Below are 52,678 nucleotides of genomic sequence, written 5' to 3'. Positions count from 1 at the left end.
GCTGAATGGGCATAAAAAATCCGATACCAGAGGACTGGTATCGGATTTTCTAGAAGCCACGGCCTGGACTCAAATGCTTAAGTGAACAGCATTACGCACATGGCGGGCCTCCTGGTCTTGCTTGCGGCTGCTTACTTCGGCAGTTTGAAGGTGATGAAGCTGGCGCGGCCGTCGCGCAGTACCCGCATCGATACTGAACGGTTCTTCGGCAGGTCCTTGACCACCTGGCTGAACGTCTTAACGGAATCTATCGCTTCGTTGTTCAGGTGCGTGATGACATCCCCCGGACGCAGGCCGATCATCGCTGCCGGGCCCTGGCTGATGTCGTTGATCACTACGCCACCGGAGATTTCCAGCGCCTGACGTTGCGCGTCGGAGAGTTCGGTAACCGAAACACCCAGGCGGTTATTGCTCTGGCTCTTGATGCTCGAACCATCTGCAGAGGCCAGCACGTCGCCATCCTCAGGCAGCGCACCGATGTCGATGTTCAGCGTCTTGCGCTGGCCATCTCGCACCACTTCCAGCTTAGCCTTGCTGCCTGGCTTCATCGCGCCAACCAGATGCGGCAAATCACCGGACATATCGATCGCCTTGCCATTAACGCTCAAGATCACGTCGCCAACTTTCAGGCCGCCCTTGGCAGCCGGACCGCCATCCATCACCTGGGCGACGAGCGCACCAGCAGGACGCTCCAGGCCGAAGGATTCGGCGAGGTCCTTGTTCACTTCCTGAATGACGACACCAAGCCAACCGCGGCTGACCTTGCCGTCTTCACGCAGCTGATTGGCCACGTCCATTGCGACGTCGATCGGGATCGCGAACGACAGGCCCATGAACCCACCGGAACGGGTGAAGATCTGCGAGTTGATGCCAACGACCTCGCCGTCGAGATTGAACAGTGGGCCGCCCGAGTTACCCGGATTGATCGCCACGTCGGTTTGAATGAACGGAACATAGCTTTCGTTTGGCAAGCTGCGACCTTTGGCGCTGACCACGCCTGCTGTCACCGTGTGATCGAAACCAAACGGCGAACCGATCGCGACCACCCACTCGCCTGCTTTCAACGCTTCGGAGCTGCCAATCTTCACGGTCGGCAGGCCGTCCCCTTCGATTTTCAGCAAGGCCACGTCGCTGCGCGGGTCGGCTCCTACGAGCTTAGCCTGCATCTCGCTGCGATCCGGCAAACGCACCATGATCTCATCAGCGTCGGCCACGACGTGGTTATTGGTCAGGACATAGCCGTCCTCAGAAATGATGAAACCCGAACCTAGCGACTGAGCTTCGCGGCGACGCTCGGGCTGCTGAGGCATCCCGCGCTCGAAAAATTCGCGGAACATGGGCGGAATGCCCTCAAGATCAGGCATTTGTGCCTGCGCGTGGCCGCGCATCGGCTGCTTCTGCTTGGTGCTGATGTTCACCACTGCGGGCGAAGCATCCTCCACCAGAGGCGTGAAGTCCGGCAGGTCAGCGTGGGCAATGAGCGTCTGTCCAAACAGCGCTACACCGGCCACGGCAGCCAGGAAATTTCTACGAAGAATCATAGGGACTGGTCTCTCCACGATGAAAAAATGGGGTTAACAACGACCGGTCTCGCGCCACAGCCGATTCCTGGTCAAAAAAAGCAGCGGGTTGCCGCGTGCACAATGGCTGACTCTAAGCTGACAGCCGGTTTGCGGCAAACCCACCCAAGGGAGCTGGCTGTTCCGTCAGCCTGAACCAGACTTTACGCCGAAGACAGTCAGCTTCGTGTGTAGCGGGCGTAAAGGAAAAGTAAGGTTTTCAACAGCAGCGCCCTCGCATTCGGCGTCACAAAGCTCTATTTCCCCTGCTGGTTTGAGGTATCCAAAAGCCCGGCGGCGTCTGCAGCCTGACACACCCGCTGATAGTCGTCCGGCATTGTCAGTGCCGCCTCTGCACGTCTGAGTGCCATCGAGGCATGTCGGTTCGCTGCAAGAGCAACCGCCGCATCGCCGAGCCGACCTAACGACGCCAGCGCTTGCTGCAAGCGTATGCACACCTCGATGATCGCAGCACCGTCCCGCGCGATGGGTGTAAAGAAATCGTCGAGCATGTCCGCTACGCTCAGCCCCGGCGCGAATACGCGGTCGAACTTTGGGTCTTCCGGCGGCGTCGGCCTGGACAGGTGCGACAGCACGCGAACGCCCCGGCCAATCACATCAACTGCGGTGCCTTGGTCGTTGATCCCGGGCGACAGCGCACGCGAAGCGACCTCGGCCATGACGATGATGCCGTACCGGGGGTCTCGGTCGAAGGTCCGCTGCGCGCCGATGACAAAAGCATCGCGCAGGGCGTCGTCGCAGTCTTCACCGATCCCCACCGACCAGGCGATCGGCTGCGACGGCTCCACAAATATCCCGGGAAGTACGCATATATAAACCGCGCGATCCTCCGCCTGGGTCAGTTCGCCCAGCGCAGGCATATCGATATGCTGCACGAAGCCGATCTTCCTGGGGTACAGCGGGCGTGCGCCCGGCAGGGCTTTCGGATCAACCTCCAGCGGCCGACCGCCCAGAAAGGGTTGCTCCATTCGCTGGCACAGCGCTTGGGTGGCGGCCTTCTCGACTCTGGCCGTCGTTTCGGCAACGCGGCCAAGCCCGGACAATTGATCGATCCAGCGCAACAACGCGTAGAGCACCAGAATGACCACAATGATGGTCGCCGCAAACAGCACCACGCGGCCATTGTCGCCGTAAAGCCCTGTGCTCAACGCGATGATGCCGACCAGGCTGAAGATGAACGAGCCAACAAAGGTCGAGAGCGTGTTCTGTGTAGTCGGGTCTTCGACCAACAGGGAAATGGCGCGCGGTGTGACATTGTTCGTTGCCGAGCCATAGGCGGCCACCATGATGCTCAGGGAGAAGGTGGTGACCGCGAGCATGCTGGACGCCAGCACGCCAAGAATATTGTCGACCGCATCGGAACCGATCTTGGTCGGCACGTCGTCCGGGATGTAAGGCGCCGCCACCAGCGCGACCAGCGCGGTAGCAATCCCCAACACCGAATACAGGCTGGCCCGGAACCAGGGCCGCTTACTGATGCGGATGACAAACCACTTCCAACGCTCAATCATCTGTTGCTCGCAATACGTCCGTTTCACTACAGACAAGCGCGCTGAAGGACTGTTGCGTAGGCTTGGCGGTTTCTTCCCGCCTCGGCCGCCAGAGCTTAGCGGGCCAGCGCCTCGACCGTTGCGGGCAAGTCACGCATGTCATTGATCACGGCGGCCACCCCCAGCTCACGCAACGCTTGGTCATGCCCAGCTGGAATGTGGCTGGCGCCGGTAAAGCCGATCACCTGCATGCCCGCGGTGCGCGCCGCCAGCACGCCGGTCGGGCTGTCTTCAACGACCAGACAATGACCAGGCGCGACGCCCATGCGCTCGGCAGCCAGCAAGTACACGTCGGGCGCCGGTTTCGGTGAGCGGACCATTTCGGCGCAGAAGATATTGCCGGCCACCCGTTCGGTCAGGCCGGCACGCTGCAGCGATGCTTGAACGTTGTGCAAACGGCTATTGGATGCCACCGCCAGCGGCAGCTTGATGGCCAACAGCGCTTCGCGCACGCCCGGGATCGCCTGGACTTCTTCCGCCACGACCTTCTCGCTCTGCCGACGTAGATCGACATCGAAAGTCTCCGGCATGGTCAGGTCGAAGCGTTTTTCGATCAGATCGATGATGCTCGGAACGGTCAGGCCGAAGGTGCCTTCCAGCGCGGCATGCAGCTGCTCGGCGGGTACATGCAGGCTCAGGGCCTCGAACAGGACGCGGTGGCTGATAATTTCACTGTCGACGATCACACCGTCGCAGTCGCTGATCAGCAAGTCGATAGAGGCCATCGAATCTCCCGTTGTGAATGCGCAGAACGGCGCGACGACTCCGGTTTGGAGACAGCGCCTTGGACTGCAAACGGTGCGTTGAGTTTAGCCTGCGACGGTACAGCAGCGGCCCAATCATGCCGCCTCAGCGAATGCCCAACATCCGGTCAGCCGACCAACGCCCAGCGCCACGGCCGATAACGACCAGCATCAGGCCGCTCCAGGTCAGGTGCGTAGGCCAGGCATCGGGGTAAACGAAGAGCTGGATCACCAGCGTCATGCCCAGCAGGGCCAAGGCCGATAGCCGCGCCAACAGGCCGAGCACCAGCAGCAGTGGGAACAGATGCTCGGCATAGGTGGCCAGATGCGCTGCAAGATAAGGCGACAACAGCGGCAGCGCGTATTCGGTTTCGAACAGGCTGAAGGTGCTGGGTTTGATTGTAAGAAAGCCGCTGACCTTGGTTCGCCCGGAATAAAAGAACACTGCGGCGATGGCCAAGCGCGCCACCAGACCCAACATCGAGTCGCTGAGGTGGTGTTGCAGCCATACGGCGAGTCGATTCCAGTACTGCAACGGACTCGATGTCGTGCTGGTTGGGTTCCTGTGCAGGGTGTGCATGTCGGTCACTCCAGTTGCTGATCAATCGATGGCGAAGACCCGAGCGGCAAACAGGCCCGCCAGCAGCGCATTGAAATCCAGCGCGGGCTGGGCCTCGAGCGCGAGATCCGATGCGCTGGCAAGCGTATGGCCATCGGCGCAGGCGTCGAGAAAGGCACAGCCGCCAACGCTCAAGGGCTGCCAGACAACACGGTTCTCTCGCCGACAGAGCAACGTGCCCTCGCCCTGCCAGAGCAGCGGATCGGGCACATCGATGCCTTCGCGGTTGCAACGCCATAGGCTGAACGCCGGCAAAACGGACCAATGCCAGCGCGCCGCTGCATGGGGTCGCAAATGCAGTTCGGCCAGCTGGATCGGCGTCATCGAGCTCAGCGTATGCAGTTCCAGTCGAGGTTCCTCCGCCGCGGCAAACGCCTCAAGCCACAGCCGATCGAGGCGCGCGATCTCGGCGAGGTACGGTAAGTCGCGGGCAGGTTCGAAACGCTGCAGAAATTCTGCAAAGCCATCGCCATAGCTGATCAACTGTGGCTGGGTCGGAGGGCACTGCTGCGCGAAAACGCAGGCCGCTTCGCTCATCCAATCGGCGCCTACCAGCCGCTCGACCGTCGGAAAGTTCGCGCGCAGGGCATCTACACACCCTTTCATCACGGTGTTGCGGTACACCGCGAACCCCGGCTGCGCGATAAGCCTCGCCAGCCAATCAGCTGGGGGGGCAGCAGCGGTCGAGTCAGTCGCCATGGGTTCGCTGGCCCATAGCGCTTCGATCAAGCCATCCTGAAACTCAGCAAGCGAGCGCGTCATGCCGCGTCCTCCTTTCCAGCAGCCGCTGCGCGTGGTCGCGCTCGACCAACAGTTCGGCGAAGGTTGGCAACAGGTCGTCACGTTCGATCAGTGTTGGGCGCGGGCCGATGCGCTCGATCAACTGTTCATAAAGCGACCAGACGGCGTCAGCTATCGGCGCGTCGTGGGAGTCGATCAATAGCCCTGAGTGCTCCGAGCTGTCCTGCCTATGTCCGGCCAGATGCACTTCCAGTAAGGCTTCAGCGGGAAAACCATCGATATAGGCGGCGGCATCGAAGCCGAGATTGTGGGCGCTGACGTGTACGTTGTTGACGTCCAGCAACAGGCCGCAGCCACTGCGGCGCGACAGCTCGGCGAGAAACTCGATTTCATCCCACTCATGCCCGTCGAGGCGCAGGTAGTGGCTTGGGTTTTCCACCGCAATCTGTCGCCCGAGCCGTTCCTGGGTGCGCTGAACGTTGTCGACGATACGGTTCAAGGCCGCACCGGTACGTGGAAACGGCAGGAGATCGGGATTGTACTGACCTCGCCAGGCGGACCAGGCCAGGTGTTCGGAAACCAGAGCCGGCTGAACGCGCTCGGCCAGCATCCTGAGGCGTTGCAGATGGGCCTCGTCCGGCGGGCAATCGGCCGCCAGCGACAGCGATACGCCATGCAGTGAAAGCGGATGGCGCTCGCCGATAGCGTCTAGCCAGGCCAGACGAGGCCCGCCGCCGAGCATGTAGTTCTCCGGGTGCACTTCGAACCAGAGCCCTGGCGCTGCACAGTCGTGCGCCGCCTCATAATGCTCGGGCTTGAGTCCCAGGCCTGCTCCCAGAGCCGACATGCTCATGCGGAACCTCCTATCAGGATTCGATTGGCGTCAGAGAACCCATGCCTTCGGGCGTCTTGATCGAGGTGCAGGTCCCTGCGGGTACGTTCTTCCAGGCATTGCCCTGGTAATCCATTTTGGACGTGCCGGCGCAGCTGGTGCCGGCACCAGCCTTGCAATCGTTCTGACCGGCGAGCGCGACGCCATAGCATTTCTCCATGGCGCCTTCGGTGTTTTCCGCAGCTGTGGCACCGGCGGCGATGGTTGCAAGGGCAACGGCTGCAGCAGCAAGGGCGAGATTATTCATTGATGTTTCTCCATGCGGTGTTGCCGCCAGCGGTTTTACTGGCAGCTCGACCAGTAGTTCGCCCTGCTCGGTCAATCGGTTACAGCAGGAGCAATAAATATATTTTTTGAGAATTCTTCCGTCTCGACCTACCGTAGCGGCGCGCCCCGCCGTTGGCTGGAGGCAAAGGACGGCAGCATCGATTTTTTCCTTGCGTGTAACCAGAGCGACCGATGCAACGAACTACCAGTCACGAGGCGTTGAAGGCACGCGAAACCCATCTGCAACAGCTGTTATTGCAGGGGCTGGACGGCGACGAGGCGGCGTACCGGCAATTCCTGACGCTGCTCAGCGCACATCTGCGCAGTTTTCTCAGGCGCAGGCTGCAATCACCCGAGGTCGAAGACCTGCTCCAGGAAGCGTTGCTTGCGGTGCACAACGCGCGGCATACCTATCGGTCCGAGCAACCGGTGACAGCCTGGGTGCAGGCCATCGCCCGCTACAAATTGATGGATCATTTTCGAGCCCATGCAAGGCACGACGCCTTGAATGATCCCCTTAGCGACCAAGCAGAGCTGCTGGCCGACGAAGATCACCAGGCCAAACAGGCGCAGCGGGACCTGGCGCGGCTGCTCGAACAACTGCCGGACAAGCAACGCTTGCCCATTTTTCACGTCAAATTACAGGGGCTTTCGGTGGAAGAAACCGCTCGACGAACCGGACTTTCGGCTTCAGCAGTCAAGGTCGGCGTTCACCGCGGACTGAAGGCGCTGGCCGCCCTGATTGGAGGTCATCGATGAAGACCGACGAGCTGATCAACATGCTCGCCAACCACGCACCGCCCGTGGATCGGCAGATCGTCACGCGCCGCTTTGGTACAGCCCTGGTCATCGGTCTGGCGCTGGCATTGCTGGTGTTACTGACGGTCTTCGGCATTCGCCCGGACATTGGGCAAGTCGCGGCGACCCCGCTGTTCTGGGCCAAGCTGGCGCTGCCGGCTAGCCTGCTTGCGGGCGCGCTGCTGGTAACCACGCGGCTGGCCAGACCGGGAGCGCCTGTGGGTAACGGCTGGGTCACTGTCGCAGCGCCGGTGGTAGCGGTTTGGCTGGCGGCGTTGGGCCTGTTGCTCAGCGTTTCGGCCAATAACCGTTGGGCACTGATTTTCGGGGAAACCTGGCGAGTCTGCCCAGTGAACATTGCGCTACTGTCGATTCCAGCGTTCGTCTGCGTGTTCTGGGCAATCCGCGGCTTTGCGCCGACCCGGCCGCGTCTCGCCGGCGCAGCCGGTGGATTGTTGGCCGGGTCGATGGCGACCCTAGCCTACAGCCTGCATTGTCCTGAGATGAGCGTCGCTTTCTGGGCCGTCTGGTATGTGCTCGGCATGCTCATACCCACCGCCGTCGGCGCCCTCCTCGGCCCACGACTGTTGCGTTGGTAAGCCGCACAACGCGCATTTTCTTCAATACCGCGGCAGTTCCCGCTCCTATCGTCGCGCTAATGTTCATGCGAACTTTCAGGAGCTTTCGATGAGTCTTTCGCTGTCCATGGCCGCCTTCGCGCTGGCTTCTTCCATATCGCCCGGCCCGGTCAACATCGTCGCGCTCAGCGCTGGCGCGCAGTTCGGTTTGCGGCCAGCCATGCGTCACGTTAGCGGCGCAACCATCGGCTTCACGCTGCTACTGTTGCTGATCGGGCTAGGCCTGAACGAACTTCTCGGTCAGTGGCCCTGGCTGGCCGAGTCGATCAAGCTGGCTGGCGTGGCATTTCTGCTGTACATGGCGTTTCGGCTGGCCGCAGACGATGGTCGTTTGAATGCTGAAAAACCTGCGATGCGGCCAACGATGCTGTATGGCGCCACGATGCAGTGGCTCAATCCCAAGGCCTGGCTGGCCTCGGTCGCGGGCATGGGCTTATTCGCTGCTGCGGGCGACGCCCCCTCAGTCTGGCGCTTCGCAGCGATCTACTTCGTAATCTGCTATGCCTCACTGGCGTGCTGGGCGTATGCGGGCACCTTCCTGCGGCAACATCTCAACAAGCCCGCACGGGTACGGCTGTTCAATCGATCGATGGCAGCGCTGCTGGTCGCCAGCGCGGCTTACCTGCTGCTGACCTGACGGGTGTCGTGGCGCACGTTTCGGCCTCCCGTTCGATAGTGCCCGGGCGTAGCAGCCAGCAGTTGCTTGAAAGCGCGTTGCAGGTGCGCCTGGTCAGCAAAACCCGCATCCAGCGCCACATCTGCAATAGGCCGGCCACGCCGCAGCTCGGTACGCGCAAACTGCACGCGCCGATTGGTCAGGTAAGCATGCGGGGTGATCCCGAACTGTTTTTTGAAGGCGCGGATGAGGCTCGACGGTGAGACGCCTGCCACGAGGCTGATGTCGCCCAGCTTGAGGGAGCGCTGATAATTGTCGGCGATGAACTCGGCGGCGCGCTGCAGTTTCAGGTCACTCACCGGGACGCCGACTTCGAGCCACAATCGCTCGTGCAGCAAAGAGAAGAAAGATACGGCGGCGGTTTCCTTTTGCAGCAAGTCGGCTTTGTCGTCGACGAGCACTGCATGAAAGCGGCGAAAGCCCGACTGCAGCAGCGGATCGCGGGTCATTATTGGGGCGAAGCAGCGGAAACCGCCGCCCTCCATCCCCAGGTCGTCCTGCAACTGGCTCAACCAGCCAGCATCGACATACAGCATGCGATACGCCCATGGCTGGTTCTGGATCGGATTGCAGGCATGTACATCGCCGGGGTTCATCAGCACCAGGGTGCCGGCTTCAACGCGGCACTGATGATCGCCGTTGATGTAGGTACTGGCACCGCTGTCGATCAACCCGATGGAGAAGGTTTCGTGGCTGTGCCGCGCATAACAGACGCGGCGGCCATCTCCACACTGCGCGACTCAATGAACGGCAGCGCCTCGTCGCGCCAGAAGCTGGAGCCCGAAGCTGAACGAGACTGGGCGAGGACTTGCTGATGCATAGTCGAATCTGTAACGGCAGTTGGAATCTCAGCGTAGCCGAAAACGGGGCGATTGATTGGCAACCTGCTGTGTTTCGGCAAGGCGAGCAATGGCCTTCGGGGCAACGGGAACGGCCATCAGAGAATTTCCAGCCCCTCGCACTTGTAATCACCGATGAAGATATCGTCCTGCAGCACCTCGCCGTCGAGGTTGAAGCAGAACAGGTAGCTCTCGGTTCGAGAGCCGATCTCGACGCTTTTCAGGCCAACGCACTCGTTGGGATGGCCCGGCAGGATCTTGAACGACGAAATGCCCCGTTCAGGAACACGCTGACCAACCTCAAGGGTTCGGATCTGGCTGAAGTCTTCGTTGGCAATAATCAAGGTGTTGGCGCCACGCTCCCGCTCATCGATCGCCTCGTCGAATGGCTCGGTCGAGATCTTGCGCGGAAAGAAAAGCCATTCCCGGCGATACGGGTGCCACTCGGCCGCCTCGTGGATCACATAGCCGTCCGGCCCAACGCCTAGCGCGTCGCGGATGCGTTGATAGCGCTCCGACCAGTCCACGCTCTGCACGGCGTAGTGGCGGTCGAGCAGCTTCACCCACTCCTCAGAGGCCCTCTTACCGTGGCTGCCGACTACCAATTGGTCGTTATAGAGTGTTGCCCACTCCGCTTTGAAACCCTTGAAGGCTTCGTCGCCGCTGCCGGTCATGAGAATGTTTCGAGGCACCAGCTGGTTCTGGTCGCGGATTTCACAGACCAAGCCGGTGCGGTCGTCGAAGGTCACCAAGCGCTTGCCGAACATGGCCAGCTCGGAGAATTCAGCGCCGCGCCCGCCCTCGGCGATCAGGCTGACTAGCTGAAACTCGCCACCCTCATGCTCAGGGATGTCCTCGAAACGGAAGTTTGGCTTGCCCGTTTGCGGGTCGACGTCACGGTGCAGTCGATCATGGCGCAGGGTTGATTGCCAGGCGATTTGGCCGCTGTCCAATTCAACCTGGGACGCGTGGTCTTCATCTGTGATGATGGCCAGCAGGTATTCGCGGGTGGTGCTGTCGTAGCGTTCGAGTCGCCGAACGTCGAAGTGCGATTCGCTCATGAGGTCAGGTGCTCGTCGGTGTTTGGCGCCACCGGCACGCCCGGTGGCTTGTCAGGTTTCGGACAGCGAGAACCTCGCAAGTTCACCGGCAGTCATCAGCACCTCAGCGCCTGCAGAACGGCTGCGTCTGTTTTACTGTCGGAACCTGAACCACGTATCCAGATGGGACCGCATGATTTTTCAGTTCTCAAATCGACAGCGTTCGACTGTCGACTCACACGCACCAACGCCGACTCTCTCCAGCCGGGCTGCGCGCCGACTCGCCGTTACGCTCACCAGCGCCTTGATGCTCGGCCTGGCCGGCTGCGGCACGCAAAAACCGGAGGTGCCTGCGCCCCGGCCGGACGAAGTCCGCGCCAAGATCGTCCGGCTGATCCCCAGCAACATCCCGAATCGACAGGGCTGGGCCACCGACATCTACGCCGCCTTCGATGCGCTGGCGATCCCGCCGACCAACGAGAACCTCTGCGCCGTCCTGGCCGTCACGGTGCAGGAATCCACTTTCCAGGCGACCCCTCCGGTCCCAGGCCTGGCGAAAATTGCCCGCGATGAGATCTACCGGCGCGCGTCCCGACTGCATGTCCCACGCTTCATCGTAGATGCGGCCTTGGACGTTCAATCACCCAACGGCAAGACGTACAGCCAGCGCCTCGCGGCGGTGCGCACTGAAGAACAGCTGAGCGCAATCTTCGACGACTTCCTCGGCATCATGCCGCTCGGCAAACAGCTGTTCGGCACGCTCAACCCGGTCAAGACCGGTGGCCCCATGCAAGTCAGTATCGCCTTCGCCGAAGACCGCGCACGCGACTATCCCTATCGCCGGGAAGGCTCTATCCGGGATGAGGTGTTCACTCGCCGCGGCGGTATGTACTTCGGCATTGCACATCTGCTGGACTACCCCGCTAGTTACACCCAGCCGCTGTACCGCTTCGCAGATTTCAATGCCGGCTGGTATGCCAGCCGCAACGCTGCGTTTCAGGCCGCGGTCAGCCGCGCGAGCGGAATCAAGCTGACCCTCGATGGCGATCTGATCATTCATGGCAGCAGCAAAGCCGGCCAGACCGAGCGTGCGGTTCGCTCGCTGGCGGGCAAGCTCGACATGAGCGAGACAGCGATTCGCAACGCCCTGGAGCGCGGCGATACGCACGGATTCGAGAAAACCACGCTGTATGAGCGCGTGTTCGCCTTGGCTGAGAAGCGTGCAGGAAAGCCTCTGCCCCGCTCGGTGCTGCCTGGCATTCGGCTGGAGAGTCCGAAAATCACGCGCAACCTGACGACCGCCTGGTTTGCCAATCGGGTCAATGACCGACATTTAGCGTGTATGAAACGCGCCGGCAACTAGCGGGAACATTTTGTGACCGGCCCCCCTCGCAGTAGAAGTACTGCGAACTCGGAGCCTTCATGTCCCAGCTGAACATTGCACTTGCCATCATGGGCGGCGTTGCCGTCTGTATTGCCTTGCTGTCGGCGCTGATCAAGCGTAGCCCTGTATCCGAGCCGGCGCTCGCCGTGCTGGTCGGCCTTGCTGTCGGTCCATATGGCTTGAGTTGGCTCGATCTTGCACGCTGGGGCGAGACGTTCAGCATTCTCGAGCAAGCGGCGCGGCTGACGCTGGCAATCGGGCTGATGGGCGTTGCACTGCGCCTGCAGCGTGCGGCGCTCAAGGCCATCCTCAAGCCCGTCATGCTCTTGCTGATCTTCGTCATGCTCGGTATGTGGCTGGTGTCATCCTTGTTGGCCGGTTGGCTGCTGGGGTTGTCGCTATGGGCAGCCCTGCTGCTGGGTGCAGTGGTCACACCCACCGACCCGGTAGTCGCCAGCTCGATCGTGACCGGCAAGTTCGCAAAACAGCACCTCCCCTTGCGGCTGCGCGACACCCTGTCGGCCGAATCCGGAGCCAATGACGGCCTGGCCTACGCCTTCGTCATGCTGCCAATTCTCATGCTCAGCCATTCGCCTGATCAGGCCTGGTCGCGCTGGCTCATCGAGTCGGTACTGATCGGCATCGGTGGTGCCGCGCTGATGGGCGCAATCGTGGGTTTTGCAGCAGCCAAACTGCTGGCCTTTGCAGAGCGCAAGAAGCTGGTTGCCAGTTCCTCTCTGCTGGGCTACACCGTGGCGTTCTCGCTATTGACGCTGGGACTCGCCAAGCTACTGCAGACAGATGGCGTGCTGGCGGTATTCGCAGCGGGGCTGGCGTTCAACCTCTTCAGCGAGAAGCACGAAGAGCAGGAAGAAGAAAACATCCAGGAAGCAGTGGCAAAGCTATTCACGCTGCCGATGTTTGTGATCTTCGGCATCGCCCTTCCCTTGCACGAGTGGGTAGCGCTGGGATGGCCGCTGGTGGCGCTTGCGTTGCTGATCCTGCTGTTGCGCAGGCCTCCGGTGGTGATGGTGATGGCCAGCACCTGGCGTCATTCGCTCAACTCCCGCGACTCGCTCTACCTCGGCTGGTTCGGCCCGCTGGGTATCGCCGCGATCTACTACGCCGCGCTCGCCCATAGCCATCTGCACGATCCGCTCTATTGGCATGCGGCGAGCGCGTTGATCTTCGCATCGATAATGATTCACGGCGTGTCCGCGGCACCGCTGTCGCGTCTGTATTCACGCCATCCCGGCGCAGCGCCGCGAGGTAGCGCTCACCTGGACGAGTAGTCTGGCTGAGCCAATAGTTCGGAAACGGGCGGACCGCATTGGGACGCGGCAATCAGCCAATCAGCCCCATTCCCGCAAGCACGAACGCGCCGACCGTCACTATCAGCCCGAGAACGATGGCTGCTCCGTCTCGGGTGGTGATACCCAGACCGAACAGGCAGATGGCCGAGAACGGCGCGGTGCTGGCGAAGGGCAACAGTTCAAGCGGAGGCACCGAGGTCGCAAGCACGACGCAGAGCACCGCAATCACTCGTAGAAAGCTGTTGCTGGTGGCCCAGTCCAAACGCTTGTTGCTCACTTTGTCCAGCCAGCGCACAACCGGACGGATTTTGTTCAGGCCCTTCTCAAGCTTCTGACCGCTGACCGAGCGATGCGCGAGAAATCCGGGCATCCAGAAATGATGCCGACCAAACAACATCTGGATGGCGAACAACGCGACGATCAGTGCGAGCATGCTCGGCACGCCGGGGATACCGCCGACCGGGCTGATCTCGATGATTGCAGGAACGAACAGGAACGGCCCGAAACTGCGCTGACCGATTTTGTTCTGAATGTCACCAACCGATACCTTAGATTGGTTATCGCCTAACTCGACGACACCGTCGATCACTTGTTCAAGACAGTCATGTTCGTGTTCGCGCTTGTTAGTCTCAGTCATGCGGTCCTCCTCGTCGCAGTAGGGCTGTGGATACGGCAGAATGCCGCTGCGACACCTAAAGCACTGTTCCGCTGACATAATCCTCTGATGAGCTACAGCAAGTTATTTGTGATCACGAAACAGCAAATAACAGTCACAGCTTAGTTGCACCAAAATTGTACAACTTACAACCATGCGACTTATATCATCATTACCGTGCCGCTCAATCAAACGGCAAAAAAAAGCGGAACTTGCTAAGCAAGTTCCGCTTATGTTCGCTTACGTTAGCAATAATGCGTTAGCGTATTACGATTTGCGGCCGCCACCGTGGCTGTTTTCGCCGCCTTTCTTACCGGCTTCAGAGGCCTTCTCGCGGTCGTTGGCAAAGTTGCCACCGCTGTTCTGGCCGCCTTTCTGGCCGGCTTCAGAAGCTTTCTCGCGGTCGTTAGCGAAGTTACCGCCGCTGTTCTGGCCGCCCTTCTGGCCGGCTTCGGAGGCGCGCTGCGGATCGTTGGCAAAGTTGCCGCCGCTGTTGTGACCGCCTTTTTGCCCAGCTTCGGAGGCCTTTTCGCGGTCGTTTGCAAAGTTACCCGGATTTCCGCTCTTATCGTTCGACATGAGATTACTCCAGTTACTTGGTGGTACTTAAAATGGCGACCGCTCTGCAGCCGCCTCACTATCTCGGAGGACAAGAGCGGCCCAAGAGTTCTAAAAAAAAAACATATCTCGATGAACGGCGCACAGTTCAAACTGCCATTACAAGCGCAACAGATGGACAATAAATAATTGCATTTAGATAGCAACGAAACGCTAAATGCCCCACCCGCGCCAGTTACACCGCTATATATACTTTTCCACACTTTACGATCACCAGCGATCAAGGCATGCGATCCGAAAACGCCGTTCATCGGCGCGGCGAAACGGGCGGGATTTGTCAACAACCTGTAACCGAATCCGGGCAGTCTCGGAGCCATGGAAAGCCGCGACGGCTGGCGCAAGGATGCGACCTTTTTCAGGACCACCAACCACTCGACCGAGACATTGGAGGCCACATGAGCAGCAAAACTCTGGAAACCCTGGTCAAGCGATCCGACCTCAACCCCAAGCAGCCGCTTGAGTTCTGGAGGCAGCTGCGGCGCTGTAAGACAGACTATCGCCCGAGCGCGGCGGCACTGGCGAGGCGTGCGTCAATGGACCTCGAGTTCTGCGCGGCCGGCCGATAAGCAGCGTCTAGCCGGCATGCCCCGTACGTCGCCCTTACGTCGCAACAGAACAAACAGAACCGGGCTCAGCCTTGAGCCCGCAGGCGCGCAGGTTTAACAGTACGCCTGCCCTCTCAGATGACGGGTGAGGTCGAAAGCTATTCGCTCCCTCGTTCAGATACGACGCGACCAGAACCCTCAATCGAGGATGCACCGCCGAAGCGAGCAGAAAGCTTCTGCAGCGGTTTGGTCATCACTCACGACTGAGTGGCGCGCTCCTGACGGAGCAAAAGCCAGACGATCCCGAGCGCCCCGACTGCCACCACCGCAGCGCCAAGAAAGATGCTCTGCATGCCGATGTAAGCCGCTAGCACGCCCATGATCGCGCCGGACAGCCCCAGCGACAGGTCGAAGAACATGGCGAACACGCTGAGGCCCGAGCTGCGATTGGCCGTTCCCACGCGTGACACTACGCCAACCCCCAGCGCGGGATAGAGCAAGGACAGCCCGCAGCCCGTTAGCGCGGAGCCTGCCAGGGCAAAGCTGGGCGCCTCCGCAAGCCAGAGCAACAAGAGCCCGAAAATCTCCACCACCAGGCACACCATCGCCACCGAATAACCGCCGACGCGGTTGATGAGGTTCGGACACAACAACCGCGTCCCGATAAAGGCAAACGCAAAGGCCGTGAGGCACCAGGCCGCGCCATCCCAACCGCGGGCGTTGTAATACAGCGCGATGAAAGCGGTCAGCGTGCCGTAGCCAATGGTGGCCAACGCCAGGCTGATACCAGGCGGTGCGACCTTCCACAGGACTTTGCCGAACGGCAAGCGCTTGCCCGGGTTCAGCGGTGCATCACCACGCCGCCAAGCCAATGCGAGGCCCGTCGAGGCAAGCGCCATCGTCACGACACCCAGGCTCCACAGACCCAAGGATTGAGTGAGAAAGACACCAAGCGGTGCGCCGATCCCGACGCCGCCGTAAGCCGCCACGCCATTCCAGGAGATCATTCGCGCTGTGCTTTCCGCGCCCAGTCGGCTGATGCCCCAGCTGATCGCCGATATGCCGATCAGACTCTGCGCAAACCCGAGAATCAACCGGCTGCCGACCATCACGGCGATGCTTGCCATCGGCCAGGATTCCAGCAACGCCGAGGCGAGCAGCAACAGACCACTCAGCAACCCGGACGCCATGCCGATCAACACGGTTTTCTTCGCCCCGCGCTCGTCCGCCAACCGTCCGGCAAGCGGGCGGCAAAGCAAGGTGGTCAGGTACTGCGCACCGATCACGATGCCGGCGATAGCAGTGCTGAAGCCGAGATTTTCATGGATGTAGCCCGGCAGCGACGCCAACGGGATGCCGATGGAAATGAACGAGATGAAGTTGAACACCACCAGAGACAGGATGAAGAAGGTGTCGTTGGCAGAAGGTTTCGCAGCGGGCATCGGATCGCCTGTTGGGATGAGCTGAAGGAAGATGACACGGCGGGCCAAACCGACCCCGGCGCCTATGGAGCGCCGAGGTAGCGCGCGGGTCGTCCGAGGTTAGGACCACTAAGTGATTGGTCCGATCTTGCCCAAGCGGAAGTCATCATACAACCACCGTCAGGCCGATGGCGCGCTCGATTCAGGTCTCGCTCGCCACAGCTGCGACCTTCGGCCGGCGCCATTGGGGCAAACCGATCAGGATTACCGCGCTGACGATAACCGTCATCGCCAACCACTCCTCAGGCCCGATGCGCTCTCCGGCAAACGTGATACCCAGCAGTACCGCCACCACCGGATTTACATAGGCGTAACTGGTCGCCGCTGCCGGTCGCACATGCTTGAGCAGATACAGGTAGGCGCTGAACGCGACGATGGACCCGAGAAACGTCAAGTAGATCAACGCAAGCCAGCCGCCCATGTCTGGCATCTGCTGCAGGCGCTCGCCACTCACCAGGCTGCCGAACAACAACACCGCGCCACCGACGAGCATTTGTGCTGCACTCGCCATTGCACCGTTCGGCAGGCTGAGGTGGCGGCTCCACATCGAACCGAACGCCCAGCTCGCCGCTGCGAGCAACACGATCACCGCGCCTAGAGGGCTGGCCTGAAGGTTGTGTCCTAGATTGAGCAAGCCGATGCCGATCAGCCCCAGCAGGATCCCGCCCCACTCTAATCCGGTGGTTCGCTGGCCCCAGATCAAGCCGAACAGCAGTGCGAACAGGGGTACCGTTGCGATTGCGAGCGCCGCCACCGCCGATGCAACACCGAGATGCTCGGCGACTGTCACACCGCCATTCCCGCAACTGAGCAGAAGAACGCCGACGATTGCGCACGAGCGCCACTCCTTCGCCGTCGGAAGAGGTACCCCGCGCCAGCGCAACCAGACGAACATCAGACTGCCGGCAATCACGAAACGCAGCCCGGCCAACAACATTGGCGGCCAGGACTGAACGCCGATGCGAATCACGAAATAGGTTGAGCCCCAGATCAGATACAGGGCGGCAAAAGCGCCCACGAGCAGCAGCGGAAAGCGGCGCGAAGACATGACGTGAGGCCCGAGCGGGTGGTGGGATCGACCATTCTAGATAGCCCGCTTAGCCAAGAATAAGCACAGTCAGCCATTTGTTTAGCGGTGCAGTTAGGCGCACCGCCTCACCGCTTAGCCATTATTGAGGCCGAAGGGATCATCAATGCTGTGGCTCGGCTCGGTGAACCAGCGCGGTCCGCTCTCGCTCATGTAGAAGTGGTCCTCCAGGCGAATGCCGAACTCACCGGGCACGCAGATCATCGGTTCATTGCTGAAACACATGCCGACGTCGATGGGTGTCTGGTCGCCGCGGACCAGATAGGGGCTTTCATGGATTTCCAGCCCGATCCCGTGACCGGTGCGATGAGGAAGGCCCGGCAATTGGTAATCGGGACCGAGGCCGCAGGCTTCGAGCGCGCCTCGCGCCGCCTCGTCCACTTCTTCACAGCGCGCACCCAGGCGGGCCGCCGCAAAGGCGGCCAACTGTGCGTCCTTTTCGAAAGTCCACAATGCTCGCTGGTGTTCGCTCGGCTCGCCGAAGACGTAACTGCGCGTGATGTCCGACAGGTAACTGTGCACACGACAGCCCGTGTCGATCAGGACCATGTCACGGCGCTTGAGCGTCTGCGGATACTTCACACCATGGGGAAATGCACTCGCTTCGCCGAACAGCACGATGCAGAAGGTTGACCCTGGCGCACCGACTGCCCGGTGCGCCAGCTCGATAAACCGAACCACTTCGGTGGTGCTGATGCCCTCGCGCAGGATGCTCGCCGCCGCTTTGTGCACTTCCAGCGTCATGTCCTTGGCCCGTTGCATCAAGGCGATCTCAGCACTCGATTTACGCTGCCGGCAATAGCTTGTCACGACGCTCGCATCGGTGAAGGCGTAGCCTGGATCCAGCAAGCGCAGGCCGTCGAACATGAAAAACGGCAACGACGGACACAGACCAATGCATGGGCGAAGACTGGTGTTCGGCTGGATGCCCATGCGCTGCAAACAGTCGAGCAACAAACGATAGGGGCTTTCATGCTCCTGCCACCCGTTGACTGCACCATCAACCACCATGAAGTCGCGAATCGTGCCCTCTTCGAAGGCCGGCGCCAGGTACTCCAGCGCACCATCGGCGGGCAGAATTGCACCAACCATGCGCTCGCTCGGGCTCCAGCGCACGCCGGTGAAGTACTCGAGGTTCGCGCCCGCGCTAAGAAAAACGGCGTCGAGGCCAAGCTGCCTCATGCGCCGCTGTGCCTTGTCGATACGGTCCAGGTACTCGTCTTGCACTATCGGCTCGACGCCATCCAGCATGTTGCGCAAGCGCCCAAGCGCCTCTTCCTGCGTGCTGCCGCCGACACCGATGGTCATGCCTGTTCTCCGAAACCAACCGAAAATGTTGGCCGAATTTAAGTACAGCTTAATTTTTCTGGCAAAGCTTTTTTCTGCTGTGCCGTGAAAAAGCCAAAATCAAGGCTGGCGCGAGCCTGTCCCGCTGGCCGTATACTGGCCACTTTCACAAGGCGAATTTCATGACAGTCGACCGTATCGGCGAGCGATTGCGTCGTCACAGGCGTGCCGCGAACAAGACCCTGAACCAGGTAGCCAAGGAGTCGGGGCTGACGGCGAGCTTCCTGTCCCAGGCCGAACGTAACCTTACGGGTGTCTCGATTTCGTCGCTGGCGAACATCGCAAAATCGCTCGGCGTGCCGCTCAATTCGCTGTTTGATCAGCCCAGCCAACCGCAGCCCGATTCCCACCAGGGCGAACGAGTTCGTTACACCATCGAAGGCCAGCCGCTGGCGTACGAGCGTCTGTCTACAAGCTTTCCAGGCAATCTGCTGAACGCCGTCAAAGTCAGCATGCCAGTGGGTTACCAGTCCGAACTCATTGCCCATGAAGGCGCCGAATTCGCCTATGTCCTCTCCGGACGGATCATCTACACGGTCGATGGCCGCGACTATCCGTTGGCTAGCGGCGACTCCATACATTTCGATGCGGGCAAGCCTCACCACCTAGCCAACGTAGGCGATCAACCGGCCGAAGTGCTCACCGTAACGACCATGGGCCTGTTCGACGATTTGACCACCCGCTAGCTGGCACCGCTATTGCTTGATCTCGATACCTGAAGCTCGCCAACGAAATTTAGCAGCGCTTAATTTCTGTTGACCGGGTTTTCAGCATGACTTAATTTCGAGGCAGGCTAGGCTGTGATCTTCAAGACGCAGCCGCCAACAGTGTTCTGCGCCGAGCGGGCGAACCCCCACGGCGACACCGGCGTGCAGTGAGCCACTGTTCGGTCCACGAGACCAACCCTCGATGAACATAAAAAAGAATGAGGTTTGCATGCGAAACACTCTCTCCATCCGAGCATTGCTCGCCGCGGGACTGATCCTCGGCTCGCCCCTCAGCTTCGCCGCCGGCAGCCTGGTGTACTGCTCCGAGGGCAGCCCCGCCGGTTTCGATCCTGGTCAGTACACCACCGGTACTGACTTCGACGCCGCCTCGGAAACCGTATTCAACCGTCTCGCCCAATTCGAACGAGGCGGCACTCGCGCCCTCCCCGCGCTGGCGACCAAATGGGAGGTCAGCGATGACGGCCTCACCTATACCTTCCATCTGCGTCCCGGGGTCAAGTTTCATACCACTGACTACTTCAAGCCCAGCCGCGAGTTCAATGCCGACGACGTCCTCTTCACTTTCCAGCGCATGCTCGACAAGGAGCATCCGTTCCGCAAGGCGTACGCCAGCGAGTTCCCCTATTTCGTCGACATGGGCATGGACAAGAACATCACCAAGGTCGAGAAGCTCGACGACATGACGGTCCGCTTTACCCTCGACAAAGTAGATGCCGCCTTCATACAGAACCTCGCGATGAACTTTGCCGCGATCCATTCAGCTGAATATGCCGATCAGTTGCTCCAAGCCGGCAACAGTGAACAGATCAACCAGAAGCCGATTGGCACTGGGCCGTTCGTATTCAGCCGCTACCAGAAAGACGCTCAGATCCGCTTCAAGGGCAACAAGGAATACTGGAAACCCGAAGACGTGAAGATCGATAACTTGATTTTCGCGATCACTACCGACGCCTCGGTCCGTGCGCAGAAGCTCCGTGCCGGGGAATGCCAGGTCACGCTCAACCCTCGCCCGGCGGACATCGAAGCGTTGCAGAAAGATCCCAACATCAAGGTACCGAGCCAACCGGGCTTTAACCTCGGTTACATCGCCTACAACGTTGAGCACGAGCCACTCGGCAAGCTTGAGGTGCGCAAGGCGTTGGACATGGCCGTCGACAAGAAATCCATCATCGAGGCCGTCTATCAGGGGGCCGGCCAATTGGCTGTGAACGCCCTTCCGCCCACTCAGTGGTCTTACGACGAGAGCATCAAGGGCACCGAATACAACCCGGAAAAAGCGCGCGAATTGCTTAAACAGGCAGGCGTCAAGGAAGGCACCGAAATCACCCTGTGGGCAATGCCGGTGCAGCGCCCCTACAACCCCAACGCCAAGCTGATGGCGCAAATGATCCAGGCTGACTGGGCCAAGATCGGGATCAAGGCACGCATCGTGAGCTACGAGTGGGGCGAATATATCAAGCGCGGCCATGCGGGGGAGCATGATGCCATGCTGATCGGCTGGACTGGGGACAATGGCGACCCGGACAACTGGATGAACACGCTGTATGGCTGTGATGCGGTAAATGGCAACAATTGGTCGAGATGGTGCGACGCGACATACGACAAAGTGGTCAAGGATGCCAAGCGCATTACGGATCAGGCTGAACGTACCAAGCTGTATGAGCAGGCGCAGCAGATCATTCAGGAGCAGGTACCCATCACGCCTATTGCCCACTCTACCGTCTACCAGCCGATGCGCAACAGCGTGGAGGGCTTCGAAATCAGCCCCTTCGGGCGCAACTCCTTCTATGGCGTAGAAAACAAGCGTTGATAGTAGCGAAGCCAGGCCTGCCCTCGGGCATGTCTGGCTGACCTCCTTTGCACGTTTTTTGACTGCCGGTCCGCACAGCCAAGCGTCATCAGCCCAACGATAGTCGCGAACTTGAGTACGGCGATCGAGGCTGTGCTGTCGCGCAGCCATAGTTTTACCAGGAGTTCTGCAATGTTCAGCTTCATAGCCCGCCGCGTGGGTCTGCTGATACCCACCTTTTTCGGCATCACGCTACTCACCTTTGCCCTGATTCGCATGATCCCCGGGGATCCGGTGGAAGTGATGATGGGAGAGCGGAAAGTCGATCCGGAGATGCATGCCCAGGCGATGGAGCGGCTGGGTCTGAACAAGCCGCTTTACCTGCAGTATTTCGATTACATCGGCAATCTGGCGCAAGGTGATCTTGGCGAGTCGCTGCGTACACGCACGAGCGTCTGGAAAGAGTTCTCTACCCTGTTTCCCGCCACCCTCGAGCTTGCCTTCGCGGCACTGATCATCGCCGGCACCCTGGGCCTGCTGGCTGGTGTGGTCGCAGCACTTAAACGTGGCTCGCTGTTCGACCATGGCGTTATGGGCGTTTCGCTGGTGGGTTACTCGATGCCGATCTTCTGGTGGGGGCTGATTCTCATCATGTTTTTCTCCGTAGGCCTTGGCTGGACGCCCGTTTCCGGACGAATCGACCTGCTCTACGACGTACCGCCCGTCACCGGCTTCATGCTGATCGACACCCTGCTCAGCGAAGAAGAAGGCGCATTTCTGGATGCTCTTCACCACATGATTCTCCCGGCTGTGGTGCTGGCGACGATTCCCCTGGCGGTCATCGCCCGCATGACGCGCTCAGCGATGCTAGAAGTGCTGCGCGAAGATTATGTCCGCACGGCTCGGGCGAAAGGTTTATCGCCGAGCCGAGTGGTTTTCGTCCATGGGCTGCGCAACGCGCTGATCCCCGTCCTGACCGTGTTCGGCTTGCAGATCGGCACCCTGCTGGCCGGAGCCGTACTGACCGAGACGATTTTCTCCTGGCCGGGCATCGGCAAGTGGCTGATCGAATCCATCGGCGCTCGCGACTACCCAGTAGTGCAGAACGGCATCTTGCTGGTCGCCTGCCTCGTCATCCTGGTCAATTTCACCGTGGACATCCTCTACGGCCTGGCCAACCCCCGTATTCGCCACCAGCGCTGAGGAGGCCGAAGCATGAACAGCATTGAGACCCTACCGGCCGCCGAACCGACTGCTTATTACCCGTCACCCCTTCGGGAGTTCTGGAGTGCCTTTCGCCGCAACAAGGGCGCACTGGGTGGCCTGATCTTTATGGTGTTGCTGGTTGCCTGCGCCCTGTTCGCACCGGCTTTGGCGCCCTACAACCCCAGCGAACAGTTTCGCGACTTTTTGCTCACCCCGCCGGCATGGCAGGAAGGCGGGACGGTGCAATTCATACTTGGCACCGACGAGCTCGGGCGGGACATGCTTTCGCGGTTAATCCACGGGGCGCGGCTGTCGCTGCTGATCGGTCTTGCTTCGGTCGTCTTTTCGCTGCTGCCCGGCATCCTGCTCGGCCTGCTGGCAGGCTTTTCGCCTACTCGGCTGGGGCCGTTCATCATGCGCTTGATGGACATCATGCTGGCACTGCCCTCGCTACTGCTGGCGGTAGCGATCGTGGCGATCCTCGGCCCAGGTCTGATCAATACCATCTTCGCCATCGCCATCGTGTCCCTGCCCTCTTACGTGCGCCTGACCCGGGCGGCGGTGATGACCGAGCTCAACCGCGACTACGTGACAGCCTCGAAACTCGCTGGCGCCGGCACCTTGCGGCTGATGTTCATCAGCGTACTGCCGAACTGTATGGCGCCGCTGATCGTCCAGGCCACGCTGAGCTTTTCCTCGGCGATTCTCGACGCCGCCGCGCTGGGCTTTCTAGGCCTTGGCGTTCAGCCGCCTACACCCGAGTGGGGCACGATGCTGGCCTCGGCACGCGATTACATCGAGCGCGCCTGGTGGGTCGTATCCCTTCCTGGCTTGGCGATTCTGCTCAGCGTGCTGGCCATCAACCTGTTCGGCGACGGCCTGCGCGATGCGCTTGATCCCAAGCTCAAGAATGCCGCATGAGGGGTTCACAGATGCTTCGTTCAGAACTTACGGAAACAAGGGACAATCGCCGATGAGCCTCCTCGAGATTCAAAACCTGTCGGTGCGCTTTGGAGACGACGGCGCGCCACCTGTGGTGGACGGGCTAGACCTCAGCGTCGACAAAGGTGAAGTGCTGGCCATCGTCGGTGAGTCCGGCTCTGGCAAGTCAGTCACGATGATGGCGTTGATGGGGCTGGTCGATGCGCCGGGCAAAGTGGCGGCTGATCGCCTCCAATTCGCCGGCCAGGATTTGTTGACTCTCAAGGGGCGCCAGCGCCGTCGAGTGATCGGTAAGGATTTGGCCATGGTCTTTCAGGACCCGATGACCGCGCTCAATCCAAGCTATACCGTGGGTTTCCAGATCGAAGAGGTGCTGCGACAGCATCTGGGCCTCAAGGGCAAAGCCGCTCGGCAGCGCGCGCTCGAGCTGCTCGAGCGGGTTGAAATCCCAGGCGCCGCCAGCCGTCTGGACGCCTTCCCCCATCAGCTGTCCGGCGGCATGAGCCAGCGGGTGGCTATCGCCATGGCTATCGCAGGCGAGCCACAGCTGCTGATCGCCGACGAGCCGACCACAGCGCTGGACGTGACCATCCAGGCACAAATCATGGATCTGCTGCTGAGCTTGCAGCGCGACCAGAACATGGCACTCATCCTGATCACTCACGACCTGGCCGTGGTAGCCGAAACCGCTCAGCGCGTCTGTGTGATGTATGCGGGCCAAGCGGTCGAGACCGGGCGCGTACCAGAGCTGTTCGACGCACCCGCTCATCCGTACACCGAAGCGTTGCTCGCCTCCATACCAGAACATTCGAACAGCCGGCGTCTTGCGACCTTGCCGGGCATCGTTCCGGGTCGATACGACCGCCCGGCGGGCTGCCTGCTCTCGCCACGTTGCCCTTACGCTCAACCACGCTGCGGAGAACGACCGGCACTGGAACCCTACGACCGCGGCGAGGTGCGCTGCTTTTACCCGCGCAACATGACACCTGGCGAAGCACCTGAAGTGCTGCCGGAGTCGCAACGTCCTAGCCAGCCACCCGGAGAACACCATGTCTACTGAGCCGTCGACAGGCAGCGTGCTGTCCGCACGCGAGCTGACCCGCCACTACCAAATCTCACGTGGGCTGTTCAAACCACACGCCACCGTACGCGCGCTCAACGGCGTGTCCTTCGAACTGGCGTCCGGCGAAACACTGGCCGTGGTGGGCGAATCCGGTTGCGGCAAGTCCACGCTTGCACGAGCACTGACACTCATCGAGGAGCCGACGTCCGGCTCGTTGCAGATTGCAGGACAGGAAGTGGCAGGCGCAGACAAGGCTCAACGCAAACAGCTACGCCGCGATGTGCAGATGGTGTTTCAGAATCCCTACGCCTCGTTGAACCCAAGGCAGAAGATCGGCGACCAGTTGGCTGAACCGCTCGTTATCAATACCGGGCTGTCACGCACTGAACGCCGGGAGCGCGTGCAGGCGATGATGCAGCAGGTCGGGCTGCGTCCCGAGCACTACCAGCGCTATCCGCATATGTTCTCCGGCGGTCAGCGCCAGCGCATTGCCCTTGCGCGGGCGATGATGCTCAATCCGAAGGTGCTGATTGCCGACGAGCCGACTTCGGCGCTGGATGTGTCGATTCAAGCGCAGGTGCTGAACCTCTTCATGGATCTGCAGGAGCAGTTCAACGCCGGCTATGTCTTCATCTCCCATGACCTGGCTGTTGTCCGTCATGTAGCTGATAAGGTACTGGTGATGTATTTCGGCAGCCCGATGGAAATGGGGCCAGCCGAGCTGATCTACACCCGCCCGCTACACCCTTACACTCAGGTGCTGCTGGCCGCGACGCCTAGCATCCGGCCTGACTCGACGAAGCCGAAAATCAAGGTCAGCGGCGAACTGCCCAACCCGCTCGACCCACCTACCGGCTGCGTTTTCCACACCCGCTGCCCTCACGCCACCGAACGCTGCAGTTCAGAAGTCCCGGCATTCCGCCCTTTGGACGACAGGCTGGTGGCCTGCCACTACGCCGAGGAAGTGGGCTCGGCGCCCCAAACCGCTTCGGTTGCCTGAGCCGAATCAGGCCTGCGTATTGCTTCATGAACTCAAACGACAAAGGCCCCAGAACATGGGGCCTTCTACTAGAGACTGGCAGAGCCGGTGAGATTCGACGCCGTCGCCTATCTTGGATGACGCATAGACAAACGTTCAGCTAAACGGCGATCTGTCGTTCTCGCAAGCCCTCGAGCAGAGCCGGCCGTAGTGCAATGACGTCGAGTTCGATCACGCTAATCAACCCTGCCAATTGCGCTCGCGTAACCGATACGCCACACGGGAGCCCGGTCAAGACCAACGACTCCCCGGTCAACTCATCCAGCAGCATCGCCTGGATGGTCTGAGGAGAATCCATTGTGGCCGTGAACAACAGCGGCCTGAAGTGTTCCCGCACGAGTGCCAAAGCCTCGGGCAGCCTAATCCGGATCATCTGACAATTCCTTTTGTCCGAGCGGAGATTTTAGTTACCAAGCGCACCCACCGCACGCTAAAGAAACGCCAACTACCTCACCTTTAAGCACGGAGTTACGTCCATCGCTGGGTAGAAGCCACGAGCTCGCTCCAATCAGCCCACGTGCTGGAGTCACCCAGCGCACCATCGCTCGCCGTCTCCAAACAAACTAGCTAAGACCGGCGAAAATCGCGGAACTGGCGTCTGAGGACGACTTCGCGCTGCCGCACTCGCTCCCTTGGGAACAATATGGGAACGCTCATGCCCGCACGTCCCTAGTCCAGAAACGCTGAAGGCCCCGGAGTACGGGGCCTTCAGTTCGCGATATGGCGGAGGAGGTGAGATTCGAACTCACGGAAGAGTTTCCCCTTCGACGGTTTTCAAGACCGTTGCATTCAACCGCTCTGCCACTCCTCCGCAGAGAGCGGGCGCAATAGTACCCGAACGAAACAGTCTGTCAAACACTGTCGTTAGGCGGAAACAAAAGCTCTGCTATGATCCGGGGCAATTCACCTTAGGCTGAATACATCTACAGGAGTGTCGCCATGCTCAAGCAACAGTACGCACCTACGCATACGCAGGTTGAACAGAAGGAAGTCAGCCGCGTTCTGCGCAACACCTACGGCCTTCTGGCCATCACCCTGGGCTTCAGCGCCTTCGTCGCCTACATGGCGATGCAAGCCAACGCAGCCTACCCGAACATCTTCGTGGTGCTGATTGGCTTCTACGGCCTGTTCTTCCTGACCGTGAAGCTACGCAATTCCGCGTGGGGTCTGCTTTCGACTTTCGCCTTGACCGGCTTCATGGGTTACACGCTGGGGCCGATCCTCAACATGTACCTAGGCACTGCCAACGGTGGTGAGCTCATTGCCTCGGCGCTGTCGATGACCGCTCTGGTGTTCTTTGGTCTGTCGGCATTCGTGCTGATCACCCGTAAGGACATGAGCTTCCTTAGCGGCTTTATCACCGCTGGTTTCTTTGTCCTGCTGGGCGCAATGGTTGCTGGTTTCTTCTTCGAGATTAGCGGCCTGCAACTGGCGATCAGCGCCGGCTTCGTGCTGTTCTCTTCGGTGTGCATCCTCTACCAGACCAGCGCGATCATCCATGGCGGCGAGCGTAACTACATCATGGCCACCATCGGCCTGTACGTTTCGCTGTACAACCTGTTCATCAGCCTGCTGCAGCTGATGGGCATCATGGGTGGCGACGACTGATCAGTACCCATCGAATCAGCCCGCTTCGGCGGGCTTTTTCGTTTCTAAAGCTGGCGTATCATGTCAGGCAGTCATGCAACGGTGGCCCATGAAATTCGCAATTGCTCTGTTTTCCCCCGCCCACTCCCCCGCCTCACGCCGCGCCTTGCGTTTCACCGAGGCGGTGCTGACGGGCGGTCACGAGGTTGTCCGGCTGTTCCTTTATCAGGATGGTGTACACAGCGCGTCGGCCAACACGGTGACCGCGCAAGACGAACTGGATATCGCAGAGCAATGGCGTCAACTCATCAGCCTCCACGGGCTTGACGGTGTGGTCTGCATCGCTGCGAGTCTGCGCCGTGGCGTACTGGATGAACAGGAAGCCAAACGCCACCAGCGCCCTGCAGCGAACCTTGCAGCGGGTTGGGAGCTGTCCGGTCTGGGGCAGCTGCACGAAGCCAGCCAGCATGCCGACCGTCTGGTCTGCTTTGGAGGTCACTGATGGCGCGCTCGATGCTCATCATCACGCGGCAGTCGCCGTGGTCCGGTCCTTCCGCACGCGAGGCACTGGATATCGTTCTGGCCGGCGGCGCGTTCGAATTGCCGCTCGGGCTGTTGTTTCTCGATGACGGGGTGTTTCAGCTGGTGCCTGCTCAGCAGGCCACTCGGCTGCAGCAAAAGGACCTGACGGCCAATCTGCAGGCACTTCCCATGTTTGGCATCGACGCGCTGTACACGGCCAAACGCAGCCTCAGCGAGCGCGGGCTGGATGAGGCCACGCTGTCGCTGCCGGTAGAGTTATTGGACGATGCCGGGCTGCGCGCCCTTATTAACCGCTACGACCATGTGATCACGCTCTGATGGCAACTCTGCACCTGCTTTCACACTCCCCGTTTGCAGATAGCCGCCTGGCCAGCTGCTTACATCTAGTCAATGCCGACGATGCGCTGTTGCTTTGTGGGGATGCGGTATATGCGCTGAAGGACGGCACGGCCCAGCGGAAAGCGTTGGATCTGATGCCCGAGAGCATCGCACTGTTTGCGCTGGATGAAGACGTGGCCGCCCGTGGCATCAACTCCCTGCCGTTGCGCCTGCAGCAGATCGACTATGACGGCTTCGTCGAGCTCTGCTGTCATTATGACCGGACCAATTCTTGGCTATGAACGGGCTGATTATCAACGGCATAAGCGTTGCTGTGGATCAGGAAGGCTTCCTGGTTGATCTCGACGATTGGAGCGAGCCGGTCGCAGAAGCACTGGCGAACGCTGAAGGAATCACCCTCCAAGCCGAACACTGGGAAATCCTCCGGGTGCTGCGCGAGTTTTATCAGGAGTTTCAGCTGTCGCCCGCAACGCGTCCGCTGATCAAGTACACCGCATTGAAACTTGGCCCGGAAAAGGGCAACAGCATGCATCTGAACCGCCTATTCAAAGGCACCCCTGCCAAGCTGGCTGCAAAGCTGGCAGGCCTGCCGAAACCGAGCAATTGCATATGAGCCTGGTCACCCCTGCCGAACATCCTTTCGCCGTCTTCGTCCGCATTCTCGGCAAAGGCAAGCGCGGCGCCCGTGACTTGACCCGCGAAGAAGCGCGCGAAGCCATGGGCATGCTGCTTGACGGGAAAGCGGAAGACACGCAGCTCGGCGCCTTTCTCATGCTATTACGGCACAAGGAAGAAAGCGCCGAAGAACTGGCAGGATTCACCGAAGCCGTGCGCGAGCGCCTGCAAGCGCCAGCAATCGCGGTGGATATTGACTGGCCAAGCTATGCCGGCAAGAAGCGTCATCTGCCCTGGTATTTGCTTGCTGCGAAATGCCTGGCACAAAACGGTATTCGGATTCTGGTGCATGGCGGTGGCGCGCACACCGCAGGGCGGATGTATACCGAGCAGCAGCTCGAACTAATAGGTATCGCTAGTTGCCGCGACTGGACTGAAACTGCCAATGCTTTGGATAAAGACAACCTCGCTTTCATGACACTCGGTGCGTGGATGCCGGGGCTTCAGCGCATGATCGATCAACGTAACGTGCTTGGCTTGCGCTCGCCAATCCATTCGCTGGCTCGCATCCTCAATCCACTGAGGGCCCGCTGCGGACTGCAGAGCATTTTCCACCCGGGCTATCAGGCAAATCACAGGGAAGCCAGTCGGCTACTGGGCGACACCTCAATCGTGATCAAGGGCGAAGGGGGCGAGATCGAGGTCAACCCCGATGGCGTTGCGCACCTGTACGGTACCCAGGCGGGCGAGTCTTGGGACGAAGACTGGCCGGCGCTTTCGCCGCAACGTCACGTCAAGCCTGCGCAGCTCGATCCGCAGCATCTGGTTGCTGTCTGGCAAGGTGCCGAAGATGCCTACGGTGAGCTTGCAGTCGTTGCGACGATGGCCTTGGCACTCAGAGGCCTTGGCCAGCCGCGTGAAGCAGCGTTCGATCAGGCTCGTGAGTTCTGGGCGCATCGGAATCTATCGACCTGAACGATTGGTTTGACCGGGCTTTACGACTCATCAATCGAGCCATGACACCTACACTGTTTTTAATTCGAAACCGTGGAGGTGAGCATGGGACTTCTGGTCGACGGCCAGTGGCAAGACCGCTGGTACGAAAACAGTAACGATGGAGAATTCCAGCGAGAGCAGGCCCAACGGCGAGACTGGATCACCACGGACGGTTCGCCAGGGCCAGATAACCGCCCCGCCGTTCAGGCACAAGCTGGTCGCTATCATCTCTATGTCTCGCTGGCCTGCCCCTGGGCTCATCGCACCCTGATTTATCGCAAACTGAAACAGCTCGAGCCGCTGATCGACGTTTCGGTGGTCAGTTGGCTAATGGCGGAGCACGGCTGGACGTTCGACAAGCAACGGGGGTCGACTGGCGATGCGCTGGATGGCCTGAGCTATCTGCATCAACGCTATACCGCTGATGACGCTCAGTACACCGGCCGTGTGACGGTTCCGGTGCTTTGGGATAAGCAGGAGCAACGCATCGTCAACAACGAATCGGCCGAGCTCATTCGCATCTTCAACAGCGCTTTCGATGATCTGACTGGCTCGAGGCTGGATCTCTACCCAGAGCCGCTACGTGCCGAGATCGACTCCCTCAACGAACGCATCTATCCACGCGTCAACAATGGCGTCTACCGGGCTGGGTTTGCGTCAACGCAGAAAGCCTACGAAGCAGCATTCGATGAATTGTTCGCCGAGCTCGATTGGCTCGAACAGCGTCTCAACGAGCATCGTTACCTGACCGGCGAATACCTGACGGAGGCGGATTGGCGTCTGTTCACCACCATCGTTCGCTTCGATGCCGTCTACCACGGTCACTTCAAATGCAACTTGCGACGGATCGAGGACTATCCAAACCTTTCGAACTGGCTACGAGAACTGTACCAGTGGCCGGGGATTGCCGAGACCGTCGACTTCACCCACATCAAGCACCACTACTACGCCAGTCACCGGCATATCAACGGCAACGGCATCGTACCCAAAGGCCCAGAGCTGTCACTGGACCGCGCGCATGATCGGGATCGCCTGGCCGGGAAAGGGATCTGGTCGCGTTAAGGCCGCGACCGTCTCGGACGGCCGCGATAGTTACCTGTCGCGGTTCTGAGCGCCTTCGAACCAAGCAAGTTTTTCGCGTAACTGCACTACCTCGCCAATGATGACGAGCGTTGGCGCCTGCACCTGTTCGTTGGCCACTCGCTCGGCCAGGTTGGCGAGCGTTCCGGTAAACACTCGTTGATTGATCGTCGTTCCCTGCTGAACCAAGGCAGCGGGGGTATCGGCAGAGCGACCGTGTGCGATCAGCTGTTGGCAGATAACCGGCAGACCGACCAGCCCCATGTAGAACACCAGCGTCTGGCTGGGCGCGACCAGTTCTGACCACGGCAAATCGCAACTTCCATCCTTCAAATGCCCCGTCACGAAGCGTACCGACTGTGCATGATCACGATGGGTCAGCGGAATACCGGCATAGGCCGCGCAGCCACTGGCCGCGGTGATCCCGGGGACGACCTGGAACGGCACGTCGTGCGCCGCCAGTTCTTCGATCTCTTCGCCGCCTCGCCCGAATATGAACGGATCGCCGCCTTTGAGCCGCAACACGCGCTTGCCTTCTTTGGCCAGGGTTACCAGCAACTGGTTGATCTGATCCTGCGGCACCGCATGCGCTGCGCGCTGTTTACCGACATAAATGCGATCGGCATCGCGCCGGCACAAGTCGAGGATAGCGGGCGCTACCAAGCGGTCGTAGAGGACCACGTCGGCCTGCTGCATCAGGCGCAGGGCACGGAAGGTCAGCAGATCAGGATCGCCCGGTCCGGCACCGACCAAATAGACCTCGCCCAGGGTTTTCGGCTCCGCACCGGACAGTTTTTCCTCCAAGAGCCGCTCGGCCTCTTGCGCCTGACCAGCGAGCGCCCGCTCCGCAACGCTGCCCTGGAAGACTTCTTCCCAGAACACACGTCGCTGCTGTACGTCTGCAAATTTGGCCTTGACCTGGCTACGGAATTTCTTCGCCAAGCCTGCCAGTTCGCCATAGACCGCTGGCACCCAGGTCTCGATGCGCGCGCGCATGAGGCGCGCCAGCACGGGAGCATCACCACCGCTGGAAACAGCGATCATCAGCGGCGAGCGATCAACAATGGCCGGAAAAATCACCGTACACAGCTGCGGCGAATCCACCACGTTGACCGGCATGCCAAGCGCCTGGGCGTCTTTGGATACCTGCTCATTCAGTGGCTCGTCATCGGTCGCAGCGATCGCTAACACGCAGCCTGACAGGTCGCCAGGGAGATAACCCCGGATGATTGTCTGTCCGCCGCCTTGCGCTACCAGCTCGTTCAACTGCGCCTCTACTTCCGGAGCGACAACGCGCAGCACGGCGCCCGCTTCTGACAACAAGCGAGCCTTGCGCAGTGCAATCTCCCCACCGCCGACGACCAGTACCGGACGGCCCTTCAGATTGTGGAAAAGCGGCAAAAAATCCATGGACCCGTCCTGGTGACAATATGAGATAGAGCCATCTCAAACCTTATGTCTGTGATGGCCCTTGTCGAGAATCAAGAGAGTCCGGATGCTCGTTCGGCCTTTTCCCTGCGAAGCACATCACCCGTCTCTCTGCACCTGCGTCGGCACGCTATCGCCGGATCAACCGATCACTTCGATACCGCCCATGTAGGGCTTGAGTGCTGCCGGCACACGGATGCTGCCATCGGCCTGCTGGTAATTCTCCAGCACTGCAACCAGCGTACGACCTACGGCCAGCCCGGAGCCATTCAGTGTATGGACCAGTTCGGGCTTGCCCGTTTCCGGGTTGCGGTAGCGTGCCTGCATGCGACGCGCCTGAAAGTCGCCGCAGTTAGAGCAGGAAGAGATTTCACGATACTTGTCCTGACTCGGCACCCAGACTTCGAGATCGTAGGTCTTAGTCGCACCGAAGCCCATGTCACCCGTGCACAGCGCCAAAACGCGATACGGCAATTCCAGCAGCTGCAGTACCTTCTCCGCGTTCGCCGTCAAGCCTTCCAACGCTTCGAACGACTGACTCGGCTCGACGATCTGAACCATCTCGACCTTGTCGAACTGGTGCTGACGGATCATTCCGCGGGTGTCACGGCCAGAAGCGCCCGCTTCGCTGCGGAAACACGGCGTATGCGCGACGAATTTCATCGGCAGCTGCTTGGCATCCAGAATCTCGCCAGCCACGATGTTGGTCAGCGAGACCTCGGCGGTTGGAATCAGATAAAGGTCAGCTTCGTTCTCACGGCTGATCTTGAACAGGTCCTCTTCGAACTTCGGAAGCTGGCCGGTACCCTGCAGCGCCGGGGCCTGGACCAGATACGGCGTGTACGCCTCTTCGTATCCGTGCTCGCGGGTGTGCAGATCCAGCATGAACTGCGCCAGGGCGCGATGCAGACGGGCGATCGGCCCGCGCATCAGCGCAAAGCGCGCACCGGATAGCTTGGCCGCGGTCTCGAAGTCGAGCCAGCCGTGCTGCTCGCCCAATGCGACGTGGTCTTTCACTTCGAAGTCGAAGGTCTTGGGCGCACCCCAGCGACGAACTTCGACGTTCTCATCTTCATCTTTGCCCACTGGAACCGATTCGTGCGGCAGGTTCGGCAGGCTCAGCATCAACTGATCCAGCTCGCTCTGGATGCCTTCCAGCTCGACCTTTCCGGCTTCGAGTTCTGAGCCCATACGGTCGACATCAGCGAGCAACGGCGCAATGTCTTCACCGCGCTGTTTGGCCTGACCGATGGATTTGGAGCGGGCGTTGCGCTCGGCCTGAAGTTGCTCGGTACGGGTCTGCACGGTCTTGCGCTGGGCTTCAAGCGCCTCGATACGCGCCACATCCAGCTGGTAGCCGCGGGTCGCGAGGCGGTCGGCCACGTCTTGCAGCTGTGTGCGTACCAGTTTCGAATCAAGCATGGTGGGTCTCGTCTATGGAAGCTTTGAGGAAAGGCAAAGAAGCGAAGTTTACTGTGATCCAGGCCAGGTTCATAACCTGCCAAGCGTAAGTCCAAGCCAGGCGGCCAACAGACCACCGAGCACACTCGCGCCTATGTAACCGAAGGCTGTCGCGGGTTGGCCACTTTCCAGCAGTCGCAAACCGTCCAGCGAGAAGCTGGAAAACGTCGTTAACGCACCGAGAAAGCCAACGATCAACCCGCTGCGCATCTCCGGGGATAGTTCGGGGCGGTGCAGGAAAGAGGCGTACAGATAGCCAATAAGCAGGCAGCCAAGCAGGTTCACTGCGAGGGTTGCGAAGAAAAAGTGTCTCGGCCACTGAGCGGAGACCCATGTCGAGACGCCGAATCTGATCAGCGTACCTACGACACCGCCGGCGGCCACGGCCAGAACCATGCGAATCATGTTTTTCTCCGCTGCCGCGGGCTTTGCTGATCGAGACGTGCCAGATGCTCAAGTTTGTCGCGGATCTTGCTCTCCAGACCACGCGGTACGGGGTCGTAATAGTGGCGCGGCTCTATTGCTTCTGGAAAATAGTCCTCACCCGCAGCGTAGGCGTCAGGCTCATCATGGGCGTAGCGATATTCGTTGCCGTAACCCAGCTCTTTCATCAGCCGGGTCGGCGCATTACGCAGGTGCAACGGAACCTCCGCCGAGCCGTTCTCTCGAACGTCCCGCATCGCTGCATTGAAGGCGCTGTAAACCGCGTTGCTCTTCGGCGCGCAAGCGAGATAGACGATGGCCTGGGCGACGGCTAATTCGCCTTCAGGACTTCCCAGCCGTTCCTGCACATCCCACGCCGACAGACACAGACTCAGCGCCCGGGGATCTGCATTGCCCACCTCTTCGCTAGCCATGCGAACCACACGTCTGGCGATGTACAGCGGATCGCAACCACCGTCGATCATTCGGGCAAACCAGTACAACGAGGCATCCGGATTCGAACCGCGGACCGACTTATGCAAAGCCGATATCTGGTCGTAAAAGGCCTCCCCCCCCTTGTCGAAGCGCCGCCGGCTGTCGCCCAGCAGATCCTGCAGCAGCTCGACGCTGATCTCGCCGCCCTCTTCGGCCAGGTCCGAGGCGTTTTCCAGCAGGTTCAATAGCCGTCGTCCATCACCATCAGCGGCTGCCATCAGGATCTGAAAACTCTCATCCGGCAGACTCAGATGGAGGTCGCCCAATCCCTTAGACTCGGTCAATGCGCGCGTGACCAGCCTGCGTAGCGCAGCCTCGTCGAGGCTCTTTAGCACATAGACCCGGGCACGCGACAACAAGGCATTGTTAAGCTCGAACGACGGGTTTTCGGTGGTGGCACCGATGAAAATCAGCGTGCCATCTTCAACGTAGGGTAAAAAAGCGTCCTGCTGAGACTTGTTGAAGCGATGCACCTCGTCAACGAACAAGATCGTACGCCGTCCGTATTGGGCCGCTTGCTGCTTTGCAATCTCCACGGCCTGGCGAATCTCCTTGACGCCAGCCAGCACCGCCGAGACGGTCTCGAAGTGCGCATCAGATACTTTGGCCAACAGGCGCGCTAGGGTGGTCTTGCCGACTCCCGGCGGCCCCCAGAAGACCATCGAGTGCAACGCACCCTGCTCCAGCGCCTCACGCAACGGTTTGCCACGCGCCAACAGGTGCTCCTGCCCAACATATTCGTCAAGGCTGGCGGCGCGCAGGCGTGCAGCTAGAGGTTGAGCGACAGGTTCACGGCTGAACAGGTCCATCGGCGACGGAAGCCTCTGATGCACACGGCCTGCGGGAAAGCAGGCCGTGTGGGTAAACGGAAAGCGAATGCCTGTTACTCGGAGATGACGTCGGCCCCATCGGGCACTTCGAAGGTGAACAGCTCGGCCTTGAGTGGCTGGTTCAACTTGACGCCTTGGAACAGGATGTTGGTGCGTTGGCCAACGCCGTCAACCATTTGCATGTCGTTGATCACGCCACCACGAAACGACAGACGAAGACTGTCGAACAGTGTGTCCTTGGCTTTCGGCTTGAGCGTGAAATCGACCACTTCCCCCGCCTCCTGGTGAGACACTTCGAAATTCTCGTTGATTGCCGATACATCGCCCGACAACAGCAATGCCGGGGTATGGGTCAAGCGCTGGTCGAGTGTTTGGATGGTGACTTGCTCGAGATCCGGATCGTACAACCAGACTTTCTTACCGTTAGAAACCAGCAACTGCTCCATCGGTTCATCGGTATGCCAACGAAACTGGCCCGGGCGCTTGAGCGCCATTTCACCGGAGGTCTCTTGCAGCTGGGTTCCGGTGCCATCCAGAGACAGCTGGGAAAAGCGGCCGGTCAAGGTTTCAGCCTTCTGCAGCAGGCCGGTCAGGCGTTGCACAGAGGCAGCCTGGTCAGCGTGAGCCGGAACCAGTGTGAACAGCAGAGCGGATGCAAACAACGCACGAATCAATTGCATGAAGCCCTCGGCGACCTAGTCGCGGGTAGGAGGCGGCGCGAGCACTTCGCGCGAGCCGTTGGTGTTCATAGAGGTCACGACGCCCGACATTTCCATGGATTCGATCATCCGTGCGGCGCGGTTGTAGCCGATCTTGAGCTTGCGCTGGACGGCAGAGATGGAAGCCCGGCGACTTTCAGTGACGAAGCGTACCGCCTCATCGTAAAGCGGATCGTCTTCACTGTCCTCACCGCTGCCACCCTCGCCTCCACCATCGAAGCCGCTTCCCGAGTCTTCCACGCCGACCAGGATCTCTTCGATGTAGTCCGGGGCACCGCGAGCCTTCCAGGCTTCGACAACACGATGCACCTCTTCATCGGAAACGAACGCACCATGGACCCGAATTGGCAGACCAGTGCCCGGCGGCAAGTAAAGCATGTCGCCGTGGCCAAGCAGTTGCTCGGCACCGCCCTGGTCGAGAATGGTCCGCGAGTCGATTTTGCTTGATACCTGAAACGCCATTCGGGTCGGAATGTTGGCCTTGATCAGGCCGGTGATCACATCCACCGACGGCCGCTGGGTCGCCAGGATTAGATGGATACCTGCCGCCCGTGCCTTTTGGGCAATACGTGCAATCAGCTCTTCGACCTTCTTGCCGACGATCATCATCATGTCGGCGAATTCGTCCACCACGACCACGATTGTCGGCAGCTTCTTCAGTAACGGCGCTTCGTCTTCCATGCTTTCGCGGCGATACAGCGGGTCGGTCAGCGGCGTACCGGCCTCCTCCGCTTCCTTCACCTTACGGTTGAAGCCGGCCAGGTTACGTACACCCATGGCCGCCATCAGTTTATAGCGCCGCTCCATTTCGGCGACGCTCCAGCGCAGCGCGTTGGCCGCTTCCTTCATGTCGGTCACGACCGGACATAAGAGGTGCGGGATGCCTTCATAGATCGACAATTCAAGCATCTTCGGGTCGATCATGATCAACCGCGCGTCTTCCGGCGTGGACTTGAAAAGAATCGACAGGATCATCGCATTCACGCCGACCGACTTACCCGAACCGGTGGTACCGGCAACCAGGAGGTGCGGCATCTTTGCCAGGTCAGCAATCACCGGCTTGCCGCCGATGTCATGGCCAAGCGCAATGGTGACTGGCGACTTAGCATCATCGTACGGCGCGGACGACAGTACCTCCGAGAACCGAACAATCTGCCGGTCCTCGTTGGGGATCTCGATACCGACGGTAGTCTTGCCGGGGATCACCTCAACGACGCGCACGCTGATAACCGCTAGCGAGCGGGCCAAATCCTTCGCCAGGTTGGAGATGCGGCTGACCTTGACCCCGGCGGCCGGCTGGATTTCGAAACGAGTGATCACCGGGCCCGGATGAACCGACTCGACGATGACCTCAACGCCAAACTCCTTCAGCTTGATTTCCAGCAACCGCGACATGGCTTCGAGCGATTCTGGTGAGTACTGCTTCTGCTGCTTTTCCGCCACGTCCAGCAACGACAATGGCGGGACGCTGCCTTCGATCAGCGGATCGACGAACAGATTGGCCTGCTTTTCCTTCAGCACTCGCTTGCTCTGCTCGACCGGCTTGGACGGTGCAGCTGCAGGAATCACTGGTGGCGGGCGCTTATCGCGCTCGCTCATGTGTTTGCTCAACGACTCCTCGCGCTCAAGCAGCCGTTCCTTGACCTTGGCGCGCTCTCGGTGATCCGGGAGCGAGCCGGCGACGTCGTTTACCACATCATCGGCTTCGCGCAGCTGCGCAACGACCTGCTTACGCTCGTTACGCGCGGACCACCAGCGACTAAAGAAACTCTGAATCAGCTCTACCAGGTCGAGCGTAATCTTGCCGGTCAGGTCCATCACCTTGAACCATGAAAGGTCCGTAAACACCGTCAAACCGAACAGGAAGAATGCCAACAGCAGCAGCGTACTGCCCTGAACATTCAGCGCTGCCTCGGCGAGCTGTCCCAGGCTTTCGCCCAAAGCGCCGCCCGCTGAAGCAGGCAAACCGTCCGCAAACTGAAAATGAATATAGGCGAGCGCAGATCCGGAAAGAATCAGGAAGACGAGCCCGATAAGTCGCCAGGAAAACAGCCACCCGTTCCAGCTCCAGGGCTGGTGCCGTGCGCGAAAGACCTGCCAGGTCTTGACGCCTAGCAACAACGGAAACAGGAAAGCAAAGTAGCCGAGCGCCATGAACAGCACATCGGCAAACCAGGCGCCGGCGCGGCCGGCGGCATTCTGGACCTGCTGGACGTTGCTGGTATGGGTCCAACCAGGATCGGAGGGATCGTAGGTAAGCAGCGCCATCCAGAGGTAGGCGCAAAGCGCGCCGAGCGCGATCAATGCCCCTTCTTTGAGGCGGTAATGCAACTGCTGTCGCCAGACGGAAGCTGGCGCGGTAGAGGAGGTATTCTTCAAAACGCTTTATTTCCTGCGCCCGCGGCGCGCTCTATGAACCGTAGTCAGCCTGAACCTGGACATTGTACGGGTTTGTCGATTCCAGGGCATGCCGGTTCCGTGCCGGCTTGGGCTTTTGTTCGTGCTTCGGTGTAGCATAAACGCCAGTTTTTAAAGCGTGACTCGACTGGAGCACGCTTCTCTATTGGCAACAAAGGCTTATGAGGGCTTTTTATGAATGAAGTCAAGCATTCACGTCTGATCATCCTCGGCTCGGGCCCGGCCGGTTATACCGCGGCCGTATACGCAGCCCGGGCCAACCTGAAACCGGTGATGATCACCGGCATTCAGCCCGGCGGCCAGCTGACCACCACCACTGAGGTCGACAACTGGCCGGGAGACGTCGAAGGTTTGACTGGCCCAGCGTTGATGGAGCGGATGCAGAAACACGCAGAGCGCTTCGACACCGAAGTCGTGTTCGACCATATCCACACAGCTGAACTGCAGCAGCGGCCCTTTATTCTCAAGGGCGATAGCGCAACCTACAGCTGCGATGCGTTGATCATCGCCACCGGAGCATCTGCCCAGTACCTCGGCTTGCCCTCAGAGGAAGCGTTCGCCGGACGTGGCGTGTCGGCATGCGCCACCTGTGACGGGTTCTTTTACCGCAACCAGGTTGTGGCGGTGATCGGTGGCGGCAATACCGCTGTGGAAGAAGCGCTGTACCTCTCGAATATCGCCAAGGAAGTTCACTTGATCCACCGCCGCGACAAGCTTCGCTCCGAGAAGATCTTGCAGGACAAGATCATGGAGAAGGCAGCCAACGGCAATATTCGCCTGCATTGGAACCACACCCTGGAAGAAGTGCTTGGTGATGCGAGTGGCGTAACGGGTGTAAGACTGAAGAGCACCGAATCCGGCGAGGAGCAGAACCTTGAACTGGCAGGTGTCTTCATTGCTATCGGGCACAAGCCCAACACAGATCTTTTCCAAGGCCAGCTTGAGATGAGAGACGGCTACCTCGTCATCAAGGGCGGCAACGAGGGAGATGCTACCAGCACCACCATCCCAGGCGTATTTGCTGCAGGCGATGTGGCCGATCACGTTTATCGCCAGGCCATCACTTCGGCCGGCGCCGGCTGCATGGCCGCGCTCGATGCCGAAAAGTTTCTGGACCTGTAACCCTTCTCAGGGCGGATGCCCCCATCCGCCCAGTGGCTATCGATATGCTGACCTGGCTGCAGCGCGACAACTTGTCGTTCCCCCCGCTCGAAAAAGCCATGCGCGAGCCCGACGGGCTTCTCGCTGCAGGAGGCGATCTATCGCCTGAACGCTTGCTGGCGGCCTACCGTCATGGCTGCTTCCCTTGGTATCAGGACGGGCAACCGCTGCTCTGGTGGTCACCCGACCCGCGCACCGTGCTCTATCCCGAAGAGCTGCATGTCGCACGTAGCCTGCGCAAGAAGTTACGGCAGGGAACATTCAGCATTACTTTCGACCAAGCGTTTCGAGACGTCATCGAAGGTTGTGCCGGACCCCGCAACTACACTGACGGCACATGGATCACCATGCCGATGCAAGACGCTTATCTGGAGCTGCATCAGCTCGGCATCGCTCACTCAGTCGAAGTCTGGCAGGACGAGCGGTTGGTCGGTGGCCTCTATGGCCTCGCAATCGGTCGACTATTCTTCGGCGAATCGATGTTCAGCCGTACGACGGACGCATCCAAGGCGGGATTCGTGGCACTAGTGGAACGTCTCAGAGACTGGGGATTCAAACTGATTGACTGCCAGATGCACACGCAACACCTGGCCAGTTTTGGCGCGAGACCCGTCCCCAGGCAAACCTTCGCCAATACGCTCGCCAGCTATCTGGATGAACCCAGTACTGCCCGATGGGAGTCCTAGTCGACGAAGCCAAGCTGACCTACACTGACTTCAAGATTTTCGAGAGCTGACCATGACTTCACTGGCTCGTCTCAAGTTCTACGCCACCCAGCCTCACGCCTGCAGCTACCTGCCCGACGAACAGGCCACCACGCTCTTCCTCGACCCCAGCCAGCCGATGGACGTACAGGTGTACGCAGAGCTGTCCGAAATGGGCTTCCGCCGCAGCGGGGACCACCTCTACCGCCCGCATTGTCAACGTTGCACAGCTTGCATTCCCGCGCGGATACCGGCCGACGGGTTACAGCTCAATCGGCAGCAGAAACGCATCCTCAAGCGCAACGCCGACCTGACCGTGACCGACGTCCGTCCGTCGTTCAGCGAAGAGTACTATGCGCTCTACGCGAACTATATCGAACAGCGCCATGCTGACGGGGACATGTATCCGCCAAGCAGAGATCAGTTCCATACCTTCCTGGTCCGTGACCTGCCCTTTTCTCGCTTCTACGAGTTCCGCCTGGAGGACCGCCTGCTCGCTCTGGCAGTGACCGACCTGCTGCCCAATGGGCTGTCCGCCGTCTACACCTTTTACGATCCCAGCGAGGAACGCCGTAGCCTTGGTCGCTTTGCGATTCTCTGGCAGGTTGGTGAAGCGGCCCGACTCGGGCTGAAAGCAATCTACCTAGGCTACTGGATCAAAAACTGCCGCAAAATGAACTACAAAACCGAATATAGACCGATTGAGCTGTTGGTTAACCAGCGCTGGATAACTCTAACCTGAGCCCTTGGCTCTCGGGGCCCTTTCAGGCACAATACTTGCCGCTTTTACCCGGGCATTCTTCGTACCGGGTCTATCATTGGACACCGAGGGTTTTACTGAATGTCGAAAGAAGACAGCTTCGAAATGGAAGGTACTGTCGTCGACACCCTGCCTAACACCATGTTTCGTGTGGAGTTGGAAAATGGGCACGTCGTTACTGCGCACATCTCCGGAAAGATGCGCAAGAACTACATCCGGATTCTTACCGGTGACAAGGTTCGTGTGGAACTTACGCCTTACGACCTGAGCAAAGGCCGCATCACCTACCGCGCCCGCTGACAGGACGCGAGCATGAACGCCCGGCATAGTCCGGGCTTTTGTTTGCGCTCATGCCACGACCTTGATCGTCCCAATCGGCAAGATGCAAAGCGCTGGGTAGCGCCAGCTTTGCGCTTCGCCAGCTTGATCAGACAAAAACGCCCGGCGATGCCGGGCGTTTTTGCTCCATCACCTCAATGCGTTAAGCCAACTCGACAGACGTCTCAAAGTCAAAGTAGGGCTCGCCATCTCGAATATCGATGTGCACTACACCGCCGTGTTCGGCCAGTTCACCGAACAGGATCTCCTCAGCCAGTGGCCGCTTGATCTTGTCCTGAATCAGCCGAGCCATTGGTCGCGCACCCATTTGCACGTCGTAGCCGCGCTCAGCCAACCAGCCGCGTGCAGCATCGGACACTTCGAGCGTGACATGCTTGTCCTCGAGCTGCGTCTGTAGCTCGATGAGGAACTTGTCAACGATGCTCTTGATGACCTCATGGCTAAGACGGCCGAACTGGATGATCGTATCCAGGCGGTTGCGGAACTCAGGCGTGAAGCTCTTCTTGATCACCTCCATCGCGTCTGACGCATGATCCTGGTGGGTGAACCCAATCGAAGCCCGCGCTGCGGTTTCTGCACCGGCGTTCGTCGTCATGATGATGATGACATTACGGAAGTCGGCCTTGCGGCCATTGTTATCAGTCAGCGTCCCATGATCCATGACCTGCAATAGCAGGTTAAAGACCTCTGGATGCGCCTTCTCGATTTCATCCAGGAGCAGAACGCAGTGTGGCTGCTTGGTTATCGCCTCGGTCAGCAAGCCACCCTGATCAAAGCCAACGTAGCCCGGCGGTGCACCAATGAGCCGAGACACAGTGTGACGTTCCATGTACTCGGACATGTCGAAGCGTATCAATTCGATACCCAGAGCCCGTGCTAGCTGGCGGGCAGCTTCTGTTTTACCAACCCCTGTCGGACCGGCGAAGAGGAATGATCCCACAGGCTTGTCCGGAGCCTTGAGCCCTGCACGAGACAGCTTGATCGCAGTAGCAAGTGAATCGATAGCATCATCCTGACCGAACACCGTCAGCTTCAGGTCTCGCTCCAAATTACGAAGCAGCTCCTTGTCTGAGGTGCTGACGTGCTTAGGAGGAATGCGCGCGATTTTCGCTACGATATCTTCGACCTGCTCGACCTCAATACGAGCGACGCGCTTATCTTCGGGCTGCAACCGTTGATATGCACCGGCTTCATCGATTACATCGATAGCCTTGTCCGGCATATGACGGTCATTGATGTAGCGGGATGCCAGCTCTGCCGCAGCGCGCAGCGACTCATCGCTATATTCAATCTTGTGATGCTGCTCGAAACGTCCCTTCAACCCGCGCAGGATACCGATGGTGTCTTCAACCGACGGCTCTGAGACATCGACCTTCTGGAAGCGGCGCGCCAGTGCACGATCCTTTTCGAAGATGCCGCGAAACTCCTGAAAGGTAGTCGAACCAATACACCGGATTTCACCAGACGACAGCAGCGGCTTGAGTAGATTGGAAGCATCCATCACTCCGCCAGACGCCGCCCCCGCGCCGATGATCGTATGGATCTCGTCAATAAAGAGAACAGCCTGGGGGCGCTTACGAAGCTCATTCAGGAGCGCCTTGAATCTTTTTTCGAAATCCCCGCGGTATTTAGTACCGGCCAATAGAGCGCCAAGATCAAGCGAATAAACCACGCTATCAGCCAGCAGCTCAGGCACTTGATTGTCGACGATGCGCTTAGCCAGACCCTCGGCAATGGCCGTCTTGCCAACACCCGCCTCTCCGACCAGCAATGGGTTGTTCTTACGACGGCGCGCCAAAATTTGCGCGACCCGCTCGACCTCATGTTCACGCCCAACCAATGGGTCGATACGGCCTTGACGCGCCAGATCATTCAAATTGCTTGCATAGGCGTCGAGTGGATTTCCGGCTGCGGAGGACTCACCGCCCTCCTCGTCCTGCATTTCCGAATCGCTTTCGGCATTGCCGCCATTACCTGGCACTTTCGATATGCCGTGCGCGATGTAATTGACGACGTCGATGCGAGCAACATTCTGCTGCTTGAGCAAAAACACCGCCTGGCTTTCCTGCTCACTGAAAATCGCAACCAGCACATTGGCGCCAGTGACCTCACGCTTGCCCGAGCTCTGAACGTGGAACACAGCCCGCTGCAATACTCGCTGGAAGCCTAGGGTCGGCTGGGTTTCACGCTCGTCATCGTGCTGCGGAATCAGAGGCGTAGTGGAGTCGATGAACTCCTGTAGGTCATGACGCAGTTTATCGAGGCTGGCTCCGCAGGCGCGCAACACCGTTGCGGCCGCTTCATTGTCCAGCAGGGCTAGCAGAAGGTGCTCAACCGTCATGAACTCATGACGCTTGGTACGTGCCTCCTTGAAAGCCAGATTCAGAGTGACTTCGAGCTCACGGTTCAACATAGCTTTCACCTCTTACCCAGCAGTCGGGTTAACCGTCCTTCTCGATCTCACAAAGCAAAGGATGCTGGCATTCCCTTGCATATTGATTGACCTGCATTGCTTTGGTTTCAGCGACGTCGCGAGTGTAGACGCCACAAACGGCTCGCCCTTCGGTATGAACCGCCAGCATGATCTTGGTGGCTAGCTCCCGATTGTGATTGAAAATTCCTTCCAGCACCTCCACGACGAAATCCATCGGCGTGTAGTCATCATTAAACATGACAACTTTGAACATCGGTGGTGCCTTCAGCTGCGGCTTGGCTTCTTCGACCGCCAGGCCAGAGGAGTCGTCGTCCGATGGCTTCGGACGATCTTGATTGAATATTAGTCGAATCTCTGGAAATGCACGCATGCGTATAACAGTTCTAGATCGGGGCGCCGAGGCCGGGTAAATAGAAGGGCTTCACAGCCACCTGACGAGTCGCCTTGACTATCGGCAAAACGATGATACAAACAGTATGTGCCACAACGGCAACGGGCTGCGCATGTGGGCCATGTGCTGCATCAGCGCGGAATGAAATGGATGTTACTCCAGTGATGGACTCCTTTGCAGAGGGATAACAGCATGCTAAGCGGTAAGGTCAAGTGGTTCAACAACGCTAAAGGCTATGGATTTATCGTAGCAGACGGCGGCGATGAGGACCTGTTCGCCCACTACTCTGCCATTCAAATGGAAGGGTACAGAACTCTGAAAGCTGGGCAAGCGGTCATGTTCGACATACTGCAAGGTCCCAAGGGCCTGCACGCAACCAACATTCGGTCGCTGCAGACCACTGCGGAGGCGGTTGCACCTGCCTCACAGGGCTCGACCGTAGACGCCTGATGCCAGGCAACAAAAAGGCCGATCATTGATCGGCCTTTTTGTGTTGCTCCCTCAAAACTACATGTGGGAGATCATGGCATCACCAAACTCCGAGCAGGACATCAGCTTGGCGCCGTCCATCAGACGCTCGAAATCGTATGTCACCGTCTTGGCGGCGATAGCGCTTTCGGTCGATTTGATGATCAGGTCGGCTGCTTCCACCCAACCCATGTGACGCAACATCATTTCCGCCGAAAGGATCAACGACCCTGGGTTGACCTTGTCCTGCCCCGCATACTTCGGCGCCGTGCCGTGCGTGGCCTCGAACATGGCAACTGTGTCCGAGAGATTCGCCCCGGGAGCAATACCGATGCCGCCCACTTCAGCCGCCAGAGCATCTGACAGGTAGTCGCCGTTCAAATTAAGTGTGGCGATCACATCATACTCGGCTGGACGCAGCAGAATCTGCTGCAGCATCGCATCGGCGATGGCGTCTTTGACGACGATGTTCTTGCCCGTATTAGGGTTTTTGAATTGCATCCATGGACCGCCGTCCAGTAGCTCGGCGCCGAATTCATCACGCGCCACCTCGTAGCCCCATTCCTTGAATGCGCCCTCGGTGAACTTCATGATATTGCCTTTGTGGACAATGGTGACTGAGCGCCGATCATTATCTACGGCATACTGCAGCGCCTTGCGCACTAACCGCTTCGTCCCTTCCAACGACACCGGCTTGATACCTATGCCGCAATTTTCCGTGAAGCGGATCTTCTTGACACCCATCTCTTCAGTAAGAAACTTGATGACCTTTTCGCACTCAGGCGAGCCGGCCTTCCATTCTACCCCTGCGTAGATGTCTTCAGAGTTCTCACGGAAGATAACCATATCGACGTCTGCTGGCTTCTTCACTGGGCTAGGTACGCCTGTGAACCAGCGTACGGGGCGCTGACAGACATAGAGATCGAGCTCTTGGCGTAGCGCAACGTTCAGCGAGCGAATGCCACCGCCGACCGGGGTGGTCAGAGGGCCCTTGATAGACACCACAAAATCGCGCACGACCTCCAGCGTCTCCTTGGGCAGCCAGGTATCCTGGTCATACACCTGCGTAGCCTTCTCGCCTGCATAGATTTCCATCCAAGCGATCTTGCGCTCACCGCCGTAAGCCTTCTCTACGGCAGCATCGACTACCTTGATCATCACTGGGCTGATGTCCACGCCAATACCGTCACCTTCTATATAAGGAATGATCGGATTGTTGGGTACGTTCAGAGTGTTATCGGTATTGACGGTGATTTTGTCACCGCTGGCAGGCACCTGGATCTTTTGGTATCCCATGCTGGACTCCGTTTTGTGGTTAAACATTAAACAGTGGTCATCTTCGAAGAGTAACCCAGTTGAATCGGCCTAAACCATATGTTCGTTCGTCGTATGGCCAGGGCATTCTTTGACAACGGGCGGCAGTGATATACTGCTTAGGTGACTAACGAGTCATGAGAGGCAGCTAATCTCCGACGAGATCCTCGCCCCTGAACCGCCAGGCTGCCAACCGCAGCCGGTCGGTCAAATACTCAACACTCCAGTGGTGCTGCATCCAACATCATCGCGGCGAACCTCGAAACTGGCACGGCTAACGCAGCCAGGGCGCCTACCTGCGCAAATCGAAGTTCTGTGCACGCTCAGCAAGAGAGAGTCAACTCTACATGTCCACCCGCTCGAAGATTATTTATACCTTCACCGACGAAGCCCCGGCGCTGGCCACCTATTCGCTTCTGCCCATTGTAGAAGCCTTTGCCGCCTCCGCTGATATTGCCGTCGAAACACGTGACATCTCTCTCGCAGGGCGCATCCTTGCAAGCTTTGCCGATCAACTGGGTGCCGACAAAGCGGCTGAAGATGACCTGGCCAAGCTTGCCGAGCTGACTAATCAGCCGGACGCCAACATCATCAAGCTCCCCAACATCAGCGCCTCCGTGCCTCAACTCAAGGCGGCCATCGCTGAACTGCAAGCATTGGGTTATGGCATTCCCAATTTTCCAGAAGACCCGCAGACGGAAGCCGACAAAGAAGTGCGTGCGCGTTACGGCAAGGTGCTCGGTAGCGCCGTTAACCCGGTTCTGCGCGAAGGCAACTCGGACCGACGCGCCCCCGCAGCGGTAAAAGCCTTTGCTCGCAAGCATCCGCACTCAATGGGCAAGTGGAGCAAGGCGTCGCAGTCGCATGCGGACTACATGCGCGGCGGCGATTTCTTCTCCAGCGAACAGTCCATCACCATGGCAGCACCAGGTGATGTGCGCATCGAGTTTGTCGGCAAGGATGGCAAGGTTGAAGTCAAGAAGCAGCTCGCCTTGCAAGAAGGCGAAGTGCTCGACGGCATGTTCATGAGCTGCAACAAGCTGCGTGAGTTTTTCGAGCAAACGCTGCAGGACTGCAAGGAAACCGGCGTTATGTGGTCCCTGCACGTCAAGGCGACCATGATGAAAATCTCGCACCCGATCGTCTTCGGCCACGCCGTTAGCGTCTATTACAAGGACGTCTTCGACAAGTACGGCGAGCTGTTCAAAGAACTGGGCGTCAATCCAAACAATGGCATCAGCAGCGTCTACGACAAGATCAAGTCGCTGCCCGACTCCCAGCAAGAAGAGATCCTTCACGACATCCACGCCTGCTACGCCGAGCGTCCTGAAATGGCGATGGTGGATTCTGTCAAAGGCATCACAAACCTGCACATACCGAGCGATGTGATCGTTGATGCGTCCATGCCCGCCATGATCCGCAACTCGGGTCAGATGTGGGGCAAAGACGGAAAGCAGAAAGACACCAAGGCGGTGATGCCAGAGAGCACCTATGCCCGCATCTATCAGGAGATGATCAACTTCTGCAAGACCAACGGTGCGTTCGATCCGGTAACCATGGGCAGCGTACCGAACGTCGGCCTGATGGCGCAGAAGGCCGAAGAGTACGGCTCCCATGACAAGACCTTCGAAATGCAAGCTGACGGCACCATGCGCGTCGTGCTGGCCGATGGCACCGTGCTGATGCAGCACGAAGTGGAGAAAGGTGACATCTGGCGCGCATGCCAAACCAAGGACGCGCCGATTCGCGACTGGGTCAAGCTGGCCGTTACCCGCGCGCGCCAATCGGGCACGCCGGCCATCTTCTGGCTTGACCCAGAGCGCGCGCACGATCGTGAACTGCAGAAGAAGGTTGAAGCCTATCTGCAGGAGCATGACCTGAGCGGGCTAGACATTCGCATCATGGGCTACAACGAAGCCATCCGCGTGAGCATGGAACGCCTGATTCGTGGCCAGGACACCATTTCCGTGACCGGTAACGTGCTGCGCGATTACCTGACCGACCTGTTCCCGATCATGGAACTCGGGACCTCGGCAAAAATGCTGTCGATCGTTCCCTTGATGGCAGGCGGTGGCATGTACGAGACCGGCGCTGGTGGCTCCGCACCCAAGCATGTCCAGCAGTTGATCGAAGAAAACCACCTCCGCTGGGACTCGCTCGGTGAGTTCCTGGCGTTGGCCGTGTCGCTGGAAGAGACGGGCATCAAGACCGACAACGTCAAAGCCAAACTGCTGGGCAGAACGCTGGATGCTGCCACTGGCAAGCTGCTCGACAACAACAAGTCGCCCTCTCGTCGAACCGGTGAGCTGGACAACCGCGGCAGCCACTTCTACCTGGCGCTGTACTGGGCGCAGGAGCTTGCAGCACAAACCGAAGATGCTCAACTGCAGGCCCATTTCGCGCCCCTGGCGAAGCAGCTGCAGGACAACGAGCAAGCCATTCTCGCTGAACTGGCCGAGGTTCAGGGCAAACCCGTGGAGATTGGCGGCTACTACCGCTCCAATCCTGAGCTGACCAGCAAAGCGATGCGTCCTAGCGCAACATTCAACGCCGCGCTCGCCGCCCTGGCTTGATCTTCGTTGGTGGTACTGCTGCATGAAAAAAAGAAACCCCGGCGCTAGGCCGGGGTTTCTTTTTACCGTGCACGCGAAACGCTACCATCGAAGTCTATAGACGAGCTGAGGCCGAACATGAGCTGGCATCCACACATAACCGTGGCGACGATTGTCGAGGTCGATGGCCGCTTCCTTATGGTCGAAGAATCGAAAGGCGGCCGTTTGGTACTGAATCAACCGGCGGGGCACCTTGAACCCCACGAAACATTACGCCAAGCCGCGGTGCGCGAAACCCTAGAGGAAACCGGCTGGGAGGTCGCGCTCGCGGGTGTAGTAGGTATCTACCTATACACTGCACCTAGCAACGGCGTGACCTACCAACGCGTCTGCTTTGCGGCCACTCCGGTTCGCCATGAGCCGCACCGCGAACTCGACAGCGGCATTGTCGCAGCGCTCTGGATGACTCGAGACGAACTGGCCAACCAACCGGAACGTTGGCGCAGCGAGCTGATCCTGCGCTGCATTGATGACTATCTGGCTGGCCCGCCACACGATCTCGCCGTGATACGAGACTGAGGGACCTTAACCGCTGGCTTGACCGGCCTGTTAGAATTGCACGCTTTGCAGTTAACCCTGAGTCTTTATGCCTGATTCACCGTTCGTTGCCCCTGAAAACCTGCGCGTCATTGTCGGCATGTCCGGCGGTGTCGACTCGTCAGTTTCCGCTCTGCTTCTCCTCGAACAGGGGTACCAGGTCGAGGGCCTGTTCATGAAGAACTGGGAGGAAGATGACGGAACCGAGTATTGCACTGCTCGGGAGGATCTAGCCGATGCCCAAGCCGTCTGCGACAAGATCGGCATTAAACTGCACACGGCAAACTTTGCCGCTGAGTACTGGGACAACGTGTTCGAGCACTTTCTCGCTGAGTACAAAGCAGGCAGGACGCCGAATCCTGACATCCTTTGCAACCGCGAGATCAAATTCAAGGCGTTCCTTGATTATGCCTTGGCGCTCGGCGCCGACCTGATCGCGACCGGACACTACGTACGGCGACGAGACATCGATGGGCGCAGCGAGCTGCTCAAAGGGCTGGACTCGAACAAGGACCAAAGCTATTTCCTTCACGCTGTTGGCGGCGAGCAGCTGAGCAAAACCTTATTCCCGGTGGGGGAGCTGGAAAAGCCAGCGGTCCGGGCAGTTGCCGAAAAGCACGGGTTGGCGACGGCGAAAAAGAAAGACTCGACCGGAATTTGCTTCATCGGCGAGCGCCGTTTCAGCGATTTTCTCAAGCAATATCTGCCTGCTCAACCGGGCAACATCGAAACGATAGATGGCGAAACCATAGGTCGCCATCACGGCCTTATGTATCACACCATCGGCCAGCGACAGGGTCTGGGTATCGGCGGCCTTAAGGACGCAAGCGACGAGCCCTGGTACGTGTTAAGCAAGGATCTCGAGCGCAACGTGCTAGTGGTAGGTCAAGGCAACGACCATCCCTGGCTGTTTTCTCGCGCCCTGCTCGCCTCAGAAATCTACTGGGTCAATCCGATCCAACTGACCGCCCCCCTGCGGCTCACGGCGAAAGTTCGCTATCGGCAGAGCGACCAGATCTGCACACTGGAACAGACCACCAACGGCTATCGAGCGGTTTTCGACGAACCTCAACGCGCTGTAACGCCTGGCCAATCCGTGGTGTTCTACAATGGCGAGGTTTGCCTCGGTGGTGGCGTGATCGAGACCGCAGAGCCCTGGTTCGCCGGAGCCCGCCCATGACGCCACGACAGGAACAACTAGTAGCTCTTGGGGCTGTATTCGAAGCTGCAGCACTGGTCGATCGAATAGCCCGAACCGGTCAAGTGCCGAACGCAGCCCTGGCGAACCTGTTGGGCAGCCTGTTGGTGCGAGAGGACAAACCGGCTTTGGAGATTTATGGTGGAGATGACTTGAATCTCCGCGAGGGCTATCGCGCCCTTGTCGGCGCACTGGAGCGAGACACCAGCAGCCTGCAACGCGAGCCGCTGCGCTATGCGCTGGCGATGATCGGCCTGGAACGACAGCTTGATAAACGCCGTGACCTGTTGCAGGTGATCGGAAGCCGCCTGGACCAGATACAGCAGCAGGCCGATCACTTTGGGCTGACCCACGAGAACGTAATCGCCTCTTTTGGCGGTTTGTACCAGGACACACTGAGTACCTTTCGCCAACGCATTCAGGTCCAAGGCGACATGCGCCATCTTCAGCAGAACGACAACGCAGCAAAAATACGCGCCCTTCTGCTGGCAGGGATTCGTTCAGCACGGCTCTGGCGCCAGCTCGGCGGACACCGTTGGCAGATGGTATTCAGCCGACGCAAAATGCTCGACGCGCTATATCCCATGCTGAAATCCGAATAACCGCAACGCGAAGCGCAACGTGCTTACTGGCCAAAGCGGCAATTAGCCTTCCGCTTCGTGTATAATCTTCGCCCTCTTTTCGTCGCTCGACTGTCCGAGAATGCCCTCTATGCAGCTTTCCTCGCTCACCGCGGTTTCCCCTGTCGATGGCCGCTACGCCGGCAAAACCAGCGCCCTGCGCCCCATTTTCAGCGAATTCGGCCTGATTCGCTGCCGCGTTCAGGTTGAGGTCCGCTGGCTGCAACGCCTGGCTGCACATGCCGGAATTCCAGAGGTGGCGCCCTTCTCGGAAGAGGCTAACGCACTACTCGATCACCTTGCCGAGAACTTCCAACTCGAACATGCCGAGCGCGTTAAGGAATTCGAGCGAACCACCAACCACGACGTAAAAGCGGTGGAATACCTCCTCAAGGAGCAAGCCAAGCAGCTACCAGAACTGGCCAAGGTCAACGAATTCATCCATTTCGCCTGCACCAGCGAGGACATCAATAACCTGTCCCATGCTCTGATGCTACGCCAGGGTCGCGATAAGGTTTTGCTGCCCCTGATGCGCCAGTTAGCGGACGCAATCCGCGCCTTGGCTATCGAGCATGCAGACGTACCCATGCTCTCCCGTACCCATGGTCAGCCCGCTTCGCCTACCACCTTGGGCAAGGAGCTGGCTAACGTGGTCTATCGCCTGGAGCGTCAGATTGCGCAGGTTGCGGCGGTACCGCTGCTCGGCAAGATCAATGGCGCCGTCGGCAACTACAATGCTCACCTGTCGGCTTATCCCGACGTTGACTGGGAAGCTAACGCGCGAGAATTCATCGAAGGTGACCTAGGACTCTCCTGGAACCCTTACACCACACAGATCGAGCCTCACGATTACATCGCCGAGCTATTCGATGCCGTGGCTCGATTTAACACCATTCTTATCGATTTCGATCGCGACATCTGGGGCTACATTTCGCTGGGCTATTTCAAGCAGCGCACCGTTGCCGGCGAAATTGGCTCCTCGACCATGCCGCACAAGGTCAACCCGATCGATTTCGAGAACTCGGAAGGCAATCTCGGAATTGCCAACGCACTGCTAAGTCACTTGGCGAGCAAGCTGCCCATTTCCCGCTGGCAGCGTGACCTGACCGACTCCACCGTACTGCGCAATTTGGGAGTTGGCTTTGCTCATAGCATTATTGCGTACGAGGCCAGCCTTAAAGGCATCGGTAAACTGGAGCTCAACGAAGCGCGAATTGCCGAGGATCTCGACGCCTGCTGGGAAGTACTGGCCGAGCCGATCCAGACCGTCATGCGTCGGTATGCCATTGAGAATCCCTACGAGAAACTCAAGGAGTTGACCCGAGGCAAAGGCATCAGCCCCGAGGCGCTGCAGACTTTCATCGAAGGCCTGGATATGCCGGCCGAAGCCAAGCAGGCGCTGCGCAAACTGACCCCGGCCGCCTACATCGGTAACGCCGCCGATCAGGCCAAGCGGATCTGAGCGAACCCATTATTTGCACGCCCGGCTGTGCCGGGCGTTTTTATTTGCAGCTCTTAAACAGAGCAAGGTACCTGGCATGACTTCCGACACCCCTTTGCAAATCCTTGGTGGGATCAGCGCGCGCGAGTTCCTTCGTGATTATTGGCAGAAAAAGCCTCTACTGG

General features: G+C 59.3%; 53 protein-coding genes, 1 tRNA gene and 1 pseudogene (1 of these 55 running past the window's edge). 30 read left to right on the top strand and 25 right to left on the bottom strand.

The window, feature by feature from the left end:
- Window positions 1-131: 131 nt before the first annotated feature.
- The 7 genes from ACIGHL_RS03640 to ACIGHL_RS03610 all read right to left on the bottom strand — a co-directional run bounded on the left by ACIGHL_RS03640 (window position 132) and on the right by ACIGHL_RS03610 (window position 6,372).
- Complete coding sequence (locus tag ACIGHL_RS03640) at window positions 132-1,541, bottom strand: DegQ family serine endoprotease (protein ID WP_128121233.1); 1,410 nt, start codon at window positions 1,539-1,541, stop codon at window positions 132-134.
- A 275-nt stretch (window positions 1,542-1,816) separates the two neighbouring features.
- On the bottom strand, window positions 1,817-3,091 hold the full coding sequence (locus tag ACIGHL_RS03635) for a DUF2254 domain-containing protein (RefSeq protein ID WP_128121232.1): 1,275 nt from the start codon (window positions 3,089-3,091) through the stop codon (window positions 1,817-1,819).
- 95 nt (window positions 3,092-3,186) lie between these two features.
- Complete coding sequence (locus ACIGHL_RS03630) at window positions 3,187-3,855, bottom strand: HAD family hydrolase (protein WP_128121231.1); 669 nt, start codon at window positions 3,853-3,855, stop codon at window positions 3,187-3,189.
- Window positions 3,856-3,979: 124 nt separating this feature from the next.
- Window positions 3,980-4,453, bottom strand: coding sequence for a DoxX family protein (locus ACIGHL_RS03625; RefSeq protein ID WP_128121230.1), 474 nt, complete (start codon window positions 4,451-4,453; stop codon window positions 3,980-3,982).
- A 21-nt stretch (window positions 4,454-4,474) separates the two neighbouring features.
- Window positions 4,475-5,254 carry an HvfC/BufC N-terminal domain-containing protein gene (locus ACIGHL_RS03620; protein ID WP_128121229.1) on the bottom strand — a complete coding sequence of 260 codons (780 nt, stop codon included), beginning with the start codon at window positions 5,252-5,254 and terminating at the stop codon, window positions 4,475-4,477.
- Entirely contained in the window at window positions 5,235-6,080 is an 846-nt protein-coding gene (bufB, locus tag ACIGHL_RS03615) for an MNIO family bufferin maturase (RefSeq protein ID WP_413818155.1), read from the bottom strand. The genes ACIGHL_RS03620 and bufB overlap by 20 nt, the downstream gene beginning before the upstream one ends.
- Window positions 6,081-6,099: 19 nt before the next feature.
- Window positions 6,100-6,372 (bottom strand): BufA1 family periplasmic bufferin-type metallophore, encoded by a 273-nt coding sequence (locus ACIGHL_RS03610; RefSeq protein WP_128121227.1) that lies wholly within the window; start codon window positions 6,370-6,372, stop codon window positions 6,100-6,102.
- Between the two features lie 212 nt (window positions 6,373-6,584).
- On the opposite strand from ACIGHL_RS03610, the gene ACIGHL_RS03605 reads away from it, so the two are divergent.
- The 3 genes from ACIGHL_RS03605 to ACIGHL_RS03595 all read left to right on the top strand — a co-directional run bounded on the left by ACIGHL_RS03605 (window position 6,585) and on the right by ACIGHL_RS03595 (window position 8,465).
- Window positions 6,585-7,151: a sigma-70 family RNA polymerase sigma factor gene (locus ACIGHL_RS03605; protein WP_128121226.1), complete on the top strand. Its 567-nt coding sequence runs from the start codon at window positions 6,585-6,587 to the stop codon at window positions 7,149-7,151.
- Complete coding sequence (locus ACIGHL_RS03600; protein WP_216706805.1) at window positions 7,148-7,789, top strand: DUF1109 domain-containing protein; 642 nt, start codon at window positions 7,148-7,150, stop codon at window positions 7,787-7,789. The genes ACIGHL_RS03605 and ACIGHL_RS03600 overlap by 4 nt, the downstream gene beginning before the upstream one ends.
- An 88-nt stretch (window positions 7,790-7,877) precedes the next feature.
- Complete coding sequence (locus tag ACIGHL_RS03595; protein WP_128121225.1) at window positions 7,878-8,465, top strand: LysE family translocator; 588 nt, start codon at window positions 7,878-7,880, stop codon at window positions 8,463-8,465.
- Here ACIGHL_RS03595 and ACIGHL_RS03590 read toward each other — a convergent pair.
- Both ACIGHL_RS03590 and ACIGHL_RS03585 read right to left on the bottom strand, forming a co-directional pair.
- A pseudogene (locus ACIGHL_RS03590) lies at window positions 8,447-9,324 on the bottom strand (helix-turn-helix domain-containing protein). The gene ACIGHL_RS03595 and the pseudogene ACIGHL_RS03590 overlap by 19 nt on opposite strands.
- Window positions 9,325-9,441: 117 nt before the next feature.
- The gene (locus ACIGHL_RS03585) at window positions 9,442-10,404 is read right to left on the bottom strand and encodes a hypothetical protein (protein ID WP_128121224.1); all 963 of its coding nucleotides are present in this window, start codon (window positions 10,402-10,404) and stop codon (window positions 9,442-9,444) included.
- A 286-nt stretch (window positions 10,405-10,690) separates the two neighbouring features.
- Here ACIGHL_RS03585 and ACIGHL_RS03580 point away from each other — a divergent pair, with 286 nt between their 5' ends.
- Window positions 10,691-11,746 carry a DUF1615 domain-containing protein gene (locus tag ACIGHL_RS03580; RefSeq protein WP_128121235.1) on the top strand — a complete coding sequence of 352 codons (1,056 nt, stop codon included), beginning with the start codon at window positions 10,691-10,693 and terminating at the stop codon, window positions 11,744-11,746.
- Window positions 11,747-11,805: 59 nt separating this feature from the next.
- Complete coding sequence (locus ACIGHL_RS03575; protein ID WP_128121223.1) at window positions 11,806-13,059, top strand: cation:proton antiporter domain-containing protein; 1,254 nt, start codon at window positions 11,806-11,808, stop codon at window positions 13,057-13,059.
- A 52-nt stretch (window positions 13,060-13,111) separates the two neighbouring features.
- Here ACIGHL_RS03575 and ACIGHL_RS03570 read toward each other — a convergent pair whose 3' ends face one another.
- Entirely contained in the window at window positions 13,112-13,717 is a 606-nt protein-coding gene (locus ACIGHL_RS03570) for an exopolysaccharide biosynthesis protein (protein ID WP_128121222.1), read from the bottom strand.
- A gap of 285 nt (window positions 13,718-14,002) precedes the next feature.
- Window positions 14,003-14,314 (bottom strand): con-10 family general stress protein, encoded by a 312-nt coding sequence (locus ACIGHL_RS03565; RefSeq protein ID WP_025241475.1) that lies wholly within the window; start codon window positions 14,312-14,314, stop codon window positions 14,003-14,005.
- Between the two features lie 434 nt (window positions 14,315-14,748).
- Between ACIGHL_RS03565 and ACIGHL_RS03560 the strand changes: the two genes are divergently transcribed.
- Entirely contained in the window at window positions 14,749-14,919 is a 171-nt protein-coding gene (locus ACIGHL_RS03560) for a hypothetical protein (protein WP_181690028.1), read from the top strand.
- Between the two features lie 236 nt (window positions 14,920-15,155).
- Here the strand turns inward: ACIGHL_RS03560 and ACIGHL_RS03555 are convergent, their stop codons facing one another.
- The 3 genes from ACIGHL_RS03555 to ACIGHL_RS03545 all read right to left on the bottom strand — a co-directional run bounded on the left by ACIGHL_RS03555 (window position 15,156) and on the right by ACIGHL_RS03545 (window position 18,774).
- The gene (locus ACIGHL_RS03555) at window positions 15,156-16,340 is read right to left on the bottom strand and encodes an MFS transporter (protein WP_128121221.1); all 1,185 of its coding nucleotides are present in this window, start codon (window positions 16,338-16,340) and stop codon (window positions 15,156-15,158) included.
- Between the two features lie 181 nt (window positions 16,341-16,521).
- A complete protein-coding gene (yedA, locus tag ACIGHL_RS03550) occupies window positions 16,522-17,427 on the bottom strand; it encodes a drug/metabolite exporter YedA (protein ID WP_128121220.1) in 906 nt (301 codons plus the stop codon).
- A 114-nt stretch (window positions 17,428-17,541) separates the two neighbouring features.
- The gene (locus tag ACIGHL_RS03545) at window positions 17,542-18,774 is read right to left on the bottom strand and encodes a M24 family metallopeptidase (RefSeq protein ID WP_128121219.1); all 1,233 of its coding nucleotides are present in this window, start codon (window positions 18,772-18,774) and stop codon (window positions 17,542-17,544) included.
- A 161-nt stretch (window positions 18,775-18,935) separates the two neighbouring features.
- Here ACIGHL_RS03545 and ACIGHL_RS03540 point away from each other — a divergent pair, with 161 nt between their 5' ends.
- The 6 genes from ACIGHL_RS03540 (at window position 18,936) to ACIGHL_RS03515 (ending at window position 25,541) form a co-directional block, all read left to right on the top strand.
- The gene (locus tag ACIGHL_RS03540; protein WP_045426588.1) at window positions 18,936-19,499 is read left to right on the top strand and encodes a cupin domain-containing protein; all 564 of its coding nucleotides are present in this window, start codon (window positions 18,936-18,938) and stop codon (window positions 19,497-19,499) included.
- A 250-nt stretch (window positions 19,500-19,749) separates the two neighbouring features.
- Window positions 19,750-21,351 (top strand): ABC transporter substrate-binding protein, encoded by a 1,602-nt coding sequence (locus ACIGHL_RS03535; protein ID WP_128121218.1) that lies wholly within the window; start codon window positions 19,750-19,752, stop codon window positions 21,349-21,351.
- 171 nt (window positions 21,352-21,522) lie between these two features.
- Window positions 21,523-22,533: an ABC transporter permease subunit gene (locus ACIGHL_RS03530; protein ID WP_128121217.1), complete on the top strand. Its 1,011-nt coding sequence runs from the start codon at window positions 21,523-21,525 to the stop codon at window positions 22,531-22,533.
- A 12-nt stretch (window positions 22,534-22,545) separates the two neighbouring features.
- Window positions 22,546-23,457 (top strand): ABC transporter permease subunit, encoded by a 912-nt coding sequence (locus ACIGHL_RS03525; RefSeq protein ID WP_128121216.1) that lies wholly within the window; start codon window positions 22,546-22,548, stop codon window positions 23,455-23,457.
- Between the two features lie 52 nt (window positions 23,458-23,509).
- Window positions 23,510-24,538, top strand: coding sequence for an ABC transporter ATP-binding protein (locus ACIGHL_RS03520; RefSeq protein WP_128121215.1), 1,029 nt, complete (start codon window positions 23,510-23,512; stop codon window positions 24,536-24,538).
- Window positions 24,528-25,541 (top strand): peptide ABC transporter ATP-binding protein, encoded by a 1,014-nt coding sequence (locus ACIGHL_RS03515; RefSeq protein ID WP_128121214.1) that lies wholly within the window; start codon window positions 24,528-24,530, stop codon window positions 25,539-25,541. Before ACIGHL_RS03520 ends, ACIGHL_RS03515 begins: the two co-directional genes overlap by 11 nt.
- Before the next feature lie 139 nt (window positions 25,542-25,680).
- Here the strand turns inward: ACIGHL_RS03515 and ACIGHL_RS03510 are convergent, their stop codons facing one another.
- Together ACIGHL_RS03510 and ACIGHL_RS03505 are read right to left on the bottom strand one after the other, a co-directional pair.
- The gene (locus ACIGHL_RS03510) at window positions 25,681-25,953 is read right to left on the bottom strand and encodes a DUF1652 domain-containing protein (RefSeq protein WP_128121213.1); all 273 of its coding nucleotides are present in this window, start codon (window positions 25,951-25,953) and stop codon (window positions 25,681-25,683) included.
- 348 nt (window positions 25,954-26,301) lie between these two features.
- A tRNA-Ser gene (locus ACIGHL_RS03505) sits at window positions 26,302-26,391 on the bottom strand.
- A 128-nt stretch (window positions 26,392-26,519) separates the two neighbouring features.
- On the opposite strand from ACIGHL_RS03505, the gene ACIGHL_RS03500 reads away from it, so the two are divergent.
- The 7 genes from ACIGHL_RS03500 (at window position 26,520) to ACIGHL_RS03470 (ending at window position 30,722) form a co-directional block, all read left to right on the top strand.
- Entirely contained in the window at window positions 26,520-27,188 is a 669-nt protein-coding gene (locus ACIGHL_RS03500) for a Bax inhibitor-1/YccA family protein (RefSeq protein WP_045426571.1), read from the top strand.
- Between the two features lie 88 nt (window positions 27,189-27,276).
- A complete protein-coding gene (gene tusD / locus ACIGHL_RS03495) occupies window positions 27,277-27,669 on the top strand; it encodes a sulfurtransferase complex subunit TusD (protein ID WP_128121212.1) in 393 nt (130 codons plus the stop codon).
- Window positions 27,669-28,028, top strand: coding sequence for a sulfurtransferase complex subunit TusC (gene tusC, locus ACIGHL_RS03490; RefSeq protein WP_128121211.1), 360 nt, complete (start codon window positions 27,669-27,671; stop codon window positions 28,026-28,028). Before tusD ends, tusC begins: the two co-directional genes overlap by 1 nt.
- Window positions 28,028-28,330 (top strand): sulfurtransferase complex subunit TusB, encoded by a 303-nt coding sequence (gene tusB / locus ACIGHL_RS03485; RefSeq protein WP_128121210.1) that lies wholly within the window; start codon window positions 28,028-28,030, stop codon window positions 28,328-28,330. The genes tusC and tusB overlap by 1 nt, the downstream gene beginning before the upstream one ends.
- Entirely contained in the window at window positions 28,327-28,662 is a 336-nt protein-coding gene (locus tag ACIGHL_RS03480) for a TusE/DsrC/DsvC family sulfur relay protein (RefSeq protein WP_128121209.1), read from the top strand. Before tusB ends, ACIGHL_RS03480 begins: the two co-directional genes overlap by 4 nt.
- The gene (locus tag ACIGHL_RS03475; RefSeq protein WP_128121208.1) at window positions 28,659-29,639 is read left to right on the top strand and encodes a glycosyl transferase family protein; all 981 of its coding nucleotides are present in this window, start codon (window positions 28,659-28,661) and stop codon (window positions 29,637-29,639) included. Before ACIGHL_RS03480 ends, ACIGHL_RS03475 begins: the two co-directional genes overlap by 4 nt.
- 84 nt (window positions 29,640-29,723) lie before the next feature.
- The gene (locus ACIGHL_RS03470; RefSeq protein ID WP_128121207.1) at window positions 29,724-30,722 is read left to right on the top strand and encodes a glutathione S-transferase family protein; all 999 of its coding nucleotides are present in this window, start codon (window positions 29,724-29,726) and stop codon (window positions 30,720-30,722) included.
- Between the two features lie 30 nt (window positions 30,723-30,752).
- Here the strand turns inward: ACIGHL_RS03470 and cysG are convergent, their stop codons facing one another.
- The 6 genes from cysG to ftsK form a co-directional block, all read right to left on the bottom strand.
- Window positions 30,753-32,150: a siroheme synthase CysG gene (gene cysG, locus ACIGHL_RS03465; protein ID WP_128121206.1), complete on the bottom strand. Its 1,398-nt coding sequence runs from the start codon at window positions 32,148-32,150 to the stop codon at window positions 30,753-30,755.
- A 159-nt stretch (window positions 32,151-32,309) separates the two neighbouring features.
- On the bottom strand, window positions 32,310-33,590 hold the full coding sequence (gene serS, locus ACIGHL_RS03460) for a serine--tRNA ligase (protein ID WP_128121205.1): 1,281 nt from the start codon (window positions 33,588-33,590) through the stop codon (window positions 32,310-32,312).
- A 69-nt stretch (window positions 33,591-33,659) separates the two neighbouring features.
- The gene (gene crcB, locus ACIGHL_RS03455) at window positions 33,660-34,034 is read right to left on the bottom strand and encodes a fluoride efflux transporter CrcB (RefSeq protein WP_128121204.1); all 375 of its coding nucleotides are present in this window, start codon (window positions 34,032-34,034) and stop codon (window positions 33,660-33,662) included.
- Window positions 34,031-35,356, bottom strand: coding sequence for a replication-associated recombination protein A (locus ACIGHL_RS03450; RefSeq protein ID WP_127839505.1), 1,326 nt, complete (start codon window positions 35,354-35,356; stop codon window positions 34,031-34,033). Before ACIGHL_RS03450 ends, crcB begins: the two co-directional genes overlap by 4 nt.
- 74 nt (window positions 35,357-35,430) lie before the next feature.
- Complete coding sequence (gene lolA, locus ACIGHL_RS03445; protein ID WP_046163626.1) at window positions 35,431-36,057, bottom strand: outer membrane lipoprotein periplasmic chaperone LolA; 627 nt, start codon at window positions 36,055-36,057, stop codon at window positions 35,431-35,433.
- Between the two features lie 15 nt (window positions 36,058-36,072).
- Entirely contained in the window at window positions 36,073-38,475 is a 2,403-nt protein-coding gene (gene ftsK / locus ACIGHL_RS03440) for a DNA translocase FtsK (protein ID WP_216706804.1), read from the bottom strand.
- 213 nt (window positions 38,476-38,688) lie between these two features.
- Between ftsK and trxB the strand changes: the two genes are divergently transcribed.
- The 4 genes from trxB to infA all read left to right on the top strand — a co-directional run bounded on the left by trxB (window position 38,689) and on the right by infA (window position 41,439).
- On the top strand, window positions 38,689-39,636 hold the full coding sequence (trxB, locus tag ACIGHL_RS03435) for a thioredoxin-disulfide reductase (protein ID WP_128121203.1): 948 nt from the start codon (window positions 38,689-38,691) through the stop codon (window positions 39,634-39,636).
- A gap of 44 nt (window positions 39,637-39,680) precedes the next feature.
- Window positions 39,681-40,361: a leucyl/phenylalanyl-tRNA--protein transferase gene (gene aat, locus ACIGHL_RS03430; protein WP_128121202.1), complete on the top strand. Its 681-nt coding sequence runs from the start codon at window positions 39,681-39,683 to the stop codon at window positions 40,359-40,361.
- Window positions 40,362-40,413: 52 nt separating this feature from the next.
- Entirely contained in the window at window positions 40,414-41,121 is a 708-nt protein-coding gene (locus ACIGHL_RS03425) for an arginyltransferase (RefSeq protein WP_128121201.1), read from the top strand.
- Window positions 41,122-41,220: 99 nt separating this feature from the next.
- The gene (infA, locus tag ACIGHL_RS03420) at window positions 41,221-41,439 is read left to right on the top strand and encodes a translation initiation factor IF-1 (protein WP_002553999.1); all 219 of its coding nucleotides are present in this window, start codon (window positions 41,221-41,223) and stop codon (window positions 41,437-41,439) included.
- A 181-nt stretch (window positions 41,440-41,620) separates the two neighbouring features.
- Here the strand turns inward: infA and clpA are convergent, their stop codons facing one another.
- Together clpA and clpS are read right to left on the bottom strand one after the other, a co-directional pair.
- Window positions 41,621-43,891: an ATP-dependent Clp protease ATP-binding subunit ClpA gene (clpA, locus tag ACIGHL_RS03415; protein WP_128121200.1), complete on the bottom strand. Its 2,271-nt coding sequence runs from the start codon at window positions 43,889-43,891 to the stop codon at window positions 41,621-41,623.
- Between the two features lie 28 nt (window positions 43,892-43,919).
- On the bottom strand, window positions 43,920-44,282 hold the full coding sequence (clpS, locus tag ACIGHL_RS03410) for an ATP-dependent Clp protease adapter ClpS (RefSeq protein WP_045426522.1): 363 nt from the start codon (window positions 44,280-44,282) through the stop codon (window positions 43,920-43,922).
- A 213-nt stretch (window positions 44,283-44,495) separates the two neighbouring features.
- Here clpS and cspD point away from each other — a divergent pair, with 213 nt between their 5' ends.
- Window positions 44,496-44,753, top strand: a complete 258-nt coding sequence (gene cspD, locus ACIGHL_RS03405; protein WP_045426519.1) for a cold shock domain-containing protein CspD — start codon at window positions 44,496-44,498, stop codon at window positions 44,751-44,753.
- 57 nt (window positions 44,754-44,810) lie between these two features.
- Here the strand turns inward: cspD and icd are convergent, their stop codons facing one another.
- Window positions 44,811-46,067 carry an NADP-dependent isocitrate dehydrogenase gene (gene icd, locus ACIGHL_RS03400; RefSeq protein WP_128121199.1) on the bottom strand — a complete coding sequence of 419 codons (1,257 nt, stop codon included), beginning with the start codon at window positions 46,065-46,067 and terminating at the stop codon, window positions 44,811-44,813.
- 365 nt (window positions 46,068-46,432) lie between these two features.
- On the opposite strand from icd, the gene ACIGHL_RS03395 reads away from it, so the two are divergent.
- The 6 genes from ACIGHL_RS03395 to ACIGHL_RS03370 form a co-directional block, all read left to right on the top strand.
- Complete coding sequence (locus ACIGHL_RS03395) at window positions 46,433-48,658, top strand: NADP-dependent isocitrate dehydrogenase (protein ID WP_128121198.1); 2,226 nt, start codon at window positions 46,433-46,435, stop codon at window positions 48,656-48,658.
- A gap of 117 nt (window positions 48,659-48,775) precedes the next feature.
- A complete protein-coding gene (locus ACIGHL_RS03390) occupies window positions 48,776-49,216 on the top strand; it encodes an NUDIX hydrolase (protein ID WP_128121197.1) in 441 nt (146 codons plus the stop codon).
- Between the two features lie 67 nt (window positions 49,217-49,283).
- Window positions 49,284-50,414: a tRNA 2-thiouridine(34) synthase MnmA gene (mnmA, locus tag ACIGHL_RS03385; protein WP_181690027.1), complete on the top strand. Its 1,131-nt coding sequence runs from the start codon at window positions 49,284-49,286 to the stop codon at window positions 50,412-50,414.
- Window positions 50,411-51,034, top strand: coding sequence for a high frequency lysogenization protein HflD (gene hflD, locus ACIGHL_RS03380; protein ID WP_045426495.1), 624 nt, complete (start codon window positions 50,411-50,413; stop codon window positions 51,032-51,034). The genes mnmA and hflD overlap by 4 nt, the downstream gene beginning before the upstream one ends.
- 109 nt (window positions 51,035-51,143) lie before the next feature.
- The gene (gene purB / locus ACIGHL_RS03375) at window positions 51,144-52,514 is read left to right on the top strand and encodes an adenylosuccinate lyase (protein ID WP_128121196.1); all 1,371 of its coding nucleotides are present in this window, start codon (window positions 51,144-51,146) and stop codon (window positions 52,512-52,514) included.
- Window positions 52,515-52,590: 76 nt separating this feature from the next.
- Window positions 52,591-52,678 carry the 5' portion of a ribosomal protein uL16 3-hydroxylase gene (locus ACIGHL_RS03370; RefSeq protein WP_128121195.1) on the top strand. 1,079 nt of this gene lie beyond the right edge of the window, so the window shows 88 of its 1,167 coding nt (coding positions 1-88); it begins with the start codon at window positions 52,591-52,593; the stop codon falls past the right edge of the window.

This window comes from Pseudomonas sp. NPDC077451, assembly GCF_044543345.1.
Taxonomy (GTDB): domain Bacteria; phylum Pseudomonadota; class Gammaproteobacteria; order Pseudomonadales; family Pseudomonadaceae; genus Stutzerimonas.
This window is presented reverse-complemented; position numbering and strand designations above follow the sequence as displayed.

Excerpts from the sequence above, each read along its gene's own strand:
- ACIGHL_RS03640 (WP_128121233.1), bottom strand. The coding sequence starts at position 1,541 with ATGATTCTTCGTAGAAATTTCCTGGCTGCCGTGGCCGGTGTAGCGCTG.
- ACIGHL_RS03635 (WP_128121232.1), bottom strand. The coding sequence starts at position 3,091 with ATGATTGAGCGTTGGAAGTGGTTTGTCATCCGCATCAGTAAGCGGCCC.
- ACIGHL_RS03630 (WP_128121231.1), bottom strand. The coding sequence starts at position 3,855 with ATGGCCTCTATCGACTTGCTGATCAGCGACTGCGACGGTGTGATCGTC.
- ACIGHL_RS03625 (WP_128121230.1), bottom strand. The coding sequence starts at position 4,453 with ATGCACACCCTGCACAGGAACCCAACCAGCACGACATCGAGTCCGTTG.
- ACIGHL_RS03620 (WP_128121229.1), bottom strand. The coding sequence starts at position 5,254 with ATGACGCGCTCGCTTGCTGAGTTTCAGGATGGCTTGATCGAAGCGCTA.
- bufB (WP_413818155.1), bottom strand. The coding sequence starts at position 6,080 with ATGTCGGCTCTGGGAGCAGGCCTGGGACTCAAGCCCGAGCATTATGAG.
- ACIGHL_RS03610 (WP_128121227.1), bottom strand. The coding sequence starts at position 6,372 with ATGAATAATCTCGCCCTTGCTGCTGCAGCCGTTGCCCTTGCAACCATC.
- ACIGHL_RS03605 (WP_128121226.1), top strand. The coding sequence starts at position 6,585 with ATGCAACGAACTACCAGTCACGAGGCGTTGAAGGCACGCGAAACCCAT.
- ACIGHL_RS03600 (WP_216706805.1), top strand. The coding sequence starts at position 7,148 with ATGAAGACCGACGAGCTGATCAACATGCTCGCCAACCACGCACCGCCC.
- ACIGHL_RS03595 (WP_128121225.1), top strand. The coding sequence starts at position 7,878 with ATGAGTCTTTCGCTGTCCATGGCCGCCTTCGCGCTGGCTTCTTCCATA.
- ACIGHL_RS03585 (WP_128121224.1), bottom strand. The coding sequence starts at position 10,404 with ATGAGCGAATCGCACTTCGACGTTCGGCGACTCGAACGCTACGACAGC.
- ACIGHL_RS03580 (WP_128121235.1), top strand. The coding sequence starts at position 10,691 with ATGCTCGGCCTGGCCGGCTGCGGCACGCAAAAACCGGAGGTGCCTGCG.
- ACIGHL_RS03575 (WP_128121223.1), top strand. The coding sequence starts at position 11,806 with ATGTCCCAGCTGAACATTGCACTTGCCATCATGGGCGGCGTTGCCGTC.
- ACIGHL_RS03570 (WP_128121222.1), bottom strand. The coding sequence starts at position 13,717 with ATGACTGAGACTAACAAGCGCGAACACGAACATGACTGTCTTGAACAA.
- ACIGHL_RS03565 (WP_025241475.1), bottom strand. The coding sequence starts at position 14,314 with ATGTCGAACGATAAGAGCGGAAATCCGGGTAACTTTGCAAACGACCGC.
- ACIGHL_RS03560 (WP_181690028.1), top strand. The coding sequence starts at position 14,749 with ATGAGCAGCAAAACTCTGGAAACCCTGGTCAAGCGATCCGACCTCAAC.
- ACIGHL_RS03555 (WP_128121221.1), bottom strand. The coding sequence starts at position 16,340 with ATGCCCGCTGCGAAACCTTCTGCCAACGACACCTTCTTCATCCTGTCT.
- yedA (WP_128121220.1), bottom strand. The coding sequence starts at position 17,427 with ATGTCTTCGCGCCGCTTTCCGCTGCTGCTCGTGGGCGCTTTTGCCGCC.
- ACIGHL_RS03545 (WP_128121219.1), bottom strand. The coding sequence starts at position 18,774 with ATGACCATCGGTGTCGGCGGCAGCACGCAGGAAGAGGCGCTTGGGCGC.
- ACIGHL_RS03540 (WP_045426588.1), top strand. The coding sequence starts at position 18,936 with ATGACAGTCGACCGTATCGGCGAGCGATTGCGTCGTCACAGGCGTGCC.
- ACIGHL_RS03535 (WP_128121218.1), top strand. The coding sequence starts at position 19,750 with ATGCGAAACACTCTCTCCATCCGAGCATTGCTCGCCGCGGGACTGATC.
- ACIGHL_RS03530 (WP_128121217.1), top strand. The coding sequence starts at position 21,523 with ATGTTCAGCTTCATAGCCCGCCGCGTGGGTCTGCTGATACCCACCTTT.
- ACIGHL_RS03525 (WP_128121216.1), top strand. The coding sequence starts at position 22,546 with ATGAACAGCATTGAGACCCTACCGGCCGCCGAACCGACTGCTTATTAC.
- ACIGHL_RS03520 (WP_128121215.1), top strand. The coding sequence starts at position 23,510 with ATGAGCCTCCTCGAGATTCAAAACCTGTCGGTGCGCTTTGGAGACGAC.
- ACIGHL_RS03515 (WP_128121214.1), top strand. The coding sequence starts at position 24,528 with ATGTCTACTGAGCCGTCGACAGGCAGCGTGCTGTCCGCACGCGAGCTG.
- ACIGHL_RS03510 (WP_128121213.1), bottom strand. The coding sequence starts at position 25,953 with ATGATCCGGATTAGGCTGCCCGAGGCTTTGGCACTCGTGCGGGAACAC.
- ACIGHL_RS03500 (WP_045426571.1), top strand. The coding sequence starts at position 26,520 with ATGCTCAAGCAACAGTACGCACCTACGCATACGCAGGTTGAACAGAAG.
- tusD (WP_128121212.1), top strand. The coding sequence starts at position 27,277 with ATGAAATTCGCAATTGCTCTGTTTTCCCCCGCCCACTCCCCCGCCTCA.
- tusC (WP_128121211.1), top strand. The coding sequence starts at position 27,669 with ATGGCGCGCTCGATGCTCATCATCACGCGGCAGTCGCCGTGGTCCGGT.
- tusB (WP_128121210.1), top strand. The coding sequence starts at position 28,028 with ATGGCAACTCTGCACCTGCTTTCACACTCCCCGTTTGCAGATAGCCGC.
- ACIGHL_RS03480 (WP_128121209.1), top strand. The coding sequence starts at position 28,327 with ATGAACGGGCTGATTATCAACGGCATAAGCGTTGCTGTGGATCAGGAA.
- ACIGHL_RS03475 (WP_128121208.1), top strand. The coding sequence starts at position 28,659 with ATGAGCCTGGTCACCCCTGCCGAACATCCTTTCGCCGTCTTCGTCCGC.
- ACIGHL_RS03470 (WP_128121207.1), top strand. The coding sequence starts at position 29,724 with ATGGGACTTCTGGTCGACGGCCAGTGGCAAGACCGCTGGTACGAAAAC.
- cysG (WP_128121206.1), bottom strand. The coding sequence starts at position 32,150 with ATGGATTTTTTGCCGCTTTTCCACAATCTGAAGGGCCGTCCGGTACTG.
- serS (WP_128121205.1), bottom strand. The coding sequence starts at position 33,590 with ATGCTTGATTCGAAACTGGTACGCACACAGCTGCAAGACGTGGCCGAC.
- crcB (WP_128121204.1), bottom strand. The coding sequence starts at position 34,034 with ATGATTCGCATGGTTCTGGCCGTGGCCGCCGGCGGTGTCGTAGGTACG.
- ACIGHL_RS03450 (WP_127839505.1), bottom strand. The coding sequence starts at position 35,356 with ATGGACCTGTTCAGCCGTGAACCTGTCGCTCAACCTCTAGCTGCACGC.
- lolA (WP_046163626.1), bottom strand. The coding sequence starts at position 36,057 with ATGCAATTGATTCGTGCGTTGTTTGCATCCGCTCTGCTGTTCACACTG.
- trxB (WP_128121203.1), top strand. The coding sequence starts at position 38,689 with ATGAATGAAGTCAAGCATTCACGTCTGATCATCCTCGGCTCGGGCCCG.
- aat (WP_128121202.1), top strand. The coding sequence starts at position 39,681 with ATGCTGACCTGGCTGCAGCGCGACAACTTGTCGTTCCCCCCGCTCGAA.
- ACIGHL_RS03425 (WP_128121201.1), top strand. The coding sequence starts at position 40,414 with ATGACTTCACTGGCTCGTCTCAAGTTCTACGCCACCCAGCCTCACGCC.
- infA (WP_002553999.1), top strand. The coding sequence starts at position 41,221 with ATGTCGAAAGAAGACAGCTTCGAAATGGAAGGTACTGTCGTCGACACC.
- clpA (WP_128121200.1), bottom strand. The coding sequence starts at position 43,891 with ATGTTGAACCGTGAGCTCGAAGTCACTCTGAATCTGGCTTTCAAGGAG.
- clpS (WP_045426522.1), bottom strand. The coding sequence starts at position 44,282 with ATGCGTGCATTTCCAGAGATTCGACTAATATTCAATCAAGATCGTCCG.
- cspD (WP_045426519.1), top strand. The coding sequence starts at position 44,496 with ATGCTAAGCGGTAAGGTCAAGTGGTTCAACAACGCTAAAGGCTATGGA.
- icd (WP_128121199.1), bottom strand. The coding sequence starts at position 46,067 with ATGGGATACCAAAAGATCCAGGTGCCTGCCAGCGGTGACAAAATCACC.
- ACIGHL_RS03395 (WP_128121198.1), top strand. The coding sequence starts at position 46,433 with ATGTCCACCCGCTCGAAGATTATTTATACCTTCACCGACGAAGCCCCG.
- ACIGHL_RS03390 (WP_128121197.1), top strand. The coding sequence starts at position 48,776 with ATGAGCTGGCATCCACACATAACCGTGGCGACGATTGTCGAGGTCGAT.
- mnmA (WP_181690027.1), top strand. The coding sequence starts at position 49,284 with ATGCCTGATTCACCGTTCGTTGCCCCTGAAAACCTGCGCGTCATTGTC.
- hflD (WP_045426495.1), top strand. The coding sequence starts at position 50,411 with ATGACGCCACGACAGGAACAACTAGTAGCTCTTGGGGCTGTATTCGAA.
- purB (WP_128121196.1), top strand. The coding sequence starts at position 51,144 with ATGCAGCTTTCCTCGCTCACCGCGGTTTCCCCTGTCGATGGCCGCTAC.